Genomic DNA, 55128 nt, shown 5'->3' with positions numbered 1-55128 from the left:
TGATCGGCCTCTACCTGCTGGTGTGCATCGGCCTGGGCTGGTACTGGAGCCAGGAGCCCGAGCTGTTCCCGGTGCAGCAGAATGCCCAGGCCGCCGCCGAGCGCAACGGCCAGCAGATGGTGGTTGGCTACACCACCATCGAAACCCTCAAGACCGTCGCCGGCACCCTGCTCGACAAGCCGGGTGGTTACATCTCCAACGATCGCTTCCCGCCAGGGCTGTGGATGGACAACATGCCGAGCTGGGAATACGGCGTGCTGGTCCAGGTGCGTGACCTGTCCCGCGCCTTGCGCAAGGACTTCGCCCGTTCGCAGTCGCAATCGACCGAGGATGCCGACCTGGCCAAGGCCGAACCGCGCTTCAACTTCGACAACAAGAGCTGGATCCTGCCGTCGAGCGAGTCGGAGTTCGAAGAGGGCATCAAGTCGCTGAACCGCTACCAGGTGCGCCTGGCCAAGGGCGATCAGGGCGCGATCTTCTACACCCGCGCCGACAACCTGAACAACTGGCTGGGCGACGTCGCCACCCGCCTGGGCTCGCTGTCGCAGCGCCTGTCGGCCAGTGTCGGCCGGGTCAAGCTCAACAACACCCTGAAGACCGAGTCCGTGGCCCCGGGTCAGGCGCCGCAGGTCGACGAGGAAGTGGTCGAGACTCCATGGCTGCAGATCGACAACGTGTTCTACGAAGCCCGTGGCCAGGCCTGGGCGCTGTCGCACCTGCTGCGCGCCATCGAGGTCGATTTCGCCGACGTGCTGGCGAAGAAGAACGCCACGGTCAGCGTGCGGCAGATCATCCGCGAGCTGGAAGCCTCGCAGGAAGCGCTGTGGAGCCCGATGGTGCTCAACGGCAGCGGTTTTGGCATGTGGGCCAACCACTCGCTGGTGATGGCCAACTACATCTCCCGGGCCAACGCCGCGGTCATCGACCTGCGCCAACTGCTGTCCCAGGGCTGAGATGCCGGTCAATCCTGCCGAGGTCGCGCACCGCGCGGCCTCCGACGCCGAGCTGGTGGCCTGGGTCGATGAGCATGACCAATTGCTCGGCGCCCTGCCACGGGCAGAATTGCGTGAGCGTGGCCTGATCGGGCGCTGTACCTTCATCCTGCTGTTCAACAGCGCGGGCGACCTGTGCGTGCACCGGCGGACCCTGAGCAAAGCGCTATATCCCGGTTACTGGGATGTGGCGGCGGGGGGAATGGTCGGGGTGCAGGAGTCCTATGCCGAATCGGCGGCCCGGGAGCTGGCGGAGGAACTGGGGGTGAGCGGCGTCGAGCTGCGCTTCCACGAGACGTTCTACTTCGAGCAGCCGGGTAACCGCCTGTGGGGCGCGGTGTTTTCCGCGGTATGGGACGGGGCGTTGCGCCTGCAGCCCGAGGAGGTCAGCGAGGCGCGGTTCATCAGTGTAGAGCAGGCCCTGGCGGAAAGTGCGACGCTGCCGTATTGCCCGGACTCGCTGGTGGCGCTGCAGCGCTATCAGGTTGCCCTGCGATGAGGTCGCAAAACATTTGTAAAATGGCGCAATCCTGTACTTAGCAACAGGCAGATTTATCGTTACACTGCGCGCCCTTTTCGGGCTGCCGCACAACCTTGCGGCAGTAGCGCCGCCCCTGCCAGAGTGGGGCATCGCGGTCGGCTCCCGCCGACCAGTTTTTTGTCCTCGGCACAGAGGAACAAAAGTGGCCAAGAAAGCTTCTTCCTTTTCCGCCCTGGGCGGTCTCGTCTTTTCCACCGATGCCGGTCGGCACTGTCCCGACTGCAGCAAACCGGTGGACGACTGTATCTGCAAGCAGCAGGTCATCCCCGAGGGGGATGGCATTGCCCGCGTGCGCCGTGAAAGCAAAGGCCGTGGCGGCAAGACGGTGACCACCATCACGGGCGTCCCCCTGGCCCTGGAACCGCTCAAGGAGCTCGCCAGCACGCTCAAGCGTCGCTGCGGCACCGGTGGCGCGCTCAAGGATGGGGTCATTGAAATCCAGGGCGATCACGTCGAGCTGTTGCTCGCCGAGCTGATCAAGCAGGGTTTCAAGGCGAAGAAATCCGGCGGCTGAGTGCAGCCGCGCGATTTTTTGCCCAGCGCTTTCTAAACTCGTTCCTGTGGGCAGGGTCTATGCCTGACACGGAAGAATCGTCATTTTCAGTATTTACACTGCCAGCGCCCCGAGGTGGGGCAGTGTTTCGACTTTTCATACAGGGGACTTGAATGTCCGTACGACGCACACGCAAAGACGATGGTAGCCAGTGGACCGTGGCCGACAGCCGCAGTGTTTATGGCATCCGCCATTGGGGCGCAGGTTATTTCGCCATCAATGACGCCGGGCGCGTCGAAGTGCGCCCCAACGGCCCGGACAGCGCGCCGATCGACCTCTTCGAACAGGTCCAGGAACTGCGCCAGAGCGGCCTGTCGCTGCCGCTGCTGGTGCGTTTCCCCGACATCCTGCAGGACCGCGTGCGCCAGCTGACCGGCGCCTTCGATGCCAACATCGCGCGCCTCGAGTACCAGAGCCAGTACACCGCGCTGTACCCGATCAAGGTCAACCAGCAGGAAGCGGTGGTCGAGAACATCATCGCCACCCAGAACGTCTCCATCGGCCTGGAAGCCGGCTCCAAGCCCGAGCTGCTGGCGGTGCTGGCGCTGGCGCCGAAGGGCGGCACCATCGTCTGCAACGGCTACAAGGACCGCGAATTCATCCGTCTGGCGCTGATGGGCCAGAAGCTCGGCCACAACGTGTTCATCGTGATCGAGAAGGAGTCCGAGGTCGCCCTGGTGATCGAAGAGGCCGCGGAGCTCAAGGTCAAGCCACAGGTCGGCCTGCGCGTGCGCCTGTCGTCGCTGGCGTCGAGCAAGTGGGCCGACACCGGCGGCGAGAAATCCAAGTTCGGCCTGTCCGCCGCCCAGCTGATCTCGGTGGTGCAGCGTTTCCGTGACGCCGGGCTCGACCAGGGCATCCGCCTGCTGCACTTCCACATGGGCTCGCAGATCGCCAACCTGGCCGACTACCAGCACGGCTTCAAGGAAGCCATCCGCTACTACGGCGAATTGCGCGCCCTGGGCCTGCCGGTCGATCACATTGATGTCGGTGGCGGCCTGGGCGTCGACTACGACGGCACCCACTCGCGCAACGCCAGCTCGATCAACTACGACATGGACGACTACGCCGGCGTGGTGGTCGGGATGCTCAAGGAGTTCTGCGACGCGCAGGGCCTGCCGCACCCGCACATCTTCTCCGAGAGTGGCCGCTCGCTCACCGCGCACCACGCCATGCTGGTGATCCAGGTGACCGACGTCGAGAGCCACAACGACGAAGTGCCGACCATCGAAAACAAGGAAAGCCTGCCCGAGACCGTGCAGTGGCTGGCCGACCTGCTCGGCCCGACCGATATCGAGATGGTCACCGAGACCTACTGGCGCGCCACCCACTACATGGGCGACGTGGCCGCGCAGTACGCCGACGGCAAGCTGACCCTGGCCGAGAAGGCCCTGGCCGAGCAGTGCTACTTCGCCGTGTGCCGTCGCCTGCACAACTCGCTCAAGGCCCGCCAGCGCTCGCACCGCCAGGTGCTGGACGAACTCAACGACAAGCTCGCCGACAAGTACATCTGCAACTTCTCGGTGTTCCAGAGCCTGCCGGACACCTGGGCCATCGGCCAGGTACTGCCGATCATCCCGCTGCACCGCCTGGACGAAGAGCCGCTGCGCCGTGCCGTGCTGCAGGACCTGACCTGCGACTCCGACGGCAAGATCAACCAGTACGTCGACGAGCAGAGCATCGAGACCAGCATGCCGGTGCACGCGGTCAAGGAAGGCGAGGACTACCTGCTCGGCGTGTTCCTGGTCGGTGCCTACCAGGAGATCCTCGGCGACATGCACAACCTGTTCGGTGACACCGACTCGGTGAACATCTACCAGAACGCCGATGGCAGCGTGTACCACGCCGGTATCGAGACCCACGACACCATCGAGGACATGCTGCGCTACGTGCACCTGTCGCCGGAGGAGTTGATGACCCACTACCGCGACAAGGTCGCCAGCGCCAGGATCACCGCCCGCGAGCGTACCCAGTACCTCGACGCGCTGCGCCTGGGGTTGACCCGCTCCTCGTACCTGTCGTCCTGATCGTACTGGGCCGCCGCGCGGCCCTTTGGCACAGGTGCCGCCGCGCGGCCCTCAGGCACACGGCTGCCGCCACGGTTGATCACCTGTGGCGGCAGCCTTCAGGCTTTGTTGCCCAAGTGTTCGACAAGCAAGGCGGCGTAGCCAGGCAATGCACTGAAATCCCGCGAGCACAGCAGCAAGCTGCGCTTCGCCCAGGCCTCCTGCAAGGCGACCCAGCGCAGCGGCAAGCTGTGCTCCCAGCGTCGCACCGAGGTCAGCGGGACCACGGCCACCCCCGCGCCACCTCCGACCATCCTGATCACCCCATCGAATCCTTCGGCGCGAACGCGCACCTGCATCCGTCTTCCCAGGCGCAGGGCCTGCTCTTCGAGATGCAGCGCCAGGGCGCTGTCGGCACCCAGCCCCACATACCCATGGCCAAGGCTGGCGTTGAAGTCTGCCCGGTCGCTGGCGGCCAGCGGGTGCTCGTGCGGCATCACCAGCACTAGCGGATCGTCGCGAAACGGTCGCGTCTGCAGGGTTGCGCAGGGCGCGGCATTCGAGACGATGCCCAGGTCCGCCATGCCCTGGCTGATTGCCTGGACGATATGCAGGCTGGGCAGTTCCTGGATATCCACGCTCACCCCCGGCTGCTCGGCCAGGTAGCCGGCCAGCAGCTCCGGCAGGTACTCGGTCAGCGCCGCCGTGTTGCACAGCAGGCGCACCTGGCCGTGCAGGCCCTGGGCATAGTGCCCGAGGTCGAATTGCAGGCGCTCGACCTGCTGCGCGATCAGCCGCGCATGCTGCAGCAGGGCTTGGCCGGCGGGCGTGGGCAGCACGCCGCGGCGGTTGCGTTCGAGCAAGGGTATGCCCAGCGAGGCTTCCATGGCGCGAATGCGCGCACTGGCGGCCGGCAGCGAGAGGTGGCTGCGCCGGGCGCCAGCGGTGATGTTGCCGCTTTCGAGGGTGTGCTGGAACAGCTTGAGGTCGATCAGGTCGAAATGCATCTGCCTCTGTCCTGGCAAGAGTCTGCCTGAGTATATGGCAGATTTTCAGCGTGCTGGCCGCACGGCAGGATGGCGGTCATGAATACCTTCCTGGCGTTTTATCAGAACATCGGTCCGGCGCTGTCATTGCTGGTGATCCTGACCTTCTTCCTGGCCGGCGCGGTCAAGGGCGTCATCGGCCTCGGGTTGCCGACCGTTGCCATGGGCTTGCTTGGCCTGGCTATGCCCCCGGCACAGGCAGCGGCGCTGCTGATCGTGCCATCGACCTTGACCAACCTCTGGCAGCTGGCGGCCGGCGGCCATCTGATCGCGCTGCTGCGCCGCCTGGGCGGGATGCTGGCGATGATCTTTATCGGCACCTTGCTTGGCAGCGCCTGGCTGGGGATCGACAGCGGTCCGTGGGCGGCCCATGGCCTGGGCGCCGCGTTGCTGGTCTATGCCCTCTATGGGCTGGTCGGCCCAGGGCTGCGCGTGGCCCCGGCCAGGGAGCCCTGGCTGGGGCCGCTCTGCGGGTTACTCACCGGTGTGGTGACGGCCGCCACCGGTGTGTTCGTCATGCCCGCGGTGCCCTACCTGCAGGGCCTGGGCCTGAGCCGCGACGAGCTGGTCCAGGCGCTGGGCCTGTCGTTCACCGTCTCGACCCTGGCCCTGGCGGTCGGCCTGGCCGGGCAGGATGCCCTGGGTGGCCAAGCCCTGGGGGCTTCACTGCTGGTGCTGGCCCCGGCGTTATTGGGCATGTTCGCTGGTCAGTGGCTGCGCGGGCGGATCGGCGCAGCGCTGTTCAAGCGCTGCTTCCTCATCGGCCTTGCGCTGCTGGGCGGGCACCTGCTGGTCAACGGCTAGCGGACGAAGCGCTGAGCATGTCGATCATCTGGATGTCGAAATCGCGCTCCAGGTAATCCATGCGTTTATCGAAGAATGCACGCATATGCGGCAGTGCCGAATGCACGTCCAGCGCGTCCTTGCTGGCCCACACCTCGAAAAACACGAACAGGCTCGGGTCTGCCTTGTCGCGCAGCATGTGGTACTCGATGCAGCCCGGTTCCTGGCGGCTCGGCTCCACGTATGGACGGAACAGCTGTTCGAAGGCCTCGGCCTGCTCCGGGCGGGTCTTGGCTTTGAGGATGAAGGCGTATTGCTCGGTCATGGGAAACGCTCTGTAAGGGGAGTGAGCAAATTCTAAATCAACAATATGTTTGCCATTCGTGATTTGCAGGCAAAAGAATTTTGCCCAGCCCTGGCTGTTTCCCCGGCGCCCGGTTGCCTAACCTGCCGGCAACTTCACTTACAGGGCTGACCCTCCCATGAAAAAGATTCTCCTGCTCAACGGCGGTAAACGCTTCGCCCATTCCGACGGCCGTCTCAACCAGACCCTGCACGATGCCGCACTGGCCCATCTGGACCGCGCCGGTTTCGATGTGAGGGAAACCTTCATCGACGGCGGTTACGACGTCCAGGCCGAGGTGGAGAAATTCCTCTGGGCGGACGTGGTGATCTACCAGATGCCGGGTTGGTGGATGGGCGCGCCATGGACCGTGAAGAAGTACATCGACGATGTGTTCACCGCCGGCCACGGCAGCCTGTACGCCAATGATGGCCGTACCCGCTCCGACGCCTCGCAGAAGTACGGCAGCGGTGGCCTGGTGCAGGGCAAGCAATACATGCTGTCGCTGACCTGGAACGCGCCGCAGCAGGCGTTCGATGACCCCAGCGATTTCTTCGAGGGCAAGGGCGTGGACGCGGTGTATTTCCCGTTCCACAAGGCCAACCAGTTCCTCGGCATGAGCGGGTTGCCGACCTTCCTCGCCGTCGATGTGATGAAGCGGCCGGATGTGCCAGCGGCGCTGGCGGCTTATGAGCAGCATCTGGACCAGGTGTTTGGCAAGGCTCAATGACAGTGCGGCTCCAACTGTCTTGGTGTTCCTGCACGGGCCTCTCGCCGGCAAGCCGGCTCCCACAAAATGGCGCATGGCTCAAGGCTGAGGCGCACGGTGTGGGAGCCGGCTTGCCGGCGAAAGGGACGCGTAGCGGCCCCTTGCGCGGTTGCTGCCCAACCGCTATGAATCACGGCATCCACCTGCCAAGGCCATCCGCGTGAAAACCCGATCCGAAGAACTCCAGGTATTTGTCGCCGTCATCGACAGCGGCTCGATCTCCGCCGCCGCGGAGCAGATCGGCCAGACGCCCTCCGCAGTCAGCCGCACCCTGTCGCGCCTGGAGGGCAAGCTCGGCACCACGCTGGTCAACCGCACCACGCGGCGCATGGACCTGACCGAGGAAGGGCGCTTCTTCCTGGAGCGCGCTCGGGCGATCCTCGAGCAGATGGACGACATGGAAGAGCGCCTGTCGCTGAACCGCCAGACCCCGACCGGGCGCCTGCGCATCAACGCCGCCGCGCCGTTCATGCTGCACGCGATCCTGCCGTGGATCGGCGAGTTCCGTCAGCAGTACCCCGGCATCGAGCTGGAGCTGAACACCGACGACCTGATCATCGACCTGCTGGAGCAGAGCACCGACGTGGCCATCCGCATCGGCGAACTGGCCGACTCCAGCCTGCACGCCCGTTCGCTCGGCTGCAGCCCGGTGCAGGTGCTTGCCAGCCCCGACTACCTGGCCCGGCATGGCACGCCGCAGCGGGTCGAGGACCTCGAGGCCCATTGCCTGCTCGGCTTCAGCTCCCTCGAGTCGCTCAACCAGTGGCCACTGCGCCATGCCCAGGGTGACCGCTGGGCGATCCGCCCGCAGCTGGTCGCCTCGAGCGGCGAGACCCTGCGCCAGCTGGCCATCGCCGGCGAGGGCATCGTCAGCCTGTCGCACTTCATGACCCACGAGGACATCCGCGCCGGCCGCCTGAACGTGATCCTCGCCGAGCACAACAATGGCTATCGCCAGCCGATCCACGCGGTCTACTACCGCAACACCCAGCTGGCCCTGCGCATCCAGTGCTTCCTCGATTTCATCCAGAAAAAGCTGGCGGTCTACGCCTGCTGAGTTGCCTGAACGCGACAGGGTCTGCCCGTCGGCGGCGCGAAACGACCGGGGTGTTTGCTTAGTTACAGGGCTTCGGCCTTAATGACTGATCAACAAAAACAACACCAAGGAAGTGCGCATGCGTATTGTCATGTTCCAGCCCCTGGCCCTCGGGGCCGCGATCCTGAGCTGCTCCTCCGCCTTTGCCGTGACGCTGGAAGGCGGCGCGGTGGCCGCGCCTGATCAATATGGCGCACAGGTGGCCGCCGACATCCTCAAGAAGGGCGGCAACGCGGTGGACGCCGCCGTCGCCACCGCCTTCACCCTGGCCGTGACCTACCCCGAGGCCGGCAACATCGGCGGCGGTGGCTTCATGACCCTGTTCGTCGACGGCAAACCCTACTTCCTCGACTACCGCGAAGTGGCGCCCAAGGCCGCGACCAAGACCATGTACCTGGACGACAAGGGCGAGGTGATCGAGAACCTCAGCCTGGTCGGCGTGCGCGCCGCCGGTGTGCCGGGCACGGTGATGGGGCTGTGGGAGGCGCACCAGAAGTTCGGCAAGCTCAAGTGGAGCGAGCTGCTGACACCTGCCATCGGCTACGCGCAGAACGGTTTCAAGATTGCCCAGAAACAGTACCAGTACCGCGACGACGCCCAGGGTCTGTTCAAGACCGCGACCAACTTCAACGACTACTTCGGCAGCATGAAGGTCGGCGAGCTGTTCAAGCAGCCGGAGCTGGCGCAGACCCTCGAGCGCATTGCCGACAAGGGCGTCAGCGAGTTCTACCAGGGCAAGACCGCCGACTTGCTGGTGGCGCAGATGCAGGCCGACAAGGGCCTGATCAGCAAGGACGACCTCAAGGACTACAAGGCTGTGTGGCGCGACCCGATCGCCATCAATTGGCGCGGCAACGTGGTCTACACCGCGCCGCCGCCAAGCTCAGGCGGCGTCGCCTTGGCCCAGCTGCTGGGCATCAAGGAAGACCGCGCGGCGGACTTCAAGGGCGTCGAGCACAACTCTGCCAAGTACATCCACCTGCTGGCCGAAATCGAGAAGCGCGTGTTCGCCGACCGCGCCGACTATCTCGGCGATCCGGCCTTCACCAAGGTCCCGGTCGACCAACTGGTGGCCAAGGATTACCTGGCCAAGCGTGCCGCCCAGGTCAATCCGAACGCGATTTCCGCAACCGACCAGGTCAAACCGGGGCTGGAGCCGCACCAGACTACGCACTTCTCCATCGTCGACAAGCAGGGCAACGCGGTGAGCAACACCTACACCCTCAACCTCGACTACGGCAGCGGCGTGGTGGTCAAGGGCGCGGGCTTCTTGCTCAACGACGAGATGGACGACTTCAGCGCCAAGCCGGGCGCGGCCAACGCCTTTGGCGTGGTCGGCGGCGACGCCAATGCCATCGCGCCGGGCAAGCGCATGCTCTCGTCGATGAGCCCGAGCCTGGTGGCGCGTGACGGCAAGGTGGTGCTGGTGCTGGGCACCCCGGGCGGTTCGCGGATCTTCACCTCGATCTTCCAGGTGATGAACAACCTGTACGACTTCGGCATGCCGCTGGAGAAGGCCGTGGCGGCGCAGCGCGTGCATCACCAGTTGCTGCCCAAGGACACCATCTACTTCGACAGCTATGCGCCGCTCAAGGGGCAGGTGGCTGACGACCTGAAGAAGATGGGCTACGTGCTGGAGGACCAGGGCTGGGAGATGGGCGACATCCAGGCGATCCGGGTGACCGGCGAGAAGCTGGAGACGGCGTCTGATCCGCGTGGGCGTGGTGTGGGGATGATCGTCAAGTAACAGCAGTCGGGGCTGCTGTGCAGCCCATCGCCGGCAAGCCGGCTTCCACAGGGATAGCGCTTGACTTGAAGGCAGCGCGGTCGGTGTGGGAGCCGGCTTGTCGTGGCGACGAACCGCGGCGATGGGCCGCGCAGCGGCCCCGTTGTTACCTATGTCAGACGCGGAACTGGCTGACCAGGGTCTGCAGGTGGCCACCCAGGCGCGCCAGCTCGACGCTGGAAGCGGCGGTCTCGTCGCTGGCCGCGGCGGTCTGTTCCGACACGTCGCGCACGTTGAGGATGCTGCGGCTGATCTCTTCGGCCACGGCGCTCTGCTGCTCGGCGGCGGCGGCGATCTGCTGGTTCATCGACTGGATGTTCGACACCGTACGGGTGATGCTCTCCAGCGAACCACCGGCCTTGCGTGCCAGCTCGACACTGCTGTCGGTCAGGTTGCGGCTGCCGTTCATCACCTCGGCGACCTGCTGGGTGCCGTGCTGCAGGCTGGCGATCAGGCCTTCGATTTCCTCGGTGGACTGCTGGGTGCGCTGGGCCAGGCCACGCACCTCGTCGGCGACCACGGCGAAACCACGCCCGGCCTCGCCGGCACGGGCCGCCTCGATGGCGGCGTTGAGCGCCAGCAGGTTGGTCTGCTCGGCGACCGACTTGATCACGTCCATGACGCTGCCGATCTTCTGGCTTTCCTGCTGCAGCAGGGTCATGGCCTCGGTGGAACGGTGCACTTCGTGGGCCAGGCGCTCGATCTGGCTGATCGCTTCACCCACTACCTTGTCGCCAACACGGGCTTCGTCGTCGGCGTTGGTCGCGGCATGGGAGGCTTGTTCGGCGTTGCGCGCGACTTCCTGCACGGTGGCGGCCATTTCGTGCATGGCGGTGGCCACCTGGTCGGTCTCGACCTTCTGGCTGTTGGCGCCGGCGCTGGTCTGCTCGGTCACCGCCGACAGCTCCTCGGCGGCGCTGGCGATCTGGGTCACGCCGTCGCGGATGCCGGTGATCAGGTCACGCAGGGTGGTGCCCATGCGTGCGATGCCTTGCTGCAGGGCACCCAGTTCGTCGCGGCGGGTGACGCGCAGTTGCTGGGTGAGGTCGCCGCTGGCGATGCGGTTGACCACGTCCATGGTCTCGCGCAGCGGGCGGGTGATCTGGCGGGTGATGATGAACGCGGCGAGCACGCCGACCAGCAGCGCCAGCAGGGTGGCGGAAGTCTGCAGGCTGCGGGCCTGGACGCTTTCGGCGTCACGGCGCTCGATCTGGATCTTGTACAGCTCGTCGCTGCGCTTGACGATGTCGGCGCCCTGCACGGTCATTTCAGCACGGGCCACGCCAATGGCGGCAGTGGCGTCGCGGAACTGACGCACGGCGTCGCGGTAGGCGAGCACGGCGCTTTCGAATTGCTGGATGCGCGAGGCTTCGGCCGGCAGCTGGCGCTTGAGGCTGTCGATTTCGTTGAGGGCGTTTTCCAGCTGGCGCAGGGCGGCCTGCTCGGCTTCGCTGGTCAGGTCGGCGATGTAGCTGCGCACGTCCAGGCGCACTTGCACCAGCTGCTGCTTGGCCTTGCTGATCAGCAGGTACTGGGCCAGGCGGCTGGCGTCGCTTTCGCTGCTGGACAGCACGGTGCTGCTGATCGCCTCGATGGCGTCATTGGCGCGGGCCGCGGCCTGGTTCATCGACTCGCGGGCTGCGAGGGTGGTCTTGTAGCCCTGGCGCATCTTTTCCAGCGAAACCCGGTATTCGCTGATGCTCTGGCCCTGCTCGCGCAGCAGCTTGAGGTTTTCGGGGCTCTTGAAGGTGTTGACCAGGTGCTGCTGCTGGCTGCCGAAGGCGTCGAGCTTGGCCTGGACGTTGGCCGCCGAGGCGTCGTCGCCGTTGGTCAGCATCCACTGCAGACGGGCCACGCGCAGGTTGGTCAGGTCACTGTTGAGCTGGGTGATGTCGCTCATCCAGTTGCTGCGGTCGATAAGGCTGCCCAGGCTGTTCCAGCCGGTCAGGGCCAGCAGGCCGGTCAGGACCAGGACCAGGCCGAAGCCCAGGCCGAGTTTGAGGTTGACGCTGATATTGGCGAACCAACTGTTCATGCACGCTCTCCCAGAGAATGATTTCGCTCACTTGATCTCAAAAGCTGGGCGTTGTTGTTGTCAGATAGCCCGCAGATTTGTGTAGGACTTATCGGCAAAGAGGGGAGAAGCTGAAACGCTTTTTCAGCAAATTTGTAACTTGTTGAATACGTTTATGTTTTTGACGTTGTCATTCGCGGGTGAGCCGGCTCCACGGCAGGAGCCGGCTCGCCGCCGATGGCGATTTCAGAGGCTACGCGCGCTGAACGTGTCGCACTGGTTCAGGTCGCCGCTGGAAAACCCGGCCTTGAACCAGCGCACGCGCTGCTGCGAGGTACCATGGGTGAACGAGTCGGGCACCACGCGGCCCTGGCCCTGCTGTTGCAGCCGATCGTCACCGATGGCGTTGGCGGCATTCAATGCCTCCTCGACGTCTCCCGGCTCCAGCCAGTTCAGGCGTTTCTGCGCCTGGTAGGCCCAGACCCCGGCCAGGCAGTCGGCCTGCAGCTCCTGGCGCACCAGCAGGCCATTGTCGCCTTCCATGCGCTGGCCATTGCGCCGTGCGGCGTCGACCTTGGCCGAGACGCCGAGCAGGGTTTGCACGTGGTGGCCGATCTCGTGGGCGATCACATAGGCCTGGGCGAAGTCGCCGGCGGCCTTGAAGCGGGTTTCCATTTCGCGGAAGAAGGTCATGTCCAGGTACACGCGCTGGTCGCCGGGGCAATAGAACGGCCCGACCGCCGAGGAGGCGAAGCCGCAGGCGGAGTTGACCTGGCCGCTGAACAGCACCAGCTTGGGGTCGCGGTACTGTTTGCCGGCCTGGGCGAACAGCGCCTTCCAGGTGTCCTCGGTGTCGCCGAGGACCGAGGCGACGAACTCGGCCTGCTCGTCGTTGGCCGGCGGTGCCTTGCCGTCGACGTTGGCCGGGGCGGTCTGTTGCTGTTCCATCTGCCCGGCCAGCTGGCCGAGGATCTGCAGCGGGTCTTGCCCGGTGAGCCAGCCAATGCCCACGATCAGCAGGATGGCGCCGAGCCCAAGGCCCTTGCCGCCGCCGAAACGCATGCCGCCGCCACCCCCTGCGCCGCGGGCATCGACCACGTTGTCGCTGCGTCGGCCTTTTCGCCATTCCATGTAGAGCTCTCCGGTTGCTGAAACATGAAGTCCAAGATTAGTTCAGCGCTGACCGAGGTGTATCCCCCGTCGCTGATGCATAACCAAATGGTTATGCCTGGGGCCGCTGAATTCAATATTCATCCCTTCGCACCTGCCGGAAACTGCAAGTCCGCCTGCCACGCCCAGGCGTTCGATAATTCCAAGAGAGGAAACCGGCATGCCCGCCCAGGACACCAGCCGCTTCGTGATCCGTGATCGCAACTGGCACCCCAAGGCCTTCACCCCCGACTACAAGACCTCGGTGGCGCGCTCCCCGCGCCAGGCGCTGGTCAGCATCCCGCAGTCGATCAGCGAAAGCACCGGCCCGGACTTTTCCCACCTGCGCTTCGGCGAGCACGACCATGACCTGCTGCTCAACTTCAACCAGGGTGGCCTGCCCATCGGCGAGCGCATCATCGTTGCCGGGCGGGTGGTCGACCAGTACGGCAAGCCGGTGCCCAACACCCTGGTGGAAATGTGGCAGGCCAATGCCGGTGGCCGTTACCGGCACAAGAACGACCGCTACCTGGCACCGCTGGACCCGAACTTCGGCGGTGTCGGCCGCTGCCTGACCGACCCCGACGGCTATTACAGTTTCCGCACCATCAAGCCCGGCCCGTACCCCTGGCGCAACGGCCCCAACGACTGGCGCCCGGCGCATATCCATTTCTCCATCAGCGGCCCGTCGATCGCCACCAAGCTGATCACCCAGTTGTACTTCGAGGGCGACCCGCTGATCCCGCTGTGCCCGATCGTCAAGTCGATCGCCAACCCGTACGCCGTCGAACGGCTGATCGCCAGGCTCGACATGAGCCATGCCAACCCTATGGATTGCCTGGCATACCGCTTTGACATCGTCCTGCGCGGCCAGCGCCAGACCTACTTCGAAAACCGCTGAGGAGGCCCGTCATGCCTATCGAACTGCTGCCGGAAACCCCTTCGCAGACTGCCGGCCCCTATGTGCACATCGGCCTTGCCCTGGAGGCGGCCGGCAACCCGACCCGTGACCAGGAAATCTGGAACTGCCTGGCCCGGCCCGATGCCCCGGGCGAGCATATCCTGCTGATCGGCCAGGTGTACGACGGCAATGGCCACCTGGTGCGCGACTCGTTCCTGGAGGTGTGGCAGGCCGACGCCGAGGGGCGCTACCAGGACGAGTACCACCTCGAGAACGCCTTCAACAGCTTCGGGCGCACCGCCACCACCTTCGATGCCGGCGAATGGACCCTGCACACGGTCAAGCCGGGGGTGGTGAACAACGCCGCAGGCGTGCCGATGGCCCCGCACATCAACATCAGCCTGTTTGCCCGGGGCATCAACATCCACCTGCATACCCGGCTGTACTTCGATGACGAAGCCGAGGCGAACGCCAGCTGTCCGGTGCTGAACCTGATCGAGCAGCCGCAGCGGCGCGAGACCTTGATCGCCCGGCGCTGTGAAGTGGACGGCAAGACGGCGTACCGCTTCGACATCCGTATCCAGGGCGAGGGGGAGACGGTGTTCTTCGACTTCTGACGCCCCCGGTCGGCAAGCCCGGCAACACTGGCCGGGCTTGCCGCTTGTACTAATGAGTTACGACTAGTCCTTTCGTGTCGCATCGCTGCGCGCGTCGTCAAACCACTGAAATTCTGGTTGTTTTCCCGCCCTCATTGCCCCTGCCACAGGTACTAACACCAAGTTGTGAGCTACCCGATTCGGCGCCGTGCGCTTTCACTGCTGTTGTAAGCAAAACAATCAGCAGCAGCGGGAGTCCTTCCATGAACACTCAAGCGTGGATCAAGGCGGCAACGGCGCTGACGATGGCCGTGAGTCTGGGCCTTGCCGGTTGCAGCAGCGGCGGCGGCGGGCATCACAGCGAGGTCGATGGTTCGTCGTCCGATAGCGGCGCGGGGGCCGGAGCCGGTGGTGGCGGGGGCGATGGTACGGGCGGCAGTGGTGGAGGCGGTAGCGGTGGCACCACGACCCCCGGTGATGGCAGCGCCGGTACCGGTGGCGGCGGTGGCACTGGCGGCGGCAGCACCCCTGGTGGCGGTGATGGTGGCACGGGCGGTGGTACCACACCCACTGCGCTGGTCACCGGCCAGGTGGTCGACCAGTTGGGCAACACCGTGTCCGGGGTCGGTGACGGCGTGAGCAATCTCGGCCAGGTGATCGGTTCGCTGCCCGTTGCCGGCAGTACCTCGCTGACCGGTGGCGTGGGGACGCTGGTGTCTTCCGCCGGCAACGCCGTGAACAGCGTCGGAGGCGGCTTGAGCGAGGGCCTGGGGCAACTGGGTACCGGCAACAATGCCGTGGGCACCACGGTGGGCGTGGTCGGTGCGGCCACCGCCGACCTGGGCGGCGGTGTCTCCGGCCTTGGCCAGGGCGTGGCCGGGCTGGCCAGTAGCGGGCCGGTCGAGCAGGTGCCGGTGGTCAACCAACTGGTTGCCGGGGCCGGTCAAGGCGTCGACCGGGTCGGCCAGGCTGTGACCATGCTCGGTGACACCCTGTCGCCGGTCGGCACCAGCGGCCCGCTCGCCGGGGCGACCCAAGGCGTGAGCGATGCCTTGGTGCCGGTGGTCTCGCTGGTGGAAAACACGGCGGCCAATGCCACGCGGCAGACCGGGCTCGCCGGTCCGCTGAACCAGGCGCTGAACCAGACCGGTGGTGCCCTGAACCAGGCCGGCCAGCAACTGGCGGGTAACGGCAACCCGTTGAGCAGCACGCTCGGGCAAGCGGTGGCCAATACCGGCACCGCGGTCAGCACGGCGAGCGGGCTGGCCCCTGTTACCGGCGGCCCACGCAGCGGCCTGCTGGAAACCGTCGGCGGCGTGGTGGCCGGTGCCGGCAGTGGCCTGACGGCAAGCACCGCCAGCCCGACCGTGAGCGGTATCGGCGGCACTTCGGTGCAGGCGGGCAATACCGTCGCCAGCCTGGGCACGGTGCTCGGTGGCAACGGCGTGGCCAACAGTGCTGCCGGGGCGCCGGTCGCGGCGCTGACCCAACAGGTGGGCAGCGGCCTCAACCCGGTGGTCGCCGGTGTATCCAGCGTGACTCAGCAAGTCGGCGCCAGTACCGGCGTCGGCGCACCCGTGGCGGGGTTGCTGAACCAGGTCGGCGGCGCGGTGGGCTCTGCCGGTACGCAACTGGCCGGTGCCACAGGCAGCCCCGTCGTCAGCCAGGTCGGTGCGACAGTGACCGCAGTCGGGGCCACGCTCGGTCAGGCGGGCACCTTGGTCAATGGCGGCGGCACACCGGTCAGTGGTCTTGGTGGCGCGCTGAGTGGTGTGTCAGGGGCTCTGGCAGGCGGGCAGCGCTGACGCCACGGGCTACGCTCAAGGTGAGTGAGACCGACCGGCGCGCCGTTCGCCGGTCGGTCATCCCGCCATCCGTGGATCATGGAGTGTCCGAATGCGCCGATTGCTGCTGACGATGCTGGGGCTGTCCGCAGCCTGTCTGGCCCGGGGCGAACCCCTGCCGAGTTTCCTCAACAGCAACGAGACCGAACGCCGCCTGCCCACGCCCAACCTGCCGGTGGATGCCTACCGTCCCGACCAGCCCGGCTTGCGTGTGCCCAGCGTGGACACTTCGCGGCAACCACCGTTGCTGATGAATACCCGGGTGGCGGTGCGCAAGGTGCGTTTCGAAGGCGGCACCGTTTACCCCCTGAGCGATCTGCGCGAGCATTTCCAGCCGGTGATCGGGCGCGAGGTCACGCTCGCCGAGCTGATCGAGACCACCCGCCGCCTCACCCAACGCTACCAGCAGGACGGCTACCTGCTGTCATACGCCTACCTGCCACCCCAGGACTTCGCCGATGGCCGGGTGCGCGTGGTGCTGGTGGAAGGCTACATCCACGACTATCAGATCGAGGGTGATATCGGCGCGGCGCGGGCCTATCTGGAGCAACTGCTGGACCGGCTCAAAGCCGAGCGTCCGCTGACCCGCGAAAGCTTCGAGCGCTATACCAGCCTGGCCGGGCGCATCCCCGGGATGACGTTCCAGGCCCAGGTGCCGCCCCCGGCGACCACCGACGGCGCGACCCGCCTGCTCGCCCAGGTCTCGCGCAAGCCGATCACCACCACCTTGAGCCTCAATGACGGCAGCCGCGACGACCTGCAGGCGCTGCTGGGCGCCAGCAGCAACGCGCAGACCCGCTTCGCCGAACAATTGAGCGCCAGCGTGCTGGTACCGCCCGGCGAGGACAAGGAGCATTACTACCGCCTCGACTACAGCCAGTTCCTCGATGCCGAAGGCTCGAAGCTGCTGTTGTCGGCTTCGCGCTATCGCAGCGACCCCAAGGCGCGCATCCGTCTGGACAATGGCATCGACCTGACCCAGCACCGCGAGAACGAACGCTACTCGGTGGGCATCAGCCAATCGCTGATCGCCTCGCCCAGTGAATGGCTGGAGGTGGTCGGGCGCTTCTACGTGGTCAACGACCGCATCGATTACCAGGTGGTGGGCTTCCCCCTGCGCCTGGACAGCGAGACCGACATCCGCGCGCTGTCCTTCGAAGGCGACTGGCGCAAGGCCGAGGCGCGCCGCCTGCGGATTATCAGTGCCGGTGTCTACCAGGGGTTGGATCGCCTTGGCGCCAACACCAATGCCGACTACGACCTGGACTTCCTGCGCCTGCGGGTCTCGGGCGTGCAGAGCGACAACTTCAGCGACAACTGGCAGGGCGTGGCATCGGCAGCGGCCTACTGGAGCAACGACAGCCTGCCCGACAGCGAGCGGGCAGTGTTCGGCGGGCAGAACTTCGGGCGCGGCTACCCCAGCGACCAGGGCTCCGGTGACAAGGGCTGGGGGCTGGCCTACGAGCTCAACTACAGTTTCCGGCGCGACACTGGCTGGCTCAAGGTCGTGCAGCCCTACGTGGCGCTCGACACCGCGCGGGCCTGGTTCAACGCGCTGGACGTACGCGACTCGAAGATGTCGTCGGCGGCGCTGGGGCTGCGCTTTGGCGATATGCGCTACTACAACATCGCGGTGGAGGTGGCCAAGCCGATGTCGGACATGGCGCTGGACAGCTTCAACCGGCGGCCACGGCTGAACCTGAGTTTCAGTTATCAATTGTAAGGGGGAGCTGTGGCCCCCCCATCGCCGGCAAGCCGGCTCCCACACTGATCGCGCACAGTCTCAGGTCGAGCGCTTTCCTTGTGGGAGCCGGCTTGCCGGCGATGCGCCGCGTCAGCGGCGCCTTCTGTAAGGGCGTTGTACGGTGCCAAGTCCGGCGTTATTTCACCGCCTGCATCAACGGCTTGGGAAACAGATTCTCCAGCGTCTCGAGCAGGCGGGCGTGATAGATCGGCTTGCGGAACAGGTCGAGTACCTGCAGCCGCAGCAGGTCGCTGACATCGTCCATGTCGGCATGCCCGGACATGACGATCACCGGCAAATGCTGGCGCGCGGTATGTTCGCGCAGGCGCTGGACCAGGCCCAGGCCACTTTCCTCGGGCATGCGCAGGTCGGTGATCACCAGGGCGACATCGGGGTGGCGGGTCAGCTGTTGCAGGGCGGACCTGACCGAGGTGGCGGTGTGACAACAGAAGCCTTCGTTTTCCAGCAGCTCGGCCAGCTCCAGCAAGGCCTCCTCCTCGTCGTCCACCAGCAGGATCTGTTGACGCAAGGAAGAGGTCGGCATGCTTGGCTCCGGGCGGTTGGACTACACGTCTCGCTGGCGCGGTGCGGTCACTGGGTGATCGCGGTCTGGATCTTGGTCATGATCTCCGACACTTCGGTGGAGATGGGGGTGACGAAGCCGGCCAGTACCACGGCGACCATGGCCGCGATCACCGCGTATTCGATACCGGAGGCGCCGTCCTTGCGCTGGAGGAAGGTCTTCACGTGGAGGAGGATCTGTTGCAGCAGCATGGCACGTCTCCTTGCGCTCGATGGGCGCCGGTCGGAGGGGCTTGATAAGTGATACCCCTTTGCCATCAGAGCATCGCCAAGCCGTGGCGGCCTGCAAATGTAAAAAAGCATTAATCCAAAAGTATTGGTTGGAATTGGCGGCGCTAAGTTTTTGTTTTGTCGGTGCGTCAATTTCGTGGCTCGAAAAAACCAGCACAGGTAATGGCGAAAGATTGCGCCTCAGCTACCGTCCAATAGCGAAATAGTTACTTTTTGCCATCATTGGTCCCGGGCGTAAGGGAGAGCGCAGATGAGCAGTCGCCTGACCATGATCCTCGCCGGCCTGTTCCTGCTCGCGGCCTTGCTCGCGGGGTACTGGGGTCTGCGCCTTAGCCGTCCGCCCGAGCCTGCGCCGGCCCCTCTCACCCCACCCGGCGAGGCCGCCATCCCGGCCGCTGTCGTACCCGCCGCGCCCCCGGAACCCCCACGCTCGCCCATCGTGGTCCTGCGCAGGGCGGTCGCGGCCAACACCCCCTTGAGCGAGGAGGATGTGCTCCTGGAGCGTCTGCAGGTGGTGCCGGCCGGTGCTTTCCAGCAACTGGACCAGGTGCTCGGGCGCAGCAGTGCCCGCCCCCTTGCGGCGGGCAGTTGGCTCGACGAGTCGAGCTTCCAGGCTGGCGGCCCCCTGGCGCGGATGATTCGCCCCCACGAACGGGCGGTCGCGGTGGCCATCGACGATGTGATAGGTGCCGCCGGGCAACTGCGCCCAGGCGATTATGTCGACGTGCTGCTGTTCCTGCGTGAAGAAAACAACAACCCGCAAGCCTCCGCCCAGGTCGTGCTGCCGGCCTTGCGCGTGCTCAGTGTCGACCAGCAGACGGGCCTGGCCAACGATGGGCGTCCGGCCCAGAGCGCCGAAGAGCAGAAGGCCCGCCGCGACCAGCAGTCCATTGCCAGCAACCCTGTGCGCACCGTGGGCCTGGCCGTGCCCGAGGCCCTGGCCAGCCGGCTGATGCTGGCGGCCCAGGCCGGGACGCTGCGCCTGGCGGTGCGCAGTGCCGACGAGCCGCTGCTGGCCGGGTATTGGTCCGGCCAGGATGCCAGCCCGCAACTGGAAACGGCCAACCGCAACCTCTACCGCTTCAGCCAGCTGTCCCAGGTGCCCCTGGCCAGCCAGGCGGCGGCCGCGGCGGCTGGCGCGCCGACCATGCAGATCATCCGCGGCGCGCAGAACGGCGACAACAACAAGACTCCCTGAACCGGCAAGGATGCGATCCATGCGTAGTTCTTTGCGTGTTACTCCACGAGGCAACTGGCTGGCCCCGGCGCTGCTGGCCCTGGCCTTGCTCGCACCGACGGCGCAGGCGGCCGCGACGGGTTGCGCGGCCTTCGGCCAACTGCCCTCGGTCATCGAGATGGATCAGGGCCTGCAGCAGGAGCTGCGCCTGCCGGTGGCCATCACCCGGGCGGCGGTCGGCGAGCCCAAGGTGGCCGATGTGCAGCCCAGCGGCGAGCGGGCCGTGCTGCTCACGGCGGTGGGGCAGGGCACCACCAGCCTGATGCTGTGGACCGACTGCGCCGCCCAGCCGCATCGGGCCATGCTGTTCGTCAAGGGCCGGGCCAGCGCCGACATGGCAGAGGCCGCGCAACTGCCCACGGCCCAGGAGGACCTGCCCGTGCAGGTGCAGGCCGATATCCGCTTCGTCGAAGTGCGCCGCCTGAAGTACAAGGAGGCCGGCGCTAGGTTGTTCTTCAAGGGCTCGAACAACAGCCTGATCGGCTCGCCCAATACCGTGCCCAACACCGTGGTGCGCCCCGGCTACGTGCCGGGTGTCGCCACCGGCACCAACCCGGTGACCTACGCCGATGTGCGGCCCGGCATCCCGCTCGACAACGACGTCTTCAACATCGTCTGGGGCGGCGGCAGCAGCCGCTTCCTGGCGATGATCAACGCCCTGGAGAACAGCGGCTTCGCCTACACCCTGGCCCGCCCCAGCCTGACCGTGCTCAGCGGCCTGACCGCGAGCTTCCTGGCCGGCGGCGAGATCCCCATCCCGGTGCCCAGCAGCGGCAGCGACAACGTGTCGATCGAGTACAAGGAGTTCGGCGTGCGCCTGGCGCTGACCCCGACCGTGGTCAGCCGCAACCGCATCACCCTGAAGGTGGCGCCCGAGGTCAGCGAGCTCGACTACAACAACGCGGTGGTCATCGCCGGTACCCAGGTGCCGGGCCTGAGCGTGCGCCGCACCGACACCAGCATCTCGCTGGCCGATGGCGAGAGCTTCATCATCAGCGGGCTGATCAGCAGTAACGTACGCTCGGCCGTGGACAAGATGCCGGGCCTGGGCAACCTGCCGATCATCGGCGCGTTCTTCCGCCAGTCGGCGCTCAACCGCGAAGAGACCGAGCTGCTGATGATCGTCACCCCGCACCTGGTCCAGCCGTTGGCCGCCAATGCGCGCCTGCCGGAGCTGCCGGGCGAGGCGCTGCGCACCTACGACCCCAGCTGGGGCCGCCTGTTCTTCATGGAAAACGGCAATTTCGAAGGCCGTGGCGGGTTGTCCCAATGAGCGAAAGCCTGAACCAGACCTACCTGGCCCTGACCCGCAACGACGAAGACCTGCACTGGCTGCAGGGCGCGTTGGCACCGCTGGGGCAGGTGATCGGCGCCAGCAGTCCGAACCTCGACGAGTTGCTGGCGCTGGTCGACATGACCTTCAGCAACCTGGTGTTCATCGGCCTGGACCGCGAACAGCTGATCGGCCAGTGCGCGTTGATCGAAGGCCTGCTGGAAGCCAAGCCGATGCTGGCCATCGTCGCCCTCGGCGACGGCATGGACAACCAGCTGGTGCTGCACGCCATGCGCGCCGGCGCCCGCGACTTCGTCGCCTACGGCTCGCGCGCCAGCGAGGTGGCGGGGCTGGTGCGGCGCCTGGGCAAGCGCTTGCCGACGGCCACCAGCAACCCCAGCCTGGGCGGCCTCACCGTGCTCTACGGTGCCCAGCGCGGCGCGGATGGCGCGCTGCTCACCACCCACCTGGCGCGGGTGGTGCAGGAAAGCGGGCAGCAGACCCTGCTGCTCGACCTCGGCCTGCCCCGCGGCGACAGCCTGGCCTTGCTCGGTCTGGAAGCGTCGTTCCATTTCGGCGATGCCCTGCGCCACCTGCGCCGGCTCGACGCCACCCTGATCGACAGCGCCTTCACCCGCGACAAGGGTGGCCTGCGCATCCTCGCCTATGCCGATAACGACGAGGCCCTGCAACAGTCCAGCGCCGCCGAGCTGCATATGCTCCTCGGCGCCCTGCGCCAGCACTTCCAGCACATCGTCGTGAACCTCACCGGGCAGGCCGACAGCGAGGCGCTGCGGACCCTCGTCAGCCACTGCGACAAGCTGATCGTCTACACCGACCAGAACATCCTCGACTGCCGGCGCAACCTGGATGTGCTCGAGCAGTGGCGCGACCGTGGCATCAAGCTCGAGCACGCCAGCCTGCTGGTGGACCGCTACCTGCGCCAGGTGGCGCCGGATGCCGAGGCCCTGGCCAAGCGCTACGGGCTGCCCTTGCTCAAGGTCATGCCCTACAGCCCGGAAGTGCGCCTGAACGCCAAGAACCAGGGCCTGAGCCTGTTCGAACTGGCCCCGCGTGAAAGCCTTACCCAGGCCCTGCGCGGGCTTGGCGAGCGCCTGGCGCGGCGCTCGGAAAACCTCGCACCGCCGGGCCAGAGCTGGCTGCGCCGGCTGTGGGGCAACCGATGATCAGCGAAGAACCCTTTGGCGGGCCCCGACATGCGGCCAGTGACCCGCAGGCGCTCAAGCGCGCCCTGCACCGGCACGTGATCGATGCCATCGAGGACAGCGGCCGCAACCTGCTGGAGGGCGCGCGGCCGGTGCTGGCGCAGTTCGTCCTCGAGCAGGTGGGTGACTATGTGGCGCGTCTGCGCCTGGCCCTGTCGCGCTACGAGATGGAGCGCCTGGCCGAGGAGATCGTCGACGAGCTCACCGGTTATGGTCCGCTGGAGGTGCTGCTGCGCGACCCGAGCGTGACCGAGATCCTGGTCAACGGCCCGTACCGGGTGTTCGTCGAGCGCTCTGGCTTGCTGCAGCAGACCGACCTGCGCTTCATCGACGCGCACCATGTCGAGCGGGTGATGCAGCGCATCCTGGCGCCCCTGGGCCGGCGCCTGGACGAGTCGTCGCCAATGGTCGATGCGCGCATGCCCGACGGCAGCCGGGTCAACGCGATCATCCCGCCGGTGGCCCTGGACGGGCCGTGCCTGTCGATCCGCAAGTTTCGCCAGGACATGCTCAAGAGCGCCGACCTGCTGGCCACCCGGGCCATCGACCAGCCCATCTACGACTTTCTCGAACGCGCCGTGGGCCGGCGTTGCAACATCCTGGTCAGTGGCGGCACCGGCACCGGCAAGACCACCCTGCTCAACATCCTCAGCCAGATGATCGCGCCACAGGAGCGCCTGGTGACCATCGAGGACGTGGCCGAGCTGCAGCTGCACCACCCCCATGTGGTACGCCTGGAAACCCGCCCGCCGAATGCCGAGGGCCACGGCGAGATCAAGGCCAGCGAGCTGATCCGCAATGCCCTGCGCATGCGCCCCGACCGCATCATCCTCGGCGAGATCCGCGGCGCCGAGGTGCTTGATGTGATGACCGCGATGAACACCGGCCATGACGGTTCGATGAGCACGGTGCACGCCAACACCGCCCAGGACGCCCTGCTGCGCCTGGAGACCCTGGTCGGCCTGACCGGCCGGCAGATTGCCGAGAAGACTCTGCGGCAGATGATCTGCGCCGCGCTGGACGTGGTGATCCAGCTGACCCGCCTGGCCGATGGCCGGCGCTGCGTCAGCGAGGTGCTCGAAGTGGTCGGGGTGCGCGACGATGTGTATGTCACCAACACCTTGTTCCGCCTGGACCGGCGCAGTGGCGAAGGCTTTCTGCGCGAGGCGCCGAACCCCGCCGGCGGCAAGCTGCGCCACGAAGGGGTGCTGTGATGGGGCCGCTGCTGCTGGCCCTGTCGCCCCTGTGCCTGGGCATGGCCTTGCTGCTGTGGCGCCTGGGCCTGTACAAGCGCGGCGAAGAGCGCATCCTCGACCGCATGGGCCGGGCCTACCGCGCCGTGCGCAGCGGCACGGCCCGGCGTGACTGGCTCGACCCGCTGTTGCAGCGGGCGGGGCTTGTCCATGCCGATTTCTCCCCACGGCCCTGGTTGCTGGGTTGGCTGGCGCTGACCGTACTGGCCGGCGTGCTGGCCGGCTGGGTGGCGGCGCTGATGGTGCTGGCCGGCCTGCCTCTGCTCGGCCACCTGTACCTGAGTTGGCGCTGCCGGCGGCGCCTGCAGCAGATCGTCCAGCAGTTGCCCGGCCTGCTCGACTACAGCGTGCGCAGCCTCAAGGCCGGGCGCACCCTCAACGAGGCGGTGCTCGGCGGCGTCGACAGCACCCGCGAGCCGTTGCGCTCGGCGATGCTGCGGGTGCGGCGCAACGTGCAGCTCGGTGTGCCGCTGGAAGATGCCGTCAGCGAGTTCGCCGAACTCTACGGTCAGGCCGAACTGCGCATGTTCGCCCTGGGGCTGCGCATCAACCAGCGCCACGGCGGCAACGCCAGCGAACTGATGGAGAACCTGATCAAGCTGATCCGCGAACACGAGCAGGGCGACCGGCAACTGCGCGCCATGACCGGCGAGACCCGCATCACCGCGTGGATCCTCGGCGCGCTGCCGCTGGTGATGGTCGGCTACTTCCTGTTCGCCAACCCCACCTACCTGCTGGCCATGTGGCGCGACGCCAGCGGCCAGATGATGCTGCTATTCGCCTTTGTCATGCAGGCGGTCGGCTGTCTGGTGCTGTGGCGCATGATGAGGAGCCTGTGACCATGGCCTTGATGCTCAGCGCCCTGTGCCTGTTCGCCGCGTTCGCCCTGCTGGCCGCGCAGGCCATCGGCCAGTGGCGCGCTCGCCAGCGCGTGGCGCGGCGCCTGCAGGGGCGGCTGTACCGTGACGAGCGCCTGGGCGACTGGTTGCAGTGGCTGGGCAGCAGCCCCTGGGGGCGGCGCCTGCAACGGCTGGACGGCGAGACCCAGGCGCTGCTTGACCGCCTGGGCTGGCGGCGCAGCCGGCAACGCGCACTGTTCGCCGCCGTGCAGTTGGGCTTGCCGTTGCTGGCGGTGGGCGTGGCGCTGCTGTTGGTCCATGGCCTGCCCGGGGAAAACCGCGGGCACTGGGGCGTGCTGGTGCTCTGTGCGCTGGGCGCGGGCTACCTGTTGCCCAAGCGCCTGCTGGTCGTGGCGGCGGCCCGGCGTCAGCGGCGCATCGCCGAGGAAGTGAGCCTGCTGATTCCGTTGCTGCGCATCCTCTTCGAAACCGGGCTGGCGGTGGAGCAGGCCCTGCGCGTGCTGGCCCAGGAAGGCCGCAGCCTGGTGCCGAACATCAGCGACGAGTTGCGCCTGGTGTTGCAGCGGGTCGATTCCGGCCTGGCCCTGGGCCCGGAGCTGGAAAAGACCGCGCGCCTGCTGGCGGTGGACGAGTTCATCGACACCTGCGTCATCCTCCAGCAACTGCTGGTGCAGGGCAGTGGCTCGATGAAGTCGTTGCTGGCGCTCAAGGAACTGCTTGATGACCGGCGCCTGACCGGCCTGCAGGAGCGGGTGTCGAAGATGTCGGCGAAGATGTCGGCGGTGATGATGCTGTTCCTGTTCCCGGCCCTGCTCATCGTTCTGGCCGGGCCAGGGTTTTCCGCCCTGGCGCGGGCCTTGGGTTCATAAGCATCGAACATTCGGGCATTGATAGGGGAGACGCACAATGAAAGCCATCCTGACGTTCATCAGCCTGCTACTGCTCAGCGGCTGCGCCGGGCAGCCCCCCGAAGGCCTGGCGCGCCTGCTCGGCGGCGGCACCTGTGGCAAGCCCGACGCCGACCAGCAATTGAGCCTGGACATGGCCGACCAGATGATCAGCGAAGGTCGCCCGCACGCCGGGCTGGCCCACCTGGAGCAGTTGCCCGATCAGCTCGACCAGGTGCGCCTGCGCAAGGCCAAGGTGCTGCGCCTGCTCGGGCGCGCCGAGGCCGAACCGCTCTACCGCAGCCTGCTCGGCGGTTGCCTGGCCGCCGAAGGCGAGCACGGCCTGGGGCAACTGGCCTCGGCCCGTGGTGACGACGCCCAGGCCCTGCGCAACCTGCAACGGGCGGCGCGGCTGGCGCCCACCGACGAGAAGGTGCGCAACGACCTGGGTGTGGTGCAGATGAACCTGGGCAATCACCAACAGGCGCGTTTCGAATTTCTCACCGCCATCGAGCTCAAGGACGACAACCCGCTGCCGGCCGTCAACCTGGTGACCTTGTCGCTGGTGCAGGATAACTGGCGCCAGGCGGAGGACCTGGTCAATCGCCTGCACCTGAAGCCCGAGCAGTTCGCCGAGGCCCAGGCCCGGGCGCAGCGCATTCTTGCCAACGGGCGTGGCCCGCTGGCCGCCACCGAATCCCCGGCCGCGGCCATCAACTGAGCGGAGGTGAACATGTTCAAGCCCTGGATCGTCCTCGCCTGCCTGGCCACGCCACTGTTGGCGCTGGCCGAGGACCCGCCGCGCCAGCTGCGCCCGCAGACCGCCACCGAAGCCCTGTTGCAGGTGCAGGCGAGCAACCGCCAGGCCTCCAGCGTGCGCCAGATGCAGACCGACAAGGAACGCGACCAGGCCATGCAGCGCTGGCTGGACAGCTACAAGTATCCGATCCCGGATTTCTACCGCTGGACCAAGATCAGTTCGTCGAACAATTGAGAGCGCACAGCTTGATACAGTCAGCAAAACGATAAGGGCCGCTCTGCGCCCCATCGCTGGCAAGCCAGCTCCCACAAGGGCCGCGCACTGCCTGAGGTTTGCGCAAATCTGTGGGAGCCGGCTTGCCGGCGATGGGGTGCGCAGCAGCCCCAGTAACGCTAGTTGGCGGTCGTCAGCAGATCAATGGGTGGTAAAGCGTTGATGCACCGGCGAAGAACGTGGGGTCAGCGCCAGCGCCAGTTGCGTGCGGTTGTGCATGTGGGTCAGGCGCAGCACCTGGGACACGTACAGCTTCACCGTGTTCTCGGTGATGCCCAATTCGCAGGCGATCTGGTAGTTGGTCTTGCCCTTGCTCACCAGCCGGGCGACTTCCAGTTGCCGCGGCGACAGCTTCTCGAACGCCGCCGGCAGCTCCGGCTCGCCTTCCTCGCTATCGCCGGCGCGCCGATGGGCGCCCTGGCCCCGGGCTTTTTCCAGGTCCTGGTAGAGGTCGTCGATGGACTCGGCCAGCTCCTGCAGGCGCTGGTTGAGGCTACCCAGTTCGCGGAAGTTGCGGCGCCGCTCCAGCAGCGCGGTTTCCTGGCGCCGCACGCCTTCGAGCAACTCGTCCAGGTCCATGGGTTTCTGGTAGTAGTCGGCGAAGCCCTCGCGCAGGGCGCGGATCACGTCCTGCTTGTCGGCGCGGCCGGTCAACATGATCGCCTCGAACATGCGCTGCGGCCCGGCGATCTGCTTCAACGTGCGCACCAGTTCGATGCCATCGCGCTCGGGCATGTGCAGGTCGCACAGGATCAGGCCGATGGTCTCGTCCGCCTTGAAGCAGTCGATGCCCTGGCCGGTGGAGTGGGCGGGGACACAACGGTAGCCCTCGCTTTCGAGGAATTCGCACAACTCTTCGACGATCACTGGCTGGTCGTCGACCACCAGCACTTTCACCTCACTGACGGGTTTGTTCACGATCAACTCCCTGTTGTATCGGCCCTGCTCCCGGGCCAGACGCTCCGGCAGTTAGAAAAGTAGTCGCACTTTGCCGTTATGTACATCGGTCCTACTCCATAATCCGACCCTTCGGTCGCTTATTGGATCCATACCGCTGTCAGAAGGAAGCCAGCGAGCACGTAGGGGGCAAAAGGCTGCTTGTCGCCGACCTGTTCGGCCAGCGCCTGCAGGCGCTTCTTCACCTTGGGGTTGAGCAGGGTCCACAGGCGCCGGCGGCCGAACATCCAGGCCAGGACGGTGACCCCGGCGCCGATGAAGGTGCCGAGCACGTACTGCGGGCTGGTGGCCAGGGCCAGGGCGCCCATCAGTTTCACGTCGCCGGCGCCGAAGCGGCCGAGCATGTAGCCGGGCAGGGTGAGCAGCATGACGATGGCCAGGCCCCAGCCGGCCTCGCTGGCGTCGGCGCCGATCCAGCTGCGTCCGGTGGCGAATAGCCAGGCCAGGGCGCACGCCGCGACGCCCAGTGTCAGGGCGTTGGATATTTGTCGTTCACGGACATCTTGTTCGGTGCACAAGGCAAGCCACAGCAGGAGAACAATGCTTTGCATTGGCAAAATGCCATCCCTATTCGTTGAACGGTTCTATGCTTTCAGACAGGTCTCACAGTCAGGGTAGACGCGAACATGAAAGCAGGCCCGGCGGGACAACAAAAAGGCGCGGCTGCCATCGAGTTTGTCGCGGTATTCATGGTGTTTTTCGCGGTGTTCTACGGCCTGGTCAGCTACGCCTTGCCGATGCTCATGCTGCAGTCGTTCAACCAGGCCAGCAGCGAAGCGGTGCGCCGTTGCGTGGCCGTGGACCCGAGCAGCCAGACCTACGAGCTGGACGTGCAGGGGCTGGCTCGCCAGGTGATCGGCCAGCAACTGGCGTGGATGCCCAATGCGCTGGGCTTCAATGTGAATACCGATACCCGGGTTACCGTGGGCACGGACAAGGTGCTGACGGTGGTGATCGACTATCCCCGCGAACGCCTCAATCGCGTGTTGCCGACGCTGTTGCTGCCCGTGATCGGTGACGTGCCCAAGCTGCCCGCGCGGTTGCAGGCCCAGGCGAGCCTGCAACTGTGAGTGGTGGCTTGTTCGACCGCTGGTTCGCCGCGCCGCCCCCCGCCCAGGTGCCCGAGGCGACACCCGCCGTGGGCCTGCAACTGTGGCTCGATGACCAGGCGCGGGTGCTGCGCCTGGCCGGCCCGCTGCGCAGCCTGCTGGCATTGCCCGGCCAGGCTGGCGCGCGGGTGCACGACTACCTTGAGCGACACAGCTGGCTGGTGCTCGAAGGCCACCCCGCCGACTGGCAGGGGCAGCCACTGGACCTGGATTTCCATACGGTCATGGGCCACGCCCTGCACACCCGCGGTTGGCTGCAACGCCACGAGCAGGGCTGGATGCTGCAACTGTTCGATATCGGCGACCTGCTCCGCGAACAGCGCTGGGATCGCCAGCGGCCGCTGCTCGGAGAGATCGGCCATGCCCTGCGCGAATGCGGCGCCGAGCGCCTGGCGCAGACGGTGCGCGAGCAGTTGCGCAGCCTCGCTGAACATTGGCAGGCCGCCGCATTGCGCCTGGTGCTGCGCGAACCGGGCGGCTGGCGCCACTTCGCCAGTAGCGACGATGCCTGGCCCTGGCCCGATGACCGTCGGTTGCGGGACAGACTGGACCAGTGGCCGGCCCAGACCCTGATCGAGGTGCGCGACGACCCTGAACTGCTCGCCCTGTGCGGAGGTGCCTCGCTGTTCCTGGTGCCCTATCGGCAAGGGCTGGAGGCCGAGGCCTGGATGTTGTGCGCCGGGGCGCACCAGGTGCCTGCGGTCGACATGGCCATGGCCCTGGTGCGCAGCTTGACCGAGCCGCTGCTGGTACGGCATCGCCGCCAGCAACTGCAGCACCAGGCCCATCACCTTGACGACTTGCAGCAGCAGTTGGGCGCGGGGTGGTGGGAGTGGCCGGCGCATGGCGACCTGCAACTGGACCCGGCCCTGGCCGCGACCTTGGGTCTCGACGGCCGGGTCGGGCTGGACCAGTGGCTTGCCCGCCTGCACCCGGCCGACCGCGAGCCGGCGCAGCTGGCCCTGGACCAGGCCCGTGCCGGGCAGGCATTGAGCCTGGGCGTGCGCCTGCTGGACCGTGACCCGCTCGTGGCGCCGCGCTGGTTCCATTGGGCCGGTCAAGGCCGGGGCGGCCAACTGCGCGGTTTCCTGCTCGATATCAGCGCCCTCAAGGCCCAGGAGCAGCAGGCCGGCGCGGCCCGGGCGCGGCTGGAGAACCTGATTGCCCGCTCACCCGCGGTGATCTACGTGCAACGCTATGCCGAGGGCGCGCTGCACGGCGATTTCTACAGTGCCAGCCTGGCGCCGTTGCTGGGCTGGGAGGCCGACGGCGAACTCGCCCGCCAGCCGGGCCTGGCGGTGCACCCCGATGACCGGCCGCTGTGGCTGGAGCGCACCCGCAGCCTGCTGCGCGATGGCCTGGTGCGTTGCCGCTATCGCCTGCGTGACCACCTTGGTGGTTACCACTGGATGCTCGATGAGGCCCGACTGCTGCGTGACGACCTCGGCCAGCCGCTGGAAGTGGTCGGCCTGTGGCTGGACGTCAGCGAAGCCACCGAGGCCGCCGAGCGCATGCGCCAGAGCGAGGAACGCTATCGGGTGCTGGTGGAGGACTCGCCGGCGATGATCTGCCGCTATCGCCCGGACCTCACCGTGCTGTTCGGCAACCGGCCGTTGGCCGATTACTTGGGTTGCACGCCCGAGCAGTTGCAGGGTGCGGACCTGGGGCAATGGTTGTCCGCCGACCAGCGTGATGCATTTCTCCAGCGCCTGCGGGCACTGACGCCCGGGCAACCGGTGAGCAGCGCGGAGATCTGCCTGCAGTTGCCTGGCCGTGAGCATGCCTGGTGGGTCTGGGCCGACCGCGGCCTGTTCGACGGCGAAGGCCGCCTGCTCGAGGTGCAGGCCGTGGGCCGCGACAACACCGAAGTGCGGCGCAGCCAGCAGCAGCTGTTGCAGGGTGCCAAGATGGCCACCCTCGGCGAGTTGGCCACCGGCCTGCTGCACGAGATCAATCAACCGCTCAACGTGATGCGCATGGCGGTGGTCAATGCGCTCAAACGTCTGGAGAACGGCGCCGCCGATCCGGCCTACCTGGAGGACAAGTTGCGCCGTATCGAGGCGCAGGTAGCGCGCGCTGCCCGGCTGGTCGAGCACATGCGCGTGTATGGCCGGCGTTCGACGGTCGAGTGCGAGCGCTTCGCCGCATGGGGCGCGGTGCAGGGTGCCCGGGGGTTGCTCGAGGAGGGCTTGCGCGGCAAGGGCGTGGCGCTGCACCTCGAGTCGCCCGAGGCGATGCCGCAAGTGCTCGGGCATCAGGACCAGCTGGAGCAGGTGCTGATCAACCTGATGGTCAACGCCCGCGATGCCTTGCTCGAGCAACAGGTGGCGCAGCCCTGGATCCGCGTGCGCCAGGCGCTGCATGGCGAGCGGCTGTGGCTGCTGGTGGAGGACAATGCCGGCGGCATCGATGCGCGGCTGCACGAGCGGATCTTCGAGCCCTTCTTCACCACCAAGCCGGCCGGTGTTGGCACCGGCCTGGGGCTATCGGTCAGCCACGGCATCGTCAGCCAGATGGGCGGCGAGCTGACAGTGAGCAACTCGCCCGAGGGCGCGTGCTTCTGCATCGACCTGCCGGTTCACTGCACCAGCTGAGCGTGGCCGCTGGAGCAACTGAGGTTGGCGCCGACCTCGGCGCTGGCCAGGTCGATGCCCAGGACCTTGAGCAAGCCGTTCACCAGTGGATCGAGCAGGGGGCTGAGCAGGTTCCTGATGATCGGCTCGAGGATGTTCTTCACCCCGTCCAGCAGGCCGGCGGTGAGCACCAGCACCTGGCCGAGGCCGCTGTTGGCAGTGGGCCTGTAGGCTTCCAGATGTACACCGGCAAGTGTGCCGGACAGGCTGCCCACCACCTGGGCCTGGTCGCTATCCATGGGCTGGAACATCGGATCCTGGCCGATATTTCGCGGTGCATGGTCGTCGGCGAAGACCAGTGGTTTTTCCGTCGGGCCGCTGCCGAGCAGCTTGGTGTCCACCCGCAGGCCGATACCGCCGCCGGCATAGGGCACGCGTGTGCCGCAGGACGGCGGCAGGATCAGCAGGCGGCTGCAGACATTGGTGCCGATATCGATGACCGGCAGGGCCTGCACTTTCACCAGGTCAGGCCCCTTGCTGAGGAAGTCGGCCGGTGAGTCGAACTTGCCGATCGCGATCCTCGCCGCCGAGCGCTGGGTGAGGGTGGTCAGGCTCTTGGGCGCGCAGCTGTAGTTGTCGGGTGGCGCCGGGCGCAGGCGGCTGGTGCCTTCGGCCACTTCGATGCCGATATCGATATGCACCTGGCTGTCCAGCAGCTTGATGTCGCTGACCTTGCACGGGATGCCCAGGGCGCAGGTCAGCGACTGCACGGTGCCCAGCAGGTTCAGGCTGAGCAGGTTGTTGAGCACGTTGGTCAAGGGCGCTGCCAGGTCCAGCACGGCATTGAGCAACCCGGCGATGCCGGTCAGCAGGGGCAGGTCCAGTGATACCAGCGCGCGGATCTGTGCGGTATGGACGCGCAACTCATCGCTGCGCGGGTCGCCTACGGCGGAGTTCTGCGGGGGCTGGATCACCCTCAGATACACGCGGCCGTTGATCAAACCTAGTGCGGTGATAGGGATCTCGGCATTCACGGCTTGTCGATTAGCCGCCAGCTGAATCATCGCCTGGACCAGTTGCAGCACTTGCACGTTCGCGTCCAGGCCAGCCTGGACGGTGCCGGTCTGCAGGTTGAGCAACTGCCCCAGGGTGATCGGCCCTTTCAGGTCCGCGGCGAGAGCGAGCAAATTGCCGGTCACCTCCACGGCGGCACCGCTTTGCTGCAGAACCTTGACGGCGACGTCCAGCAGCTTGTCGGCAGTGGTCTGGAAGTCGAGCAGTTGCTGGTAATCCCCCAGGTTCAGCTTCAGTTCGGTGGAGAGTGCATCGAGGTAGTTGAGCAGGTTGAGCTGGGTATCGGCGATGCCTTGCCAGCCCAGCACGGTGAGTTGCGTGCTGGCGCCGATGGCCTTCAGCAGGGCGTTGAGAATGGCCGACTGCATCGAACTGACCTGCAGCAGTGTGCTGCGAATGCTCAGCATTGCCTGGGGTGGCCCTGGGCTTGCGGCCACCGCGCTGGCGCGCAGGGTGGTGGTGCGGGCGATGGCACCGCCCTGCACCAGCGCGTAGATGCCACCGGCGAAGCTGGTGACCACCACATTGCTGACTTCGACCTTGATCGCCTCGTTGCGCTGATTGTCGGCAGTGAAGGTGCGCAGGTTGTCATTGCCGGTGCGCAGGTAGCCGCAGCTGGCGATCAGCGGGTTGAGCGGCGAATGGCCGTTGCGGGTGGCGGCGGTGCGGGCCAGGGTGGATGCCTGTGGGCCGCTGCCGGTGCAGGCGCCGTCATGCTCGGCGGCTTCCAGCGCAGCCATGTCGGCGATGCGTTGCAGCTTGCGTTGTTCGAGGTAGAGGCGGCCGCTGTCGACGGTCAGGAGCATGAACACCAGGGCCAGGCCCATGGTCAGCGCGGCCATCAGGCCGATCGCGCCGCGTTGGCGCACAACGGAACGGGGAACCACGGGCACTCCTTTGCCGGCCTGTGGCCCGGCAGCGCGGCGGCGGTGCAAGGAGTGTAGTCAAGGTGATGGCAAGTTGCCTTGATCGAAGTGCCTCGCCCAAGCGGCGCATCGCAGGGGCGGGGCAGCGGGTTTGCCCCGCGATCAGGGACTCAATGTGGCGGGTAGTTGCTCAGTACCTGGGTCACGGTCTTCTGGATCGCCGCGTTGCGTTCCTGCGGGCTGGGCGGGTAGTTGTTCATGATCTGTTCGGCACTGCCACGCCACACCAGCTTGCCGTCACGCCCGTCGAACAGGTCGACCTGGATGGTCGCCACCTTGTAGTCGACGCTGCGGGTCTCGTTGTACATCGGCCCGCCCCAGTAGCCGCCCCAATAACCGCCCCAGGCGCCGCCGTAGTTGGTGGTGATCTGCTGCTGGCGGTCCTCGACGATCAGGTAGGCGCGCACCTTCACATCGGCCCGGGCACTGCCCTGGACCGGGCGCAGGCCACGCTGGTCGAGCTGCCCGGCGACCGCCTGGCGGATGCGCTGCTCGGTCAGGTCGCTCTTGATCCGTGGATCGTCCGGACGGTATTGCAGGGCCGGCTCCTGCCAGGCCCAACTGCGGTAGGCGGCGAAGTCGCGGCTGGCATCGAAGTCCTGCTGCACGTTGTTACTCGAACAGGCCGCCAGCAGCAGGGCGAAGGACAGAAGTACGAGACGGCGCAACATGATGGTTCTCCGTAAAGGGTCAGCTGGGAGGATAGCCGCTCATCGCCTTGCTCACCGACTCGCGCAGGGCGCTTTCGCGTTCACGCGGCGAGTCTTTGTCGCTGCCGCTTTCGGCGCTGGCGCTCCACACCGGCTGGCCGTTGCGGGCATCGAACAGGTCGATGCGCACAACCATCACCTCGACCTGGTAGGTGCGCACGATCGGCACGCTGCCATAGGCGCCATAACCATTGCGGTAGCCGCCGTAGCCGACGCTGCCATAGGGGTAGGGGCCGTAATAGGGATCGTAGTCGTAGTCGCGCACCTGGCGCAGGCGCCGCTCCAGGCGCACGTCGGCGCTGACCAGCAGGTCGGCAGGGGCATTGTGGGCCGGGCGCAGGCCGTGCTGGTCGAGGGCGCTGCTCACCGCGTCGGCCAGTTGGCCCGGTGTAGCGTTCGCCAGGCCGCCGGGGGGCTGGCTGTTGCGCCAGCTCCAGCTGCGGTAACGGCCATAGTCGCGCGTTGGCGTGGGGTAGGCGCTGGCATCGAAGGTACCGGCGGCTTGCGGCGGTGCCGGTGGCAGCGGCTTGCCGCTGGCGACATAGGGATTGCTGCCCTGGCAGGCGGCCAGGGCGAGGGGGAGCAGGGCCAGGCAGAGCAGACGGTACGGCATGTATCCTCCTGGCGGGCGGGTCAGTGGGGCCGGCAGATCCAGTGAAGATAACGACCCAGGCCGGCGAAGCTGGGGTGGCGCCGGTGCGCCAGCTCCATCTCCAGCAGGTCGAGCAGCTCGGCCTTGGCCTGGAACTCCTTGGGCATGTAGTCGTGGAACACGCGCACGCCGCTTTCGCTTTCGACCTGCCACATGGGATCAAGTTGCGCCTTGAGCTCGCGTGGATCAAGTGGTTTCTGTGGCGTCAGGCTCTGCTTCTCGCCGGCCAGGCGGTTGTGCCGCAGCTTGCGGAAATGCCCCTTGAGCAGGTTGCGGTAGACCAGCGCGTCGCGGTTGTAGAAAGCCAGCGACAGCCAGCCGCCCGGCGCTGTCAGCTGGTGCAGCACCGGCAGGATGCTTTCGGGTTCGGCCAGCCATTCGAGCACGGCGTGGCACAGCACCAGGTCGTAGGGCTCGGTGAGCTGGCCAAGCAGGTCTTGCCAGGGCGCCTGGATGAACGTTGCCTGCTGGCCGGCCTCGGCGAAGCGCGCACGGGCGCCGTCGAGCATCGGCGCGGCGGGCTCGGCGAGAGTCAGTTGGTGGCCACGCTGGGCCAGCCACAGGGCCATGTGGCCCAGGCCGGCGCCGATGTCGAGCACCCGCAACGGGCGCTCGGGCAACGTTTCGGCCAGGTCGGCCTGGAGCACCGCCAGGCGGATCGCCCCCTTGGCGCCACCATAGATCTTCTCGGCGAAGCGGCTGGCCAGTTCATCGAAATGACGGTCGTTCATTTGGCGAAGCGCCTTTCGCTGTCGGCGAGTTTGGCCCGCACCACCTCGTTCATGTCCAGGCCAAGCTCGCTGCACAACAGCAGCAGGTAGAGGACGATATCGCCCACTTCCTGGCCGGCGTGGGCAAGCTGGTCGGCAGGCAGCTGGCGGGACTGGTCTTCGCTCAGCCACTGGAAGATCTCCACCAGCTCGGCCATTTCGACGCTGGCGGCCATGGCCAGGTTCTTCGGGCTGTGGAAAACCCGCCAGTCGTTGGTGTCGCGGATGCGGTGCAGGCGTTCGGTCAGTTCTTGCAGGTTCATCGGGGTCTCCTCGTGGCGCATAGCTTCCGGCGAGGTTCCTTGCAAAGCAAGCCCGATCAGCGTGCGCGCCAGCTGCCAACCATGTGCACCAGCCCGCCGTGGCCATCCAGGCGCAGCTCGCCGGCCGTCCCTGCCTCGCTGGCGCTCAGCACTACCTCCGACGGCAGGCGCACCGGCTTGTGGAAGTCCACCGCGAATTCATATCCGGCTTTCGGCAGGTGTCCCTGTAGCGCCGCCAGCGCCATGGCCTTGCTCCACATGCCATGGGCGATGGCCTTGGGGAAACCGAACAGACGTGCGCTGAGGCTGCTCAGGTGGATCGGGTTGTAGTCGCCGCACACCTTGGCGTAGTGCCGGCCGATGCCGCTATCGGCGTACCAGCGGGTGGCCTCCGGCAGCGCGGCGGGTGCTTCTGTGGTGGCGGTGGTGGCCTGTTGCTCGAGCTTGAGGCCGCGTACCAGCATGCGGCTGGTCTCGCGCCAGAGCAGCCCGAGCCCGTCCTCGGCCTCGGTCACCAGGTCGAAGGTGCCGCCCTTTTCGTGGGGCTGCAGGTTGTCGGCGTACACCGCGAAGCGCAACCCATCGATGCCGCCCAGTGGGCGCAGCACCTGCAGGCTGTTGTGCAGGTGCACCAGCCCGAGCAGGGGGAAGGGGAAGTCGTCCCCGGTGAGCAACTGCAATTGCAGGCTGAAGGCCATGACGTGCGGGTAGGTGCCCGGCAGGCGGCCGTCATCGGCGAAGTGGCAGAGCCGGCGATAGGCCGCCAGGTTGGCGCCATCGACCCGCAGGTAGCAGCGCAGGCCTGTCTCCGGTAGCTGGCTGCCACGGATCTTGCGTTTGCCCAGGGCGCGCAGGTAGAGGTTCAGGCGTGAGTCGGGGCTGTGCAGGTCGTGCCAAGGTCGGGTCATGGTCAGGCTCCCATCAAGGCCTGGCCGCAGACCCGCAGGGCCTGGCCGTTGACCGCGCCGGAACCTGGCTGGCTGAGCCAGGCGATGGCCTCGGCGACATCCTGCGGCAAGCCGCCCTGGCCGAGTGAACTCAGGCGCCGGCCGGCCTCGCGCAGGCCCATGGGCATGGCCGCGGTCATGTGCGTCTCGATAAAGCCCGGTGCCACCGCGTTGATGCTGGCACCTTGTTCGGCCAGGCGCGGTGCCCAGGCCTGGGCGAAACCGATCAGCCCGGCCTTGCTGGCCGCGTAGTTGGACTGGCCGCGGTTGCCGGCGATGCCGCTGACCGAGGCGAGCAGGGTGATACGGGCGTCGCGCTGCAGCTTGCCTCCCTCGAACAGCGCCTGGGTCAGCACCTGCGGGGCCTTGAGGTTGACGGCCAGCACCGCGTCCCAGTATTCCGGGGTCATGTTGGCAAGGGTCTTGTCGCGGGTGATGCCGGCGTTGTGCACCACGATGTCCAGGCCTTGCGGCAAGGCTTCGAGCAACTGCGCGGCGGCATCGGCGGCGCAGATGTCCAGGGCCAGGGCACGGCCGCCCAGGCGCGCGGCGAGGGCGTCGAGGTCGCGCTGCGCCTGGGGCACGTCGAGCAAGGTCACTTCGGCGCCATCGCGGGCCAGGGTTTCGGCGATGGCAGCGCCGATACCGCGCGCGGCACCGGTGACCAGGGCGTGACGGCCGGCCAGCGGGCGGGTCCAGTCTTCGACCTGGGTGGCGCACGCCGACAGGCGCAGGACCTGCCCGGAAACGAACGCACTCTTGGGCGAGAGGAAGAAGCGCAGCGCGCCTTCGAGCTGGTCTTCGGCGCCGTCACCGACATACAAGAGGTTTGCCGTGGCGCCATTGCGCAACTCCTTGGCCAGCGAACGGCTGAAACCCTCCAGGGCGCGTTGGGCGACACTGGCTTGCGCATCGTCCAGGCTTTCCGGGGCGCGCCCCAGGATCATCACATGGGCACTGGGGGCCAGGCTGCGCAGCAAGGGCTGGAAGAATTCGCGCAACTGCTTGAGCGCATCGCTGTCGGACAAGTGACTGGCATCGAACACCACGGCCTTGATTTTCGGCCCCAGGCCCGCGACCCAGGCGGGGGCGTCGAGCGCTTCGGCGTCGAAGCCGTAGCAATCGGCGGTCAGGCGTGGGGCGATTGCCGCGACCTGGCTGGCCAGCGGGCCGCCACCGAGCACCAGCGCGCCCTCGATGGGGCGCAGGCGCCCGGCCTGCCAGCGCTCCAGCGGCACCGGGCGCGGCAGGCCGAGGGCATCGACGAGTTTGCGGCCAAGGGTGGAGTTGGCAAAGCCCAGATAGCGGTCGCTCATGTACGGTTCTCCCTGAAGGCAAGCATGCAAGTGTGGACCAACTTTGTGGCAGGGTCGTTCGAATAGCCGAAAAGAACCTAGTCTTAAGGCTCAAATTGTTTCAGGAGGAACAGGCATGCAGTCAATTCGCCGGGTCGCGATCCTGGGGGGCAACCGGATTCCCTTCGCCCGCTCCAATGGCGCCTACGCCAAGGCCAGCAACCAGGCGATGCTCACCGCCGCCCTCGAAGGCCTGGTGGAGCGTTACCGCCTGCATGGGCTGCGCCTGGGCGAGGTCGCGGCGGGGGCAGTGCTCAAGCACTCGCGTGACATGAACCTGACCCGCGAGTGCGTGCTCGGCTCGCGCTTGTCGCCGCAGACGCCGGCCTACGATATCCAGCAGGCCTGCGGCACCGGGCTGGAGGCGGCGTTGCTGGTGGCCAACAAGATCGCCCTGGGGCAGATCGACAGTGGCATCGCCGGCGGCGTCGACACTACCTCGGACGCCCCCATCGCCGTGAGCGAAGGGCTGCGCCAGATCCTGCTGCAGGCCAACCGTGGCAAGAGCCTTGGCGAGCGTCTCAAGCCTTTCCTCAAGTTGCGTCCGGGCCTGCTCAAACCCGAGCTGCCGCGCAACGGCGAGCCGCGCACGGGGCTGTCGATGGGCGAGCATTGCGAGCGCATGGCGCAGACCTGGCAGATCGAGCGTGGCGACCAGGATGCGCTGGCGCTGCTCAGCCATCAGCATCTGGCGGCGTCCTATCGTGAGGGATGGCACGACGACCTGCTCACGCCTTACCTGGGCTTGACCCGCGACAACAACCTGCGCGCCGACCTCACCCTGGAACAGCTGGCCAAGCTCAAGCCGGTGTTCGAGCGCAGCGGCCTCGGCACGCTCACCCCGGGCAACTCCACGCCGCTGACCGATGGTGCCTCGCTGGTGCTGCTCGGCAGCGAGGCCTGGGCTGAGGAACATGGCCTCAAGGTGCAGGCCTACTTGGTCGACGGCGAGGCGGCGGCGGTGGATTTCGTCCATGGCCAGGAGGGCCTGCTGATGGCGCCGGTGTACGCGGTGCCACGGCTGCTGGCACGCAACGGCCTGACCTTGCAGGACTTCGATTTCTACGAAATCCACGAAGCCTTTGCCGCCCAGGTGCTGTGCACTCTCAAGGCCTGGGAAGATGCCGACTACTGCCGCACACGGCTGGGGCTCGATGCGCCGCTCGGTGCGATTGACCGTACCAGGCTGAACGTGAAGGGCAGTTCGCTGGCTGCAGGGCACCCGTTCGCCGCGACGGGCGGGCGGATTCTGGCGAACATGGCCAAGCTGCTCAGCGAGCGGGGCAAGGGGCGCGGCCTGATCTCCATCTGCGCGGCGGGCGGACAGGGGGTGACGGCGATCATCGAGCGATAGGTTCGGCGTTGACTGCGATGGCTGATACCCTTGTCCGTCCCGAGACACCAGGCCCCATCATGTCGACTATCGGCCCGCGCCCCATCCCCACGCTGGACCACTTGCCCAGGCCGCTCTACGCCCGCGCCGAGAGCCTCGGCGCCGGCTCCTGGACCACCCGCCACCGCCACGACTGGGTGCAGTTCTCCTACGCCATCAGCGGGGTGCTTGGCGTGTACACCAGCGACGGCAGCTACTTCGCCCCGCCGCAATGGGGCGTGTGGATCCCGGCCGGCACCGAGCACGAGGTGGTGACCTCGATGCAGGCCGAGATGCGCAGCCTGTATGTGCGCAGCGATGCCTGCCCATGGTCACCCAGCGAATGCCGGGTGCTGGAGGTCACGCCGCTGGCGCGCGAGCTGATCAAGCAGTTCTGCACCTTCGCGGTGGCCTATCCGCAAGGCGACAGTGCCGAGGCGCGGCTGGTGGCGGTGTTGCTGGACCAACTGCGCACTCTGCCGCAGGTGGGCTTCTCGCTGCCGTTGCCGCGCCATCCGGGTTTGCTGGCGTTGTGCAACAGGCTGATCGCCGCGCCCGACCAGGTGCAGACCTTGCAGCAGTGGGCCGTGCAACTGGGGGTGTCGGAAAAGACCCTGATGCGCCTGTTCCAGCGCGAGACGGGGCTGAGCTTTCGCAACTGGCGCCAGCGCATGCGCCTGCTGACGTCGCTGGCGCTGCTGGAAGCGGGGGAGAGCGTCACCCAGGCGGCGCTGGGTTGCGGTTATGACTCGACCTCGGCCTACATTGCCGCGTTCAAGCAATTGTTCGGGGCGACGCCGGGAGAGCTTCGCCTGTAGCAGGTAAAAGGCCGGTCGGTGGGCAACCGCGCATCTACAAGAGCGCGCGTGCCCACCGACGGCGACTCAGGTCCTGAACCTGCGCACCAGCGCATCCAGCTCGTTGGACAGCCCGGCCAGGCTCTCGGAGTCCTGGCGCGCCGCCTGGGCCAGTTCCGCCACCAACTGGGCATCGCCATGGATCTGGCTGATGTGGCGGTTGATGTCCTCGGCCACCTGGTGCTGCTCCTCGGCGGCGGTGGCGATCTGGGTGTTCATGTCGCGGATGATGTCCACCGATTCGCGGATCTGGCCGAAGCTGTCGCGGGCCAGGCCGATGCGGCTGACCGACTGCTGCGACACCTCGATGCTGGCGTGCATCTGTTCGGCCACCTGGGCGGTGCGGCTGGCCAGGTTGCCGAGCAGGCCGTCGATCTCGGCGGTGGAGTCGGCAGTGCGCTTGGCCAGGGCACGGACTTCGTCGGCGACCACGGCAAAGCCGCGGCCCTGCTCACCGGCGCGGGCAGCCTCGATGGCGGCGTTGAGCGCCAGCAGGTTGGTCTGTTCGGCGATCGAGCGGATGGTGCCGAGGATCGACTGGATGGCATTGCTGTCACGCTCCAGTTGCTGGATCGACTGCGCCGACTGCTCGATTTCCTGGCTCAGTCGATCGACGCTCTGTACCGCCGCGTCGATCTGCTGCTGCCCTTCGCGGGCCTGCTGCTGGCCACTGTCGGCCGATTGCGCGGCCTGGCTGCAGGAACGGGCCACTTCGTTGGCGGTGGCGACCATCTCATGGAAGGCGGTGGAAACCATGTCCACCGCCTCGCGCTGGCGCCCGGCGGCTTCGGCCATGTCGCCGGAGACGCGGGTCGAGCTGTTGGAGGTGCTGAGGATCTTGCTTGCCGCACCACCGATGTGCTGGATCAGGCTGCGGATGGCGCCGAGGAACTGGTTGAACCAGCTGGCCAGCTGGGCGGTTTCGTCGCGGCCGCGGATCTCCAGGTTGCGGGTCAGGTCGCCTTCGCCCTGGGCGATGTCCTCCAGGCCGCTGGTGACACTGTTGATCGGGCGCACGATGAGCTTGGCGAACGCCGCGCCCACCACGGCGAACACGGCGGCCAGGATCAACGCGACGACGCCGATCAGCCAGGTAAGGCGGGTGGTGGTCTGCATCACTTCGTCTTGCTGGATCAGGCCGATGAAGGTCCAGCCGAGTTTCTCGTCGGGGTAGACGTTGGCCATGTAGCGCTCGCCGTTCAACTGTACTTCGGCCAGGCCCTTGCCGGCCTTGGCCAGCTCGGCGTAGCCGTCGCCCAGGCTGGCGAGCTGCTTGAAGTTGTGGCTGGCGTCGCGCGGGTCGACCATCACGTTGCCGTTGTTTTCCATGAGGATCAGGTAGCCGCTCTCGCCCAGTTTGATCTGCTTGACGATCTCGGTCAGGCCCTTGAGCGACACATCGATATTGACCACGCCGCCCGGGTTGCCCAGCGTGTTGGCCACGGCGCGCACGGTGCTGACCAGTACGGCGTCGTCGCCGGCCCAGTAGTAGGGTGCGGTACGCAGGGTCTTGCCGGGGTTGGCCATGGCCGCCTGGTACCAGGGGCGGGTACGCGGGTCGTAGTTGGCCATTTTCGGATCGCCCGGCCAGAACGCGTAGCCGCCGTCCTTCAGGCCGTAGGACACATAGGCGTAGTCCGGGTGGCTCTGGGCCAGGCGGCTGAACAGGTCGAACAGCGCCTTGTCCTGCTCGCCGGGGGCGATGTTGGCGGCATCGGCACTGATGTGCTTCTTGACGTTGTCAGCGCTGGCCGCCACCAAGGGTTGTGCGGCGAGGTAGTCGACGTTCTGGGTGATGCCCTGGAAGAAGATGTCCATGGCGTTGCCGACCTGGCGAATCTCCCGGCTGCTGTTGTCGAGGAAATCGTCGCGGGCTTCGCCGCGCAGGTTGAGCACCACCAGGGTGGCGACCAGGACGATGGGCAGGCCGGCGATGATGGCGAAGGCCCAGGTGAGTTTCTGCTTGATGTTCATCCACGCTCCCAGAGTTGTTCTTGTCGTTGCACGAGGCTGTAACAGTGCATCGGCAAAGCCTGGGTTTTATGTAGGCGAACTCCCGTATTTATTGGGTGAAAAGGCTATTCAAGGGGATATCGGTCGAGGCTGGCTAATATGGCATACCAAAAGGTGTCCGCAGGAACGGCATACTGCCGCTCCCGCAGACGATGCCCTCAGTGACAGCAGCCGCTGCCATTGGCCAGGTCCTTGAGGATCGGGCAGTCCGGGCGGTCATCGCCCTGGCAGTGGGCCACCAGCTCACCGAGGGTGTCGCGCAGGCTCACCAACTCCTCGATGCGCTGGTTCAGCGCGTCGATATGCTGCATGGCCAGGGCCTTCACGTCGGCGCTGGCGCGCTGGCGGTCCTGCCACAGGGTCAGCAGCTTGGCGACTTCGTCCAGGGAGAAGCCCAGGTCCCGCGAGCGCTTGATGAACGCAAGGCTGTGCAGGTCTTCCTGCTGGTACAGGCGATAGCCGCTTTCGCTGCGCGTGGCAGGGCGCAACAGGCCGATGGACTCGTAGTAACGGATCATCTTGGCGCTGAGCCCGCTGCGGCGGGCGGCCTGGCCGATGTTCATGGCGCCTCCTGGTCGATGGCGGTGGGTTTCCAGGTTTTCAGCCACAGGGCGTTGCTGACCACGCTGACGCTGGACAGGGCCATGGCGGCGCCGGCCAGTACCGGGTTGAGGTAACCGAGGGCGGCCAGGGGGATGCCGACCAGGTTGTAGATGAAGGCCCAGAACAGGTTCTGGCGGATCTTCGCATAGGTCTTGCGGCTGATGTCCAATGCCGCGGGCACCAGGCGCGGATCACCGCGCATCAGGGTGATGCCGGCGGCCTGCATGGCCACGTCGGTGCCGCCGCCCATGGCGATGCCGATATCGGCTGCGGCCAGTGCCGGGGCGTCGTTGATGCCGTCGCCGACCATGGCCACCACGCCTTCCTGTTTGAGCGCGGCGACTGTAGCTGCCTTGTCCGCCGGCAGCACTTCGGCATGCACGTCATCGATGCCCAAGGCGTCGGCCACCACCTTGGCGCTGCCACGGTTGTCGCCTGTCAGCAGGTGGCTGCTGATGCCACGCGCATGCAGCGCGTCGATGGCCGCGCCGGCGCCGGGCTTGAGGCTGTCGCCGAAGGCGAACAGGCCGAGCACGCGTGGCTGCTGGCCACGCTCTATCAACCAGGACAGCGTGCGGCCCTCGGCTTCCCAGGCCTGCGCACTGTTGGCCAGGTCGCCCGGCGGCAGTCCGTTTTCGTCGAGCAGGCGACGGTTGCCCAGGGCCAGTTCACGGCCATCTACCTGGCCGGCGATGCCGCGACCGGTGAGCGACTGGCTGGCAGCGACCTGCGGCACGTGCAGGCCTTGCTCGGCGCAGGCGTCGAGTACCGCCTTGGCCAATGGGTGCTCGCTGCCGCGTTGCAGGGCACCGGCCAGGCGCAGCAACTCGCCGTTGTCGCCGCTGCTGGCCCGGCTGTGGACGATGCGCGGGCTGCCCGAGGTGAGCGTGCCGGTCTTGTCGAACACCACGCTGTTCACCGCATGGGCACGCTCCAGTGCTTCGGCGTCCTTGATCAGGATGCCGTGGCGGGCGGCGACGCCGGTGCCGGCCATGATCGCGGCGGGCGTGGCCAGGCCGAGGGCGCATGGGCAGGCGATCACCAGCACGGCGACGGCATTGATCAGGGCGGTTTCCAGCGGCGCGCCGGCCAGCCACCAGCCGACCAGGGTGATCAGCGCCAGCACCAGTACTGCTGGCACGAATACCTGGCTGACCCGGTCGACCAGTTTCTGGATAGGCGCCTTGGCCGCCTGGGCGTCCTCGACCAGGCGGATGATGCGGGCGAGCACGGTCTCGGCGCCCAAGGCCTGGGTTTTTACCAGCAGCCGGCCTTCGCCGTTGATGGCTCCACCGGTTACCGAGTCGCCAAGCGCCTTGGGCACGGGCAGGCTTTCGCCGCTGATCAGCGCTTCATCGGCATGGCTGCTGCCTTCGAGCACTTCACCATCGACCGGGAAGCGCTCGCCGGGTTTGACCAGCACCCGGTCGCCCAGGCGCAACTGACTGATCGCCACCTCTTCCTCGCGCCCCTCGATGACCCGCACCGCCCGTTCCGGGCGCAGCGCCTCCAGCGCCCGGATGGCACTGGCGGTCTGGCGCTTGGCACGGCTTTCCAGGTACTTGCCCAGCAGCACCAGGGCGATGACCACCGCCGAGGCTTCGAAATACAGGTGCGGTTCCATGCCGCTGTGGGCGTTGGCCCATTGGTACAGGCTCAGGCCGTAGCCGGCGCTGGTGCCCAGGGCGACCAGCAGGTCCATGTTGCCGGCACCGGCGCGCACGGCCTTCCAGGCAGCGACATAGAAGCGTGCGCCGAGGATGAACTGCACCGGCGTGGCCAGCAGGAACTGCGCCCAGGCCGGCAGCATCCAGTGCACCCCAAAGGGTTGCGCCAGCATCGGCAGTACCAATGGCAGGGCCAGCAGCAGGGCGGCGCCGACCGCCAGGCGTTCGTTGCGCAGGCGGCGTTGGGCCTGGGCCTGGTCATCGTCGGCGGTGCGCGGCAGGCTGGCGCTGTAGCCGGCCTTTTCCACTGCGGCGATCAAAACACCGTCATCGACGGCTTGCAGGACTTCGAGGTGGGCGCGTTCGCTGGCCAGGTTGACGCTGACCTGCTCGACCCCTGGCAGCTTGTCCAGAGCACGCTCGACACGGCCGGCGCAGCTGGCGCAGGTCATGCCGCCGATCTGCAGTTCGAGGGTACGGGTGGGGACGCTGTAACCGGCGTCGCGCACCGCGCCGACCAATGCCGGCAGGCTGTCGGCCGGCGCCTGGACACGGGCCTGCTCGGTGGCCAGGTTGACGCTGACATGTTCGGTGCCGGTGACCTTGCGCAGGGCGCGTTCGACCCGACCTGCGCAACTGGCGCAGGTCATGCCGCTGATCGGCAGGTCGAAGGTGGTGGATGCGGGCATGGCTCTCTCCTCCGTGGATAGGCCTTCAGCATCAACCTTGCCATGCGGGCAAGGTCAATAGCCCAGGTTGGCTTGCCTCAATTCCAGGCCCTTGTGCCCTGTGGCGATGCGGTACTTCTTGATCTGGCCCGCCTGCAACATCAGGCGCGTGCTGCGCTGGTCCTCGATACCCGGGGCGCAGCCGGGCATCTGTCCGGGGAGCAGGCGCAAGCGTACATCGACAGGGCCCGGTGGCAGGTTGAACGAGGTCGATTGCTCCTGGAACAGCCGGCCGGCCAACTGATCGTTGAGGTAGATACCGATCTCGCAACTGCTGGCCACTTCCAGGCGTTCCCGGGAAATCATCAGCACGCTGTAGTCCGAGTTGCCTTCGGCGCTGGCCGGTGGCACCACGGCCAGCGCGCCCAGCAGTCCGACTAGGCTCATTGCTGCCCTGATCATGAAGAATCTCCTGCTTGCCAAAATCGTCAAAGGCGCAGCTTGGCCGAGCCGCGCAAGGATTTCCAGCCCGGCCGTTTGACGCGGAACTTGACCTTGCCCCGATGGCAAGGCTGAAAGTGGACAAAACCCACAAGGAGGCAACCCCTATGCAAGTGTTCAATGTACAAGGCATGACCTGTGGCCATTGCGTGAAAGGCGTGACCCGTGCGGTGCAGGAGCAGGACGCCGCGGCGCGAGTGGAAGTGGACCTGGCGGCGAAGCAGGTGCGGGTGGACAGTGCGCTGGCGGCGGATCAGATCCTGGCGGCGATTCGTGAAGAGGGATATCAGGCCGAGGTGGCCTGAACGGCTGGATTGTCCAGCTAAAGCATTTCTGTAGAAGCGGGCTGCCCGGGCAAGTCCGCGTCTACAGAAATGCAGGCCAATTATTACAAAGGTTTTCAACGCCCAATGATCCAGTGCAGGTAGACTAACCGACTTGCTTAGCCTGCTATGGATTCTCCATGAACCTGCGAACCTTGCTGATTCTCGGCGCCCTCAGTGCGTTCGGGCCTTTGGCGATCGACTTCTATCTGCCAGCCTTCCCGGCCATGGCGCATGCCTTCGCCACCGACGAAAAGCATGTGCAGACGACCCTGGCCGCCTATTTCCTCGGCCTGTCCCTGGGCCAGCTCGCCTACGGGCCAGTGGCCGACCGTTTCGGCCGGCGTATTCCGCTGCTTTTTGGGGTTGGCTTGTTCACCATCGCCTCCCTGGCCTGTGCCTATGCACCCAACCTCGACAGTTTGATCGTGGCGCGCTTCGTCCAGGCCCTGGGTGGCTGCGCCGGCATGGTGCTGTCGCGGGCGATCGTCAGTGACAAGTGCGACGCGGTGGCCTCGGCCAAGGTGTTTTCGCAATTGATGTTGGTGATGGGCCTGGCACCGATTCTCGCGCCGATGCTCGGTGGCGTGCTGGTCAATGTGTCTGGTTGGCAGTCGATTTTCCTCGCCCTGAGCCTGTTCAGCGCGGCCTGCCTGGTGGCCGTCGGCCTGGGACTGCCGGAGAGCCTGCCGGCACATGTGCCGCGCCAGCCCTTGTCGGGGGCGCTGCGCCAGTACCTGCGGCTGTTCGGTGACCGGGTGTTTGTCGGCCATGCGTTGACCGGCGGCATCGCCATTGCCGGGATGTTCGCCTACATCGCCGGTTCACCGTTCGTGTTCATCAAGTTGTACGGGGTGCCCGCCGAGCACTATGGCTGGTTGTTCGGCACCAACGCCGCAGGCTTCATCCTGATGGCCCAGGTCAATGCGCGTCTGCTGGCCAAGCGTGGCCCGGCGTTCCTGCTGGCGCGGGCAGTGTGGCTGTACCTGGTGGCGGCGCTGGCGCTGCTGGTGGTCGCGGCGCTGCGCCCAGCGCAGTTGTGGCCGTTGCTGGTGCCGTTGTTCGTATGCATCGCCAGCCTTGGTTGCATCATCCCCAACGCCTCGGCCTGCGCCATGAGCGGGCAGGGCACGCGGGCAGGCAGCGCCTCGGCGCTGATGGGCTGCCTGCAGTTCAGCGTCGCCGCGGGTGCGGCAGCGCTGGTCGGGGTGCTGCACGATGGCAGCGCGGTGCCCATGGCGCTGGTGATCAGCCTGTGTGGCGCGCTGGTGGTCAGTGTCGCAATGTTGACCCGGCGGCTGCAGGCCAGCCGGCCTGCGTGAGCGGGTGGGGCGCGTTCAGGCGCGCCTCGAGCAGGGCGACGAATGACCGCGCCTCGGCCTCGTTGCGGAAACTCACCACATGCTGATCGAGCTGGACTTGCCAGGGGCAAGCGGGATTTCGGTTCGACGCACTGACGACAATCTTCATCGCGATCCACCTCCAGTGAGCGGGAGCGGAACTAGTGTAGCGCCGCCCCCGCCGCTCGCCATGGCCAGGATCAGTCCCCTGACTGACGGTCATGGTGGCCTGAAGTAGGGAGACCTTCTGTTTTGCAGGGCAGAAGTTTTCACCGTGCCTATCGGACTTTTCTAGCTTCTTGATAATCGCTATCAGCCACGTTCCTGGCGCAGCCACAGTAGAACGGGGGCATCAGCCGTGTCTGCGGCGTAGCGCACTGACAGACGCATCTTTCAGAACGGTGCTCGGGGGACCAACGCCGACCCATTCCGGGCATACCCCCCTCAAGGCGAGCCCCCTCCAGCGGCTTATACTGCCTCAGGCGCCCAATGCCAGCGTGAGATCCTTCCTGGCCTGGCGCTGACCATCCGGCACACGAACAATCCCGTGCTTGCCCGCACAGGCGGCAGGGCGTCAGCGGTTGTCGCCGCCAGACGAGATACATCAGGGAGCTTCAGTTTCATGACCGCAGTCCGCAGCATCAGTCAGGTTGCCAGCCTGATGGCCGAACCCAAGCGCAGCGCCATGTTGTGGGCGTTGATCGATGGCACCCCGCGTGCGGCGGACGAGCTTGCCGTGATCACCGGCCTGAGCACTTCGTCGGCCTGCGCGCACCTGTCGCTGCTGTCCAGTGCCGGCTTGCTCAGGCAGGAGGCGCGTGGGCGCAAACGCTTCTTCCGCCTGGCAACGCCGGAAGTCGGCACCGCGGTGGAGGCCCTTGCCAGCGTCCAGTTGGCCAGCCGCTCAGCCGTGGGGCAGGGCACCTCGCTGCAAATCCCCCTGTCAATGCGCAAGGCGCGCCTGTGCGGCGACCATCTGGGCGGCGAGGTGGCTGCCGCGTTGCTGCATCGGCTGCATGTAGCGGGTTGGTTGGAGGGCAGCGAACAGCAACTGGCCGTGAGCCAGGAGGGCAAGGGGCAACTGGAGGCGCTGGGGGTGTTCATCGACGCACTGGCCGCCGCCGACCGGCGTGGCTGCGTGATCTGCCACTGCAGCAAGTGGAACGACCAGGGCCCGCACCTGGGCGGTTGCCTGGGCAAGGCGTTGCTCAGGTTGTTCACCCAGTCGGGCTGGGTGCGTGAGCAGGAGGGCAGCCGGGCGGTACACCTTACACCGCTCGGCCAGCAGCAGATCAACGCGATCGCCTGCCTGCCCTCGCGCCAGGCCGGTTAGCGCACCAGGCGTGCGTCCAGGCTGTTCTGCGCCAGGCGGCGCGCCTGGTCCTGGGTCATGCCCAGGTGCTGGTGCAGGGCATGGAAGTTTTCGGTGACGTAGCCGCCGAAGTAGGCCGGGTCATCGGAGTTGACCGTGACCTTCACGCCACGCTCGAGCATGTCGAGGATATTGTGCTGGCTCATGTGGTCGAACACGCACAGCTTGGTGTTGGACAGCGGGCAGACAGTCAGCGGGATCTGCTCGTCGATGATGCGCTGCATCAGGCGTTCGTCCTCGATGGCGCGCACGCCGTGGTCGATACGCTGGATCTTGAGCAGGTCGAGTGCCTCCCAGATGTATTCGGGCGGGCCTTCCTCGCCGGCATGGGCCACGGTCAGGAAGCCTTCGCTGCGGGCGCGGTCGAAGACGCGCTGGAACTTGCTGGGCGGATGGCCTTTTTCCGAGCTGTCCAGGCCTACGGCGACGAACGCCTCACGGAAGGGCAGGGCCTGGTCGAGGGTCTGTTGCGCCTCGTCCTCGCTCAGGTGGCGCAGGAAGCTGAGGATCAAACCACTGGAGATGCCCAGCTGTTCACGGCCATCCTTGAGTGCGCCGGTGATGCCATTGAGCACCACCTCGAACGGGATGCCCCGGTCGGTGTGGGTCTGGGGGTCGAAGAACGGCTCGGTGTGGATAACGTTCTGCGCCTTGCAGCGTTGCAGGTAAGCCCAGGTCAGGTCGTAGAAATCCTGCTCGGTACGCAGGACGCCAGCGCCCTGGTAGTAGAGGTCGAGGAATTCCTGCAGGTTGTTGAAGGCATAGGCGCCGCGCAGGGTTTCGACATCGGCCCAGGGCAGCGCAACCTTGTTGCGCTCGGCCAGGGCGAACAGCAGTTCGGGCTCCAGCGAGCCCTCCAGGTGCATGTGCAGTTCCGCCTTGGGCAAGGCGTTCAGCCAGTCATACATGTGTGCAATCTCGATCAGGTACGGTTGGCCGCCATTCTACAGGGCCTGGCCGGGCAATGCGCCCACCCAGGCCCGCAAGGCCCTGGATCACCAGGTGAGCGGCTCGCCCTTGTAGTTGATGAAGCGCAGGCCGCCGTTGCCGCTCTGCGCCTTGATCTGCTCGAGCATGCCACGGGTGCTGGTGAGCACGTCGATCTCGGCATTCTCGCCGCCCATGTCGGTCTTCACCCAGCCCGGGTGCATGGCCAGCACGGCAAGGTCGGGGCGCTGCAGCTCGACCACGAAGCTGTTGATCATCGAGTTGAGGGCGGCCTTGCTGGCCTTGTACAGGCAGATCTCACCGCCGTCGGGGATGGTCACGCTACCCAGGATCGAGCTCATGAACGCCAGCACGCCGCTGTCTTTGCGGATGAGTTCGGCCAGGCGCCGGGCCACGCGGATCGGCGCCACGGCGTTGGTCATGAACAGCTCGCCAATCTGCTGTACCTGCACGCTTTCCAGGTCCTGCGGCAGCGGGCCCATCACGCCGGCGTTGACGAACACCAGGTCGAACACTTCACCCTGCAGGCGCTGCTTGAGCCCGTCGAGCTGGGCGGTGTCGTTCATCTCCAGGCGCTCGATACGCACACCGGAAACCTCGCGCAGAGCGCCTGGCTGTTGCGGGTCGCGCACGGTGGCGACGACATTCCAGCCGTCTTCCTGCAGGCGTTGCACCAGCCCCAGGCCAAGGCCTCGGGAGGCGCCGATGATCAGGGCGTTCTTGTTTGCGGTCATTGCGATACTCCATATCAAAGGCTGGGCGAGCGCTGTTGTGCATAGTTTCGCTCGCCGCGCGACAACGGGGTGATTGCCCTCCACCGGGAAAGGCCTGGGTGACGAGCATAAACCAGGTGCCTGGCGCTTGCCTTGTGGAGGCTGATCAAAAAACGATCGATTGCCTGGAAAGCCTGTGGGGGCTGGGCCTGGCGCTGTAGTTCACGGGTTATCCACAAGCCGCTCCACAGTAATTGTGTGCAAGCGCAGCGGGCCTGAAAATGGTGGTTTGGGGGCGGGTTTACATTGAAAGCTGGGGATAACTCACAGTCTTTCAGTCACTTGTGCCAGTGTCACACAAATGTGATCAAAATATGCTCAATGCTTCGCAGGCCTTGTCGCATAAGGCCTGTATCAGCTTGCCCCAAGCTTATCCACAGGCAGGCCCACAGCAGTTGTGGGCAATGTTCACTCTCTTTCCAGCAGAATGCGCCCGCGGCTCAGGTCGGCGAGTTGCTGCTGCAGTGACGCGAGGTGGATCTCACCCAGGGCGATGCGCAGGTCGACGCCGTTAGCGGTGAACTGCTCATCCAGCACCACGCCGTCCACCTCAGCCAGGCGCAGCTTGAGCAGCGCCAGTTCGCTGAAGGTGCAACTGCAACTGAACGCGCTGCGCTGCACCAGCACACGCTTGGGTGCCTGCTGCAGGCATTTGTTGGCGCCGCCGCCGTAGGCCCGGGCCAGTCCACCGGTGCCCAGCTGGATGCCGCCGTACCAGCGGATCACCAACACCACCACCTGGTCGCAGTCCTGGGCTTCGATGGCGGCGAGGATCGGTCGCCCGGCCGTGCCGCCCGGTTCGCCGTCATCGCTGCTGCGGTACTGGGCGCCGAGCTTCCAGGCCCAGCAGTTGTGGGTGGCCGCCAGGTCGCTGTGGCGTTCGATGAAGGCCATGGCCTCGGCGGGGCTGTCGATCGGGCCGGCGAGGGTGATGAAGCGGCTCTTGCGGATTTCTTCGCGCAATTCGCAGAGCTCGAGCAGGGTAGAAGGCATAAGTCCGGGTCAGGCAGGCGTGCTGATGCCGCAGCCTTTGAGAATGATGTGGATAAGATTGTTGCTGGCGTCTTCCATGTCCTGCTTGGTCAGGCGGCTGCGGCCGGTGACCTGGCAGATCTGGGTGGCGAAGTCGGCGTAGTGCTGGGTGCTGCCCCAGAGCAGGAAGATCAGGTGCACCGGATCTACCTGGTCCATCTTGCCGGCGTCCATCCAGGCCTGGAACACCGCGGCGCGGCCACGGAACCATTCGCGGTAGTCGGCGCTGAAGTACTCGCTCAGGCACTCGCCGCCGCTGATCACTTCCATGGCGAAGATCCGCGAGGCCTGCGGGTTGCGCCGGGAGAACTCCATCTTGGTGCGGATGTACTGGCTGAGCGCCTCGGCCGGGTCGTCCTCCACGCTCAGGGCGTTGAAGGTGCTGTCCCACAGTTCGATGATGTTGCTCAGCACCGCGATGTACAGGCCCAGCTTGTTGGTGAAGTAATAATGCAGGTTGGCCTTGGGCAGCCCGGCCTTGAGCGCGATGGTGTTCATGCTCGTGCCCTTGTAGCCGTGGCGGGCGAACTCGTCCTCGGCGGCCTGGATGATGGCCTGTTCGTTCTTCTGGCGGATGCGGCCGGCGGGCTTGCCCGAGGTGGGGGAGCGATGCGCAGGGACTTCTAGGGTCATGGACGATTCCGGGCGGGTCGTTACGGATGTCCGACAGATTACCTGCCTGTGGCGAAGTGACAAGCATTAGCGTCAGGGACAGGCATCAGCGTGTCGCAGCCAGGCTCTCGAGGAAGCTTTCCAGCACCAGGTTCGGCCGCCGGCCCTTGCGCGTCACCCAGCTCAGGCCCAGGTCATAGAAACGCTGGGCAGGTTTCAGCGCCCGCAGGCGCCCCTGCTGCACCCAGAAGCTGGCGTAGTGGTCGGGCAGGTAGCCGATGTAGCGGCCCGTCAGGATCAGGAAGGCCATGCCTTCGCGGTCCGAGGCGCTGGCGGTGCAGTGCAGGGCCTGGTAGTGCGCCTGGATGTCGGCGGGCAGGCGGAAGGTCGGGGCGATCGCGTCCTGGGCGTTGAGGCGATCGTCATCGATCTGCAGGTCGTCGGCGTAGAACAGCGGGTGGCCGACCGCGCAGTAGAGCAGCGAGCGTTCACTGTACAGCGGTTGGTATTCAAGTCCCGACAGCGGGCTGGTCTGCGGTACCACGCCCACATGCAGGCTGCCGTCGAGCACGCCCTGCTCGACCTGGCTGGGGGCGATCATGCGGATCTGGATGCGCACATCGGGGCCGCGGTCCTTGAGTTCGGCCAGAGCGTGGGTGATGCGCATGTGCGGCAGGGTCACCAGGTTGTCGGTGAGGCCGATGTTCAGCTCACCGCGCAGGTGCTGGTGCAGGCCATTGACCTCGGTGCGGAACGACTCCAGGGCGCTGAGCAGTTGCAGCGCCGAGTGGTAGACCTCGCGCCCCTCCTCAGTCAGCGAAAAACCCGCCCGGCCGCGTTGGCACAGGCGCAGCCCCAGGCGTTGCTCGAGGTCGTTCATCTGCTGGCTGATGGCCGAGCGGCCGATGCCCAGGACGTTTTCCGCCGCTGAAAAGCCGCCGCACTCGACCACGCTGCGGTAGATCTTCAATAGGCGAATGTCAAAATCGCTGACCTGGGCGAGGGGATCGGGGCGTCGGCTCATTAGTTTAGTTATCCGCTGACTGAAGGTTAGAAAAGCTGGGTTTTTCGAACTTTATCGCCGTGACAACTTAGCTGCAACAACACCCATCGTTGCCTAATCGTCTTTCGAGGAACTGCCCGATGAACATGCCCGAATCCGCTCAAGCCGGCCTGGCCAGCCAGCTCAAGCTGGACGCTCACTGGATGCCGTACACCGCCAACCGCAACTTCCAGCGCGACCCGCGGCTGATCGTGGCGGCCGAAGGCAACTACCTGGTCGACGACAAGGGCCGCAAGGTGTTCGACGCCCTGTCGGGCCTGTGGACCTGCGGCGCCGGGCATACCCGCAAGGAGATCAGCGAGGCAGTGGCTCGCCAGGTCGCCACCCTCGACTACTCGCCGGCCTTCCAGTTCGGCCATCCGCTGTCGTTCCAGCTGGCCGAGAAGATCGCCAACCTGGTGCCGGGCGACCTGAACCACGTGTTCTTCACCAACTCCGGCTCCGAGTGCGCCGACACCGCGCTGAAAATGGTTCGTGCCTACTGGCGCCTGAAAGGCCAGGCCACCAAGACCAAGATCATCGGCCGTGCCCGTGGCTATCACGGGGTCAACATCGCCGGCACCAGCCTGGGTGGCGTCAACGGCAACCGCAAGCTGTTCGGTCAGTTGCTGGACGTCGACCACCTGCCTCACACCGTGCTGCCGGCCAACGTGTTCAGCAAGGGCATGCCGGAAGAGGGCGGTATCGCCCTGGCCGACGAGATGCTCAAGCTGATCGAGCTGCATGACGCCTCGAACATCGCCGCGGTGATCGTCGAGCCGCTGGCTGGTTCCGCCGGTGTGCTGCCGCCGCCGAAGGGCTACCTCAAGCGCCTGCGCGAGATCTGCAGCCAGCACAACATCCTGCTGATCTTCGACGAAGTGATCACCGGCTTCGGCCGCATGGGCGCCATGACCGGTGCTGAAGCCTTCGGCGTGACCCCGGACCTGATGTGCATCGCCAAGCAGGTCACCAACGGCGCCATCCCGATGGGCGCGGTGATCGCCACCGGCGAGATCTACCAGACCTTCATGAACCAGCCGACGCCCGAGTACGCGGTGGAATTCCCCCACGGCTACACCTATTCGGCGCATCCTGTCGCCTGCGCCGCCGGCATCGCCGCGCTGGACCTGCTGCAGAAGGAAAACCTGGTGCAGTCCGCCGCCGAGCTGGCGCCGCACTTCGAGAAGCTGCTGCACGGCGTCAAGGGCACCAAGAACGTCGTCGACATCCGCAACTACGGCCTGGCCGGCGCGATCCAGATCGCCGCGCGCGATGGCGATGCCATCGTTCGTCCGTACGAGGCGGCCATGAAGCTGTGGCAAGCCGGCTTCTATGTACGCTTCGGTGGCGACACCCTGCAATTTGGGCCGACCTTCAACACCCAGCCACAAGAGCTGGACCGTCTGTTCGACGCCGTGGGCGAAGCCCTGAACAAGGTCGACTGATTTTTCCGATTTTGACGTCGGGCGTGTGAGTACCACGCGCCTGTCTCTACCTTCTTTATCTGGAGTTATGCATGAGCATTGTTCAGCACCTGATCCACGGCGAGCTGGTCAGCAAGGGCGAGCGCACCGCCGATGTCTTCAACCCGTCGACCGGCCAGGCCGTGCGCAAGGTCGAGCTGGCCAGCCGCGCCACCATCCAGCAGGCCATCGATTCGGCCAAGGCCGCCTTCCCGGCCTGGCGCAATACCCCGCCAGCCAAGCGCGCCCAGGTGATGTTCCGCTTCAAGCAGCTGCTTGAGCAGAACGAAGCGAAAATCTCGCAGATGATCAGCGAGGAACACGGCAAGACCGTGGAGGACGCTGCGGGCGAACTCAAGCGTGGCATCGAGAACGTCGAGTTCGCCTGCGCCGCCCCGGAGCTGCTCAAGGGTGAGTACAGCCGCAACGTCGGCCCGAACATCGACGCCTGGTCCGAT

At 66.4% G+C, this 55128-nt stretch carries 53 protein-coding genes and 2 pseudogenes (2 of these 55 cut by a window edge); 29 read left to right on the top strand and 26 right to left on the bottom strand.

Annotated features, from left to right (window positions below):
- From ACZ9C1_RS14910 to speA, 4 genes are all read left to right on the top strand, one after another.
- Positions 1-953, top strand: the 3' portion of a protein-coding gene (locus tag ACZ9C1_RS14910) for a DUF2333 family protein (protein WP_102684474.1). The gene continues 115 nt to the left of window position 1, outside the view; the window shows 953 of its 1068 coding nt (coding positions 116-1068); its start codon lies off the left edge, out of view; its stop codon occupies positions 951-953.
- Position 954: 1 nt separating this feature from the next.
- Complete coding sequence (locus ACZ9C1_RS14905) at positions 955-1491, top strand: NUDIX hydrolase (protein ID WP_102684473.1); 537 nt, start codon at positions 955-957, stop codon at positions 1489-1491.
- A gap of 184 nt (positions 1492-1675) precedes the next feature.
- Positions 1676-2047 (top strand): translation initiation factor Sui1, encoded by a 372-nt coding sequence (locus tag ACZ9C1_RS14900; RefSeq protein WP_023631654.1) that lies wholly within the window; start codon positions 1676-1678, stop codon positions 2045-2047.
- Positions 2048-2199: 152 nt separating this feature from the next.
- A complete protein-coding gene (speA, locus tag ACZ9C1_RS14895; RefSeq protein ID WP_023631655.1) occupies positions 2200-4113 on the top strand; it encodes an arginine decarboxylase in 1914 nt (637 codons plus the stop codon).
- A gap of 98 nt (positions 4114-4211) precedes the next feature.
- On the opposite strand, the gene ACZ9C1_RS14890 is transcribed toward speA, so the two are convergent.
- Positions 4212-5099 carry a LysR family transcriptional regulator gene (locus ACZ9C1_RS14890; protein WP_277502118.1) on the bottom strand — a complete coding sequence of 296 codons (888 nt, stop codon included), beginning with the start codon at positions 5097-5099 and terminating at the stop codon, positions 4212-4214.
- A gap of 78 nt (positions 5100-5177) precedes the next feature.
- On the opposite strand from ACZ9C1_RS14890, the gene ACZ9C1_RS14885 reads away from it, so the two are divergent.
- Positions 5178-5942, top strand: a complete 765-nt coding sequence (locus ACZ9C1_RS14885) for a sulfite exporter TauE/SafE family protein (RefSeq protein WP_476254125.1) — start codon at positions 5178-5180, stop codon at positions 5940-5942.
- On the opposite strand, the gene ACZ9C1_RS14880 is transcribed toward ACZ9C1_RS14885, so the two are convergent.
- Positions 5932-6246, bottom strand: a complete 315-nt coding sequence (locus ACZ9C1_RS14880; RefSeq protein WP_457378755.1) for a putative quinol monooxygenase — start codon at positions 6244-6246, stop codon at positions 5932-5934. The two genes, ACZ9C1_RS14885 and ACZ9C1_RS14880, sit on opposite strands and share 11 nt — an antisense overlap.
- Before the next feature lie 157 nt (positions 6247-6403).
- Between ACZ9C1_RS14880 and mdaB the strand changes: the two genes are divergently transcribed.
- The 3 genes from mdaB to ggt all read left to right on the top strand — a co-directional run bounded on the left by mdaB (position 6404) and on the right by ggt (position 9876).
- Positions 6404-6994, top strand: coding sequence for an NADPH:quinone oxidoreductase MdaB (gene mdaB, locus ACZ9C1_RS14875; RefSeq protein ID WP_023631586.1), 591 nt, complete (start codon positions 6404-6406; stop codon positions 6992-6994).
- Between the two features lie 199 nt (positions 6995-7193).
- Complete coding sequence (locus ACZ9C1_RS14870; protein WP_046854125.1) at positions 7194-8090, top strand: LysR family transcriptional regulator; 897 nt, start codon at positions 7194-7196, stop codon at positions 8088-8090.
- A gap of 118 nt (positions 8091-8208) precedes the next feature.
- A complete protein-coding gene (ggt, locus tag ACZ9C1_RS14865; RefSeq protein ID WP_160290628.1) occupies positions 8209-9876 on the top strand; it encodes a gamma-glutamyltransferase in 1668 nt (555 codons plus the stop codon).
- Between the two features lie 154 nt (positions 9877-10030).
- On the opposite strand, the gene ACZ9C1_RS14860 is transcribed toward ggt, so the two are convergent.
- The 3 genes and pseudogenes from ACZ9C1_RS14860 to ypfJ all read right to left on the bottom strand — a co-directional run bounded on the left by ACZ9C1_RS14860 (position 10031) and on the right by ypfJ (position 13060).
- Complete coding sequence (locus ACZ9C1_RS14860) at positions 10031-10735, bottom strand: methyl-accepting chemotaxis protein (RefSeq protein ID WP_371918342.1); 705 nt, start codon at positions 10733-10735, stop codon at positions 10031-10033.
- Positions 10736-10933: 198 nt separating this feature from the next.
- A pseudogene (locus tag ACZ9C1_RS14855) lies at positions 10934-11815 on the bottom strand (methyl-accepting chemotaxis protein); the annotation flags it as partial.
- A 360-nt stretch (positions 11816-12175) separates the two neighbouring features.
- On the bottom strand, positions 12176-13060 hold the full coding sequence (gene ypfJ / locus ACZ9C1_RS14850; protein ID WP_111533347.1) for a KPN_02809 family neutral zinc metallopeptidase: 885 nt from the start codon (positions 13058-13060) through the stop codon (positions 12176-12178).
- A 199-nt stretch (positions 13061-13259) separates the two neighbouring features.
- On the opposite strand from ypfJ, the gene pcaH reads away from it, so the two are divergent.
- The 4 genes from pcaH (at position 13260) to ACZ9C1_RS14830 (ending at position 18142) form a co-directional block, all read left to right on the top strand.
- Positions 13260-13979 (top strand): protocatechuate 3,4-dioxygenase subunit beta, encoded by a 720-nt coding sequence (pcaH, locus tag ACZ9C1_RS14845; protein ID WP_476254124.1) that lies wholly within the window; start codon positions 13260-13262, stop codon positions 13977-13979.
- Between the two features lie 11 nt (positions 13980-13990).
- Positions 13991-14596 carry a protocatechuate 3,4-dioxygenase subunit alpha gene (gene pcaG / locus ACZ9C1_RS14840; protein ID WP_102684466.1) on the top strand — a complete coding sequence of 202 codons (606 nt, stop codon included), beginning with the start codon at positions 13991-13993 and terminating at the stop codon, positions 14594-14596.
- A 242-nt stretch (positions 14597-14838) separates the two neighbouring features.
- Complete coding sequence (locus ACZ9C1_RS14835) at positions 14839-16380, top strand: collagen-like triple helix repeat-containing protein (protein ID WP_457378751.1); 1542 nt, start codon at positions 14839-14841, stop codon at positions 16378-16380.
- 91 nt (positions 16381-16471) lie between these two features.
- The gene (locus ACZ9C1_RS14830; protein ID WP_457378750.1) at positions 16472-18142 is read left to right on the top strand and encodes a ShlB/FhaC/HecB family hemolysin secretion/activation protein; all 1671 of its coding nucleotides are present in this window, start codon (positions 16472-16474) and stop codon (positions 18140-18142) included.
- A 157-nt stretch (positions 18143-18299) separates the two neighbouring features.
- Here ACZ9C1_RS14830 and ACZ9C1_RS14825 read toward each other — a convergent pair whose 3' ends face one another.
- The gene (locus tag ACZ9C1_RS14825; protein WP_046854132.1) at positions 18300-18707 is read right to left on the bottom strand and encodes a response regulator; all 408 of its coding nucleotides are present in this window, start codon (positions 18705-18707) and stop codon (positions 18300-18302) included.
- Positions 18708-18754: 47 nt separating this feature from the next.
- The gene (locus ACZ9C1_RS14820; protein ID WP_111533356.1) at positions 18755-18937 is read right to left on the bottom strand and encodes a Flp family type IVb pilin; all 183 of its coding nucleotides are present in this window, start codon (positions 18935-18937) and stop codon (positions 18755-18757) included.
- Positions 18938-19226: 289 nt separating this feature from the next.
- Here ACZ9C1_RS14820 and cpaB point away from each other — a divergent pair, with 289 nt between their 5' ends.
- From cpaB to ACZ9C1_RS14780, 8 genes are read left to right on the top strand one after another with little or no spacing between them, the layout of a single operon-like run.
- Entirely contained in the window at positions 19227-20174 is a 948-nt protein-coding gene (gene cpaB / locus ACZ9C1_RS14815; RefSeq protein ID WP_476254123.1) for a Flp pilus assembly protein CpaB, read from the top strand.
- 19 nt (positions 20175-20193) lie between these two features.
- Positions 20194-21486, top strand: a complete 1293-nt coding sequence (locus tag ACZ9C1_RS14810; protein WP_139668429.1) for a type II and III secretion system protein family protein — start codon at positions 20194-20196, stop codon at positions 21484-21486.
- Positions 21483-22673 carry a CpaE/TadZ family protein gene (locus tag ACZ9C1_RS14805; protein WP_102684810.1) on the top strand — a complete coding sequence of 397 codons (1191 nt, stop codon included), beginning with the start codon at positions 21483-21485 and terminating at the stop codon, positions 22671-22673. Before ACZ9C1_RS14810 ends, ACZ9C1_RS14805 begins: the two co-directional genes overlap by 4 nt.
- Positions 22670-23926 carry a TadA family conjugal transfer-associated ATPase gene (locus ACZ9C1_RS14800; protein WP_038706838.1) on the top strand — a complete coding sequence of 419 codons (1257 nt, stop codon included), beginning with the start codon at positions 22670-22672 and terminating at the stop codon, positions 23924-23926. Before ACZ9C1_RS14805 ends, ACZ9C1_RS14800 begins: the two co-directional genes overlap by 4 nt.
- Positions 23923-24804, top strand: a complete 882-nt coding sequence (locus ACZ9C1_RS14795; protein WP_198754750.1) for a type II secretion system F family protein — start codon at positions 23923-23925, stop codon at positions 24802-24804. The genes ACZ9C1_RS14800 and ACZ9C1_RS14795 overlap by 4 nt, the downstream gene beginning before the upstream one ends.
- 2 nt (positions 24805-24806) lie before the next feature.
- Complete coding sequence (locus tag ACZ9C1_RS14790; RefSeq protein ID WP_476254122.1) at positions 24807-25694, top strand: type II secretion system F family protein; 888 nt, start codon at positions 24807-24809, stop codon at positions 25692-25694.
- A 37-nt stretch (positions 25695-25731) separates the two neighbouring features.
- Complete coding sequence (locus ACZ9C1_RS14785) at positions 25732-26433, top strand: tetratricopeptide repeat protein (protein ID WP_476254121.1); 702 nt, start codon at positions 25732-25734, stop codon at positions 26431-26433.
- A gap of 12 nt (positions 26434-26445) precedes the next feature.
- Entirely contained in the window at positions 26446-26706 is a 261-nt protein-coding gene (locus tag ACZ9C1_RS14780) for a DUF3613 domain-containing protein (protein ID WP_476254120.1), read from the top strand.
- Positions 26707-26886: 180 nt separating this feature from the next.
- Here the strand turns inward: ACZ9C1_RS14780 and ACZ9C1_RS14775 are convergent, their stop codons facing one another.
- Positions 26887-27669, bottom strand: coding sequence for a response regulator (locus ACZ9C1_RS14775; protein ID WP_431196981.1), 783 nt, complete (start codon positions 27667-27669; stop codon positions 26887-26889).
- Positions 27670-27782: 113 nt separating this feature from the next.
- The gene (locus ACZ9C1_RS14770) at positions 27783-28253 is read right to left on the bottom strand and encodes an A24 family peptidase (protein ID WP_038706832.1); all 471 of its coding nucleotides are present in this window, start codon (positions 28251-28253) and stop codon (positions 27783-27785) included.
- Between the two features lie 75 nt (positions 28254-28328).
- Between ACZ9C1_RS14770 and ACZ9C1_RS14765 the strand changes: the two genes are divergently transcribed.
- Entirely contained in the window at positions 28329-28772 is a 444-nt protein-coding gene (locus ACZ9C1_RS14765) for a TadE family protein (protein ID WP_023632045.1), read from the top strand.
- Complete coding sequence (locus ACZ9C1_RS14760) at positions 28769-31405, top strand: PAS domain-containing sensor histidine kinase (protein WP_476254119.1); 2637 nt, start codon at positions 28769-28771, stop codon at positions 31403-31405. The genes ACZ9C1_RS14765 and ACZ9C1_RS14760 overlap by 4 nt, the downstream gene beginning before the upstream one ends.
- Here ACZ9C1_RS14760 and ACZ9C1_RS14755 read toward each other — a convergent pair.
- The 7 genes from ACZ9C1_RS14755 to ACZ9C1_RS14725 all read right to left on the bottom strand — a co-directional run bounded on the left by ACZ9C1_RS14755 (position 31390) and on the right by ACZ9C1_RS14725 (position 38042).
- A complete protein-coding gene (locus ACZ9C1_RS14755; protein WP_476254118.1) occupies positions 31390-33345 on the bottom strand; it encodes a pilus assembly protein TadG-related protein in 1956 nt (651 codons plus the stop codon). The genes ACZ9C1_RS14760 and ACZ9C1_RS14755 overlap by 16 nt on opposite strands.
- Before the next feature lie 149 nt (positions 33346-33494).
- Positions 33495-34055, bottom strand: coding sequence for a DUF4136 domain-containing protein (locus ACZ9C1_RS14750; protein ID WP_023630953.1), 561 nt, complete (start codon positions 34053-34055; stop codon positions 33495-33497).
- A gap of 19 nt (positions 34056-34074) precedes the next feature.
- Positions 34075-34707: a DUF4136 domain-containing protein gene (locus ACZ9C1_RS14745; RefSeq protein ID WP_476254117.1), complete on the bottom strand. Its 633-nt coding sequence runs from the start codon at positions 34705-34707 to the stop codon at positions 34075-34077.
- Between the two features lie 20 nt (positions 34708-34727).
- Positions 34728-35477 carry a methyltransferase gene (locus ACZ9C1_RS14740; RefSeq protein WP_102684816.1) on the bottom strand — a complete coding sequence of 250 codons (750 nt, stop codon included), beginning with the start codon at positions 35475-35477 and terminating at the stop codon, positions 34728-34730.
- The gene (locus tag ACZ9C1_RS14735; RefSeq protein ID WP_102684835.1) at positions 35474-35779 is read right to left on the bottom strand and encodes a MazG-like family protein; all 306 of its coding nucleotides are present in this window, start codon (positions 35777-35779) and stop codon (positions 35474-35476) included. Before ACZ9C1_RS14735 ends, ACZ9C1_RS14740 begins: the two co-directional genes overlap by 4 nt.
- A gap of 56 nt (positions 35780-35835) precedes the next feature.
- Complete coding sequence (locus tag ACZ9C1_RS14730) at positions 35836-36687, bottom strand: MaoC family dehydratase (protein WP_476254116.1); 852 nt, start codon at positions 36685-36687, stop codon at positions 35836-35838.
- A gap of 2 nt (positions 36688-36689) precedes the next feature.
- On the bottom strand, positions 36690-38042 hold the full coding sequence (locus tag ACZ9C1_RS14725) for a 3-oxoacyl-ACP reductase (protein ID WP_102684818.1): 1353 nt from the start codon (positions 38040-38042) through the stop codon (positions 36690-36692).
- Positions 38043-38157: 115 nt separating this feature from the next.
- Here ACZ9C1_RS14725 and ACZ9C1_RS14720 point away from each other — a divergent pair, with 115 nt between their 5' ends.
- Both ACZ9C1_RS14720 and ACZ9C1_RS14715 read left to right on the top strand, forming a co-directional pair.
- Positions 38158-39435: an acetyl-CoA C-acetyltransferase gene (locus ACZ9C1_RS14720; protein ID WP_046854143.1), complete on the top strand. Its 1278-nt coding sequence runs from the start codon at positions 38158-38160 to the stop codon at positions 39433-39435.
- A 59-nt stretch (positions 39436-39494) separates the two neighbouring features.
- The gene (locus ACZ9C1_RS14715) at positions 39495-40271 is read left to right on the top strand and encodes an AraC family transcriptional regulator (RefSeq protein WP_102684820.1); all 777 of its coding nucleotides are present in this window, start codon (positions 39495-39497) and stop codon (positions 40269-40271) included.
- 66 nt (positions 40272-40337) lie between these two features.
- Here the strand turns inward: ACZ9C1_RS14715 and ACZ9C1_RS14710 are convergent, their stop codons facing one another.
- From ACZ9C1_RS14710 to ACZ9C1_RS14690, 5 genes and pseudogenes are all read right to left on the bottom strand, one after another.
- A complete protein-coding gene (locus tag ACZ9C1_RS14710) occupies positions 40338-41066 on the bottom strand; it encodes a methyl-accepting chemotaxis protein (RefSeq protein WP_476254577.1) in 729 nt (242 codons plus the stop codon).
- Between the two features lie 129 nt (positions 41067-41195).
- A pseudogene (locus ACZ9C1_RS14705) lies at positions 41196-42128 on the bottom strand (HAMP domain-containing protein); the annotation flags it as partial.
- Positions 42129-42481: 353 nt separating this feature from the next.
- Positions 42482-42886: a Cu(I)-responsive transcriptional regulator gene (gene cueR, locus ACZ9C1_RS14700; protein ID WP_023631307.1), complete on the bottom strand. Its 405-nt coding sequence runs from the start codon at positions 42884-42886 to the stop codon at positions 42482-42484.
- Positions 42883-45282 carry a heavy metal translocating P-type ATPase gene (locus ACZ9C1_RS14695; RefSeq protein WP_476254115.1) on the bottom strand — a complete coding sequence of 800 codons (2400 nt, stop codon included), beginning with the start codon at positions 45280-45282 and terminating at the stop codon, positions 42883-42885. The genes cueR and ACZ9C1_RS14695 overlap by 4 nt, the downstream gene beginning before the upstream one ends.
- 54 nt (positions 45283-45336) lie before the next feature.
- Complete coding sequence (locus ACZ9C1_RS14690) at positions 45337-45723, bottom strand: hypothetical protein (protein ID WP_102690719.1); 387 nt, start codon at positions 45721-45723, stop codon at positions 45337-45339.
- Between the two features lie 146 nt (positions 45724-45869).
- Here ACZ9C1_RS14690 and ACZ9C1_RS14685 point away from each other — a divergent pair, with 146 nt between their 5' ends.
- The 3 genes from ACZ9C1_RS14685 to ACZ9C1_RS14675 all read left to right on the top strand — a co-directional run bounded on the left by ACZ9C1_RS14685 (position 45870) and on the right by ACZ9C1_RS14675 (position 48758).
- Positions 45870-46067 (top strand): heavy-metal-associated domain-containing protein, encoded by a 198-nt coding sequence (locus tag ACZ9C1_RS14685; RefSeq protein ID WP_023632213.1) that lies wholly within the window; start codon positions 45870-45872, stop codon positions 46065-46067.
- Between the two features lie 158 nt (positions 46068-46225).
- Positions 46226-47407, top strand: coding sequence for a multidrug effflux MFS transporter (locus ACZ9C1_RS14680; protein WP_139668455.1), 1182 nt, complete (start codon positions 46226-46228; stop codon positions 47405-47407).
- A 640-nt stretch (positions 47408-48047) separates the two neighbouring features.
- Entirely contained in the window at positions 48048-48758 is a 711-nt protein-coding gene (locus tag ACZ9C1_RS14675; protein WP_102684826.1) for an ArsR/SmtB family transcription factor, read from the top strand.
- On the opposite strand, the gene ACZ9C1_RS14670 is transcribed toward ACZ9C1_RS14675, so the two are convergent.
- The 5 genes from ACZ9C1_RS14670 to ACZ9C1_RS14650 all read right to left on the bottom strand — a co-directional run bounded on the left by ACZ9C1_RS14670 (position 48755) and on the right by ACZ9C1_RS14650 (position 53186).
- The gene (locus ACZ9C1_RS14670) at positions 48755-49705 is read right to left on the bottom strand and encodes an adenosine deaminase (protein ID WP_139668457.1); all 951 of its coding nucleotides are present in this window, start codon (positions 49703-49705) and stop codon (positions 48755-48757) included. The genes ACZ9C1_RS14675 and ACZ9C1_RS14670 overlap by 4 nt on opposite strands.
- An 87-nt stretch (positions 49706-49792) precedes the next feature.
- Positions 49793-50479 (bottom strand): SDR family oxidoreductase, encoded by a 687-nt coding sequence (locus ACZ9C1_RS14665; protein ID WP_111533376.1) that lies wholly within the window; start codon positions 50477-50479, stop codon positions 49793-49795.
- Between the two features lie 447 nt (positions 50480-50926).
- Entirely contained in the window at positions 50927-51511 is a 585-nt protein-coding gene (locus ACZ9C1_RS14660; protein WP_111533378.1) for an IMPACT family protein, read from the bottom strand.
- 9 nt (positions 51512-51520) lie between these two features.
- Positions 51521-52183, bottom strand: a complete 663-nt coding sequence (locus tag ACZ9C1_RS14655; protein WP_102684830.1) for a TetR/AcrR family transcriptional regulator — start codon at positions 52181-52183, stop codon at positions 51521-51523.
- A gap of 85 nt (positions 52184-52268) precedes the next feature.
- Positions 52269-53186, bottom strand: a complete 918-nt coding sequence (locus ACZ9C1_RS14650; protein ID WP_102684831.1) for a LysR family transcriptional regulator — start codon at positions 53184-53186, stop codon at positions 52269-52271.
- A 119-nt stretch (positions 53187-53305) separates the two neighbouring features.
- On the opposite strand from ACZ9C1_RS14650, the gene aptA reads away from it, so the two are divergent.
- Together aptA and ACZ9C1_RS14640 are read left to right on the top strand one after the other, a co-directional pair.
- Positions 53306-54652 carry an omega-aminotransferase AptA gene (aptA, locus tag ACZ9C1_RS14645; protein WP_046854153.1) on the top strand — a complete coding sequence of 449 codons (1347 nt, stop codon included), beginning with the start codon at positions 53306-53308 and terminating at the stop codon, positions 54650-54652.
- Positions 54653-54723: 71 nt separating this feature from the next.
- A protein-coding gene (locus tag ACZ9C1_RS14640; protein ID WP_102684832.1) for a CoA-acylating methylmalonate-semialdehyde dehydrogenase crosses the window boundary here: on the top strand, positions 54724-55128 show its 5' portion. The gene runs 1089 nt beyond the window's last position; 405 of the gene's 1494 nt are visible here — the first part of the coding sequence; its start codon is at positions 54724-54726; its stop codon lies beyond the right edge, outside the window.

This window comes from Pseudomonas sp. TE21435 (assembly GCF_056279265.1).
Note: the sequence above shows the minus strand (reverse complement) of the source record. Positions and strands in the feature narration are given on the sequence as shown.

Coding starts and splice junctions, on each gene's coding strand:
- ACZ9C1_RS14710 (WP_476254577.1), bottom strand. CDS start 41,066: ATGGTTTCCACCGCCTTCCATGAGATGGTCGCCACCGCCAACGAAGTG.
- pcaG (WP_102684466.1), top strand. CDS start 13,991: ATGCCTATCGAACTGCTGCCGGAAACCCCTTCGCAGACTGCCGGCCCC.
- ACZ9C1_RS14730 (WP_476254116.1), bottom strand. CDS start 36,687: ATGACCCGACCTTGGCACGACCTGCACAGCCCCGACTCACGCCTGAAC.
- ACZ9C1_RS14685 (WP_023632213.1), top strand. CDS start 45,870: ATGCAAGTGTTCAATGTACAAGGCATGACCTGTGGCCATTGCGTGAAA.
- pcaH (WP_476254124.1), top strand. CDS start 13,260: ATGCCCGCCCAGGACACCAGCCGCTTCGTGATCCGTGATCGCAACTGG.
- ACZ9C1_RS14660 (WP_111533378.1), bottom strand. CDS start 51,511: ATGCCTTCTACCCTGCTCGAGCTCTGCGAATTGCGCGAAGAAATCCGC.
- ACZ9C1_RS14800 (WP_038706838.1), top strand. CDS start 22,670: ATGATCAGCGAAGAACCCTTTGGCGGGCCCCGACATGCGGCCAGTGAC.
- cpaB (WP_476254123.1), top strand. CDS start 19,227: ATGAGCAGTCGCCTGACCATGATCCTCGCCGGCCTGTTCCTGCTCGCG.
- ACZ9C1_RS14780 (WP_476254120.1), top strand. CDS start 26,446: ATGTTCAAGCCCTGGATCGTCCTCGCCTGCCTGGCCACGCCACTGTTG.
- ACZ9C1_RS14820 (WP_111533356.1), bottom strand. CDS start 18,937: ATGCTGCTGCAACAGATCCTCCTCCACGTGAAGACCTTCCTCCAGCGC.
- ACZ9C1_RS14735 (WP_102684835.1), bottom strand. CDS start 35,779: ATGAACCTGCAAGAACTGACCGAACGCCTGCACCGCATCCGCGACACC.
- aptA (WP_046854153.1), top strand. CDS start 53,306: ATGAACATGCCCGAATCCGCTCAAGCCGGCCTGGCCAGCCAGCTCAAG.
- ACZ9C1_RS14745 (WP_476254117.1), bottom strand. CDS start 34,707: ATGCCGTACCGTCTGCTCTGCCTGGCCCTGCTCCCCCTCGCCCTGGCC.
- ACZ9C1_RS14830 (WP_457378750.1), top strand. CDS start 16,472: ATGCGCCGATTGCTGCTGACGATGCTGGGGCTGTCCGCAGCCTGTCTG.
- ACZ9C1_RS14860 (WP_371918342.1), bottom strand. CDS start 10,735: ATGGCCGCCACCGTGCAGGAAGTCGCGCGCAACGCCGAACAAGCCTCC.
- ACZ9C1_RS14695 (WP_476254115.1), bottom strand. CDS start 45,282: ATGCCCGCATCCACCACCTTCGACCTGCCGATCAGCGGCATGACCTGC.
- ACZ9C1_RS14750 (WP_023630953.1), bottom strand. CDS start 34,055: ATGTTGCGCCGTCTCGTACTTCTGTCCTTCGCCCTGCTGCTGGCGGCC.
- ACZ9C1_RS14670 (WP_139668457.1), bottom strand. CDS start 49,705: ATGTATGACTGGCTGAACGCCTTGCCCAAGGCGGAACTGCACATGCAC.
- ACZ9C1_RS14675 (WP_102684826.1), top strand. CDS start 48,048: ATGACCGCAGTCCGCAGCATCAGTCAGGTTGCCAGCCTGATGGCCGAA.
- ACZ9C1_RS14680 (WP_139668455.1), top strand. CDS start 46,226: ATGAACCTGCGAACCTTGCTGATTCTCGGCGCCCTCAGTGCGTTCGGG.
- ACZ9C1_RS14835 (WP_457378751.1), top strand. CDS start 14,839: ATGAACACTCAAGCGTGGATCAAGGCGGCAACGGCGCTGACGATGGCC.
- ACZ9C1_RS14715 (WP_102684820.1), top strand. CDS start 39,495: ATGTCGACTATCGGCCCGCGCCCCATCCCCACGCTGGACCACTTGCCC.
- ACZ9C1_RS14805 (WP_102684810.1), top strand. CDS start 21,483: ATGAGCGAAAGCCTGAACCAGACCTACCTGGCCCTGACCCGCAACGAC.
- ACZ9C1_RS14770 (WP_038706832.1), bottom strand. CDS start 28,253: ATGCAAAGCATTGTTCTCCTGCTGTGGCTTGCCTTGTGCACCGAACAA.
- ACZ9C1_RS14905 (WP_102684473.1), top strand. CDS start 955: ATGCCGGTCAATCCTGCCGAGGTCGCGCACCGCGCGGCCTCCGACGCC.
- ACZ9C1_RS14880 (WP_457378755.1), bottom strand. CDS start 6,246: ATGACCGAGCAATACGCCTTCATCCTCAAAGCCAAGACCCGCCCGGAG.
- ACZ9C1_RS14650 (WP_102684831.1), bottom strand. CDS start 53,186: ATGAGCCGACGCCCCGATCCCCTCGCCCAGGTCAGCGATTTTGACATT.
- ACZ9C1_RS14890 (WP_277502118.1), bottom strand. CDS start 5,099: ATGCATTTCGACCTGATCGACCTCAAGCTGTTCCAGCACACCCTCGAA.
- mdaB (WP_023631586.1), top strand. CDS start 6,404: ATGAAAAAGATTCTCCTGCTCAACGGCGGTAAACGCTTCGCCCATTCC.
- ACZ9C1_RS14790 (WP_476254122.1), top strand. CDS start 24,807: ATGGCCTTGATGCTCAGCGCCCTGTGCCTGTTCGCCGCGTTCGCCCTG.
- ypfJ (WP_111533347.1), bottom strand. CDS start 13,060: ATGGAATGGCGAAAAGGCCGACGCAGCGACAACGTGGTCGATGCCCGC.
- ACZ9C1_RS14725 (WP_102684818.1), bottom strand. CDS start 38,042: ATGAGCGACCGCTATCTGGGCTTTGCCAACTCCACCCTTGGCCGCAAA.
- ACZ9C1_RS14810 (WP_139668429.1), top strand. CDS start 20,194: ATGCGTAGTTCTTTGCGTGTTACTCCACGAGGCAACTGGCTGGCCCCG.
- ACZ9C1_RS14785 (WP_476254121.1), top strand. CDS start 25,732: ATGAAAGCCATCCTGACGTTCATCAGCCTGCTACTGCTCAGCGGCTGC.
- ACZ9C1_RS14885 (WP_476254125.1), top strand. CDS start 5,178: ATGAATACCTTCCTGGCGTTTTATCAGAACATCGGTCCGGCGCTGTCA.
- ACZ9C1_RS14720 (WP_046854143.1), top strand. CDS start 38,158: ATGCAGTCAATTCGCCGGGTCGCGATCCTGGGGGGCAACCGGATTCCC.
- ACZ9C1_RS14665 (WP_111533376.1), bottom strand. CDS start 50,479: ATGACCGCAAACAAGAACGCCCTGATCATCGGCGCCTCCCGAGGCCTT.
- ACZ9C1_RS14740 (WP_102684816.1), bottom strand. CDS start 35,477: ATGAACGACCGTCATTTCGATGAACTGGCCAGCCGCTTCGCCGAGAAG.
- ACZ9C1_RS14690 (WP_102690719.1), bottom strand. CDS start 45,723: ATGATCAGGGCAGCAATGAGCCTAGTCGGACTGCTGGGCGCGCTGGCC.
- ACZ9C1_RS14765 (WP_023632045.1), top strand. CDS start 28,329: ATGAAAGCAGGCCCGGCGGGACAACAAAAAGGCGCGGCTGCCATCGAG.
- ggt (WP_160290628.1), top strand. CDS start 8,209: ATGCGTATTGTCATGTTCCAGCCCCTGGCCCTCGGGGCCGCGATCCTG.
- speA (WP_023631655.1), top strand. CDS start 2,200: ATGTCCGTACGACGCACACGCAAAGACGATGGTAGCCAGTGGACCGTG.
- ACZ9C1_RS14825 (WP_046854132.1), bottom strand. CDS start 18,707: ATGCCGACCTCTTCCTTGCGTCAACAGATCCTGCTGGTGGACGACGAG.
- cueR (WP_023631307.1), bottom strand. CDS start 42,886: ATGAACATCGGCCAGGCCGCCCGCCGCAGCGGGCTCAGCGCCAAGATG.
- ACZ9C1_RS14655 (WP_102684830.1), bottom strand. CDS start 52,183: ATGACCCTAGAAGTCCCTGCGCATCGCTCCCCCACCTCGGGCAAGCCC.